Origin of the sequence: Caulobacter sp. BK020 (assembly GCF_004342605.1) — a bacterium.
Taxonomy (GTDB): Bacteria; Pseudomonadota; Alphaproteobacteria; order Caulobacterales; family Caulobacteraceae; genus Caulobacter.
In genome coordinates this window covers 1-56,049 of the sequence record NZ_SLZL01000003.1, presented here as the reverse complement: position 1 = coordinate 56,049, position 56,049 = coordinate 1, and the positions used below count along the sequence as shown (strand labels likewise).

Genomic DNA, 56,049 nt, shown 5'->3' with positions numbered 1-56,049 from the left:
CGTGCGCGCCGTGCGCGATCACGGCGTGGCCAGCATCCCGGTCTCCGCCTTCTACGCCGAGGACCCGGTGCGCCACATCCTGCGCCTGTGCTTCGCCAAGGCGGACGAGACGCTGGACGAGGCGGTGAGGCGACTGGCGGCGGCGCGAGGCTAGGCCGGCGTCGGCCAAGCCCTTGGATTGGGCGCCGATGCTCTGGTCGGCGTGGTTGAACAGCGCCTTGATGTGAGCGTCCTGGAACCGCTGGGCGTACATGGCCAGGGTGATCGCCTGGCCGTGCTCGGCCAGGGCCGGGACCATGGCCTTGACGCGCGCAATGGTTTCCGCGCCCAGCGCAGCCGTTCTCGCTGTCTGGGCTTGATCGGATCCGTCGCTAGGACGCCGCGGGTCGGGAAGGCTCGGCCTTGGGCAGGCGGAAGTGGATGGCCAGATCCAGGCTCTGGGCGATGCGAGCGGCCTTGGCCTGCATGGCCGTAGCGACCTGTGGCGACATCATCTCGGCGGTCGTCTGGTTCCACAGCGCCAGCCAGCGGCCGAACATCTCCGACGGCATACGGTGACCGTGCCGCACGTGGGCCTGCATCGGATTGCCCTTGTAGCGACCGGTGGTCAGCATCACCGACGACCAGAAGTCGACCAGGGTGGCCAGGTGCCGGTCCCAGTCCTCGACGGCGTCGTTGAACACTGGCCCCAGCTCGGCGTCGGCTCGCACACGGGTGTAGAACCGGTCCAGCAAGGCCGGCAGGGCGGCTTCGATCTCGGCGGCTTGGCTGGAGTCCATGGCGAAGGCCTAATTGATGCGTTGAAAACGTATCAATAAGCCCACCCTGGAACATGCAATGAGAATACCAGTCTTAAGTAGTCACCCTTAGTGGCGGCGGCCGGTGTTCCGATGCGCCTGGCGCGCCACACCGACTACGCGATGCGGGTGCTGCTGCACCTGGCCGCGCGGCGGCAACGGCCTGCGTTCGGCATCACCGACGCCGGCGAGTTGTCGGCCGCGACCTAGACCAAGGTCGCTTCCGCCTCGGCCTTGTCCACCGGCGCTCCACCGCGCTTGTCCAGCACCTGGACCAGCACCGACAGCAGGTCGCGCAGGTCGATCGGCTTGGCGATGTGGGCGTCCATGCCCGCCTCCAGGCAGGTGTCGATCTGGGTGCGCATGACGTCGGCGGTCAGGGCGATGACCGGCAGGTCGGCCCAGCGCGGATCGCGGCGCAGGCGGCGCGTGGCCTCCAGCCCGTCCATCACCGGCATGTTGACGTCCATCAGCACCAGGTCGAAGGCCTCGGCCTCCAGCGCGTCCAGCGCCTCGCGGCCGTTCTCGACCTCGACCAGGTCGCAGTCGAACGGGGCCAGGAACAGCTTGATGACCCGGCGGTTGACCGGGTGGTCGTCGACGACCAGCACGCGGCGGCCCTGCAGGGGCGAGCGCGCCGGTTCGTCCTCGTTGGCCGCGCCGAACGCCGAAGCCGCGCCATCCATCGCCGCCCCGGCGGCGACATCGACCTGGAAGTCCAGTCTGAACGTCGAGCCCACGCCTTCGCGGCTGTCGACCAGGATCTCGCCGTCCATCAGCTCGGCCAGGCGGCGGGTGATGTTCAGGCCCAGGCCCGTGCCGCCGAAGGTGCGGGTGGTCGAGGCGTCGGCCTGGGTGAAGGCCCCGAACAGCTTGGACAGGGTCGCAGGACTCATGCCGATGCCGGTGTCGCTCACCGTCAATCGCACCGTCGTGCGTCCGGTCAGCGGGTCCGGCGCCCAGGCCAGGGTCACGTCGACGCGGCCGACCACCGTGAACTTAAGGGCGTTGGACAGCAGGTTGGCCAGGCACTGGCGCACGCGCACGGCGTCGAACAGCAGCATCGGCGGCGGGTCGCCGGCCAGGGTGAAGGTCAACTCGACGCCCTTCTCGCGAGCCGTGGGCTGGTAGCCGCCGACCAGGCGGGCGCAGACCCCGACCAGATCGCCAGCCGTGGGGGCGATCTCCAGCTTGCCGGCCTCGATCTTCGACAGGTCCAGGATGTCGTTAAGCAGCACCAAGAGCGTGTCGCCGCTGTCGATCATCAGCTCGACCTGCTCGCGCTGGCGGGTGTTGAGGTCTTCGGTGCGCAAGGCCTGGGCCATGCCCAACATGCCGTTCAGCGGCGTGCGTAGCTCATGGCTCATCACCGCCAGGAAAGCGGATTTAGCTTCGTTGGCGGCCTCGGCACGACCGCGGGCCTCCTTCAGCCGCTCCGAGGCCCGGCGCAGATAGACGCCCCAGGCCACCCCGCCCAGCACCAGCACGCCCAGCAGCATGGCGATGACGATCGAGGCATGGGCCAGGCGGCGGTTCAGCTCGACCTCGGCGGTCAGGCGCTTGCTTTCGTCCCGCTTGGACTTCAGCTCGGTCTCCAGGGCCGACGCCATCTGGGCGCCGTTGCGCGACAGGGCGGCCTGGGTCCGTTCGTGATCCTGCCGCCGCCACTGATCGAGCAGGCGGAAGGCCTCCTCGCCGCGGTGCTCGGCCACGGCGATATAGGCGCTCAGCAGCAGTTCGGCCTGGGGGTCGCGTTCCAGCCTGTCGACGGGGACGGCGCGCAACGCCTCCAGGTCGGCCTTGGCCGCGGCCGCGTCGCCTAGTTCGGCCCGGGCCTGGGCGCGCAGGCGCAGGCTGAGGCCCGTCAGGCGGTTGGTCGGGTGGGCGATTTCGAAATCGCCGTCGGCCAGGCACTGCAGCACCCGTCGCGGGGCGTGCCGGGCGCTGGCGATGCGGGCGCACAGATAACGGTCCCAGGTCTTCAGGTCCGGGTCGCCGGCCGCCTCGGTCATGTTGTGGTGCACGCCGGCGAAGTGCTCGGCGGCGTCCAGTTCGCCCACCTCGGCGGCGGTGTAGGCGATGTCGTACATGCGCTCGACCTTGCGCATGTAGAAGGCGTTGCCCTCGTCCAGGCGAGCCGCCTGGCTCATGTGATCCAGCGCGCCTTCCTTATCGCCGATGTAGGACAGCGTGTAGGAGTGCACCTGGTGCGTCTCGGCCAGCAGCGGGCGAGCGATGTCGCCACGGCGCTCCAGCTGGCCCGTCGCCTCGGCGGCCAGGCGCGAGGCGTCGGCCCACTGGCCCGAACGGCCCAGGCTGCGGATACGCTCGACCGCGGCCATCAGCCGGATGTTCGGTCCCGAACGATCCAGGAACCGGGTCCAGTCGGCCTCGGTGAAGGTGCGAAAGCCACCCGACTCGTGACGGTAGGCCATCTGCAGCAGGTCCACCAACGTCGCTAGCTCGGTGTCGTGGTCTTCCTCGGCCAAGTGGCGCACGCGGCGGGACCACTCGTCGAACTGCGGCTGGACCTGATTGCTCTTGTAGGCGTAGAGCACCGACCAAAGGCCGTAGAGGCGCTTGTCTCCGTGCTGCTTCAGCGCCCGACGCCCGACGCGCTCGATGTCGTCGTTCTCGCGGGCCGGCGGCTGGATCTCGTCGCGCCGGATCTCGCGATAGAGCGCGTCCAGCTTGGCCGACTGGGGCGACCGCGCGAAGGCCGGGCCGCAGACGCTGGCCGACAAGGTCGCGATCGCCGCGAGGAACAGGACGTAGCGCCGCAAGCCGTGGTTTCCCGGTGAACATCGGTACGCTACGAGAAAGGGCCTGTATTCAAAGTTAAGATTGGTCCGACGCGACGTTGCGCCGCAAAAAAGCGGCGCTGGGGGAAGGATTTCCCGCTTTTATGTCGGGAAGCCGACTTTCTGTCGCCACCTAGATGGTGGCGCCGCCATCCACCACCAGGGCTTGTCCGGTCATGAAGCTGCCGGCCTTCGAAGCCAGGTAGACCGCCGCCCCGGCCAGTTCGTCGGGCTCGCCGATCCGGCGTAGCGGCACGCCCTTGGTCGAGCGTTCCAGAGTCTCGGGATCGTCCCACAACGCCTTGGCGAAGTCGGTCTTGATCAGGCCGGGCGCGATGCAGTTGACCCGCACGTTGTCGGGACCGAACTCGTGGGCCAGGTTGCGGGCCAGCTGGAAGTCGGCGGCCTTGGAGATGTTGTAGGCCCCGATCACGGCGTTGCCGCGCAGGCCGCCGATCGAGCTGACGATGATGATCGCGCCGTCCTTCCGCGCGCGCATCTCCGGCGCGACCATGCCGATCAGCCAGTGATTACTGATGATGTTGTTGTCCAGGATCTTGCGGAACTGGTCGTCGGCGATACCGGCCAGCGGGCCGTAATAGGGGTTGGACGCGGCGTTGCAGACGCAGATGTCGACCTGGCCGAACGCTCGCCGGGTCTCATCGACCAGGCGCTGCAGATCGTCCTTCGAGGCGATGTTGGCCGGGACCGCGATCGCCGTTCCCTCGCCGTGCCGGGCGTTGATCTCGGCCGCCACCTCGTCGCAGGGGCCAGCCTTGCGCGAGGAGATCACCACCTTGGCGCCGTGCTCGGCCAGGCGCTGGGCGATGGCCTTGCCGATCCCCCGCGAGCTGCCCGTGATGATCGCCACCTTGCCGGCGAGGTCGAAGAGGGTGGTCATGGCGCGCTACCTAAAACGTTTGTTTGAATTTGCGACACAGTGAGGTCGCCCAGCGCGTGCGTCAAGCCGGCGCCGGCCACCGACCGGTTCCGAGCCGCTCTGCGACCTATTGCTGCACCACACTAGTCGATAGCGAGACGTCATGTATTGTTGAATACAAGTGACACTCTATTAGTCATACAATCACATCATCGCGACAATGGTAAATGATCGTCGTGCCAAGAATCTTAGGAAAGGAAAGTTTATTTAATCGCCTTCAGGCGGCGATCGCCCTGATCTGCGCGAGCTTTCTTGCCCTCAAGGTCTTCGTCGAATTCGATGTGGTCGAGCGCGCCTCCAGCCATGGCCCCGCGGGCTGGCGGATCGACGCCACGGCTTCGCTGCTGGCGGTCGTCGCCCTTTCCGGCTTCGCGGCCCTCAAGGCGTTCGAACTGCGCGCCGAGTCGGATCGGCGGCGGGCGGCCGAGCAGCGCCTCGTCCAGCTGGAGACGCAGGATCCGCTGACCGGCCTGGCCAACCGCGACCGGATGCTCGAATTCCTGGGCCAGGCCCTGCAGACGCGCAAGACGGGCGACGAGGTCACCGGCCTGCTGCTGATCGACCTGAAGCGGTTCACGCCGATCAACGACGCCCATGGCCGCGCGGTCGGCGATCGGCTGCTGCGCATGGTCGGCGAGCGCCTGCAATCGGTCGCGCGCGAGGGCGAGATGGTGGCGCGCCTGGGCGGCGACGAGTTCGCCGTCGTGCTGCCTCGCCTCGATTGCGCCCGGGCCGCCAGGCATCCCGCCCAGCGGCTGGTCCGCGCCCTGGAAGCGCCGTTCGAGATCGACGACCTGGCGCTGAGGATCGGCGGGGCGGCGGTCGGCGTGGCGACCAGTGCGAACACCGAGCTGCGTCCCGGCGTTCTCGTCCATCACGTCGACGCCGCCCTCCAGCGCGCCAAGCGCCAGCAGTCGGCGGACTCCTGCTCCGACCGGCGAGGGACGGGCAAGGCCTGACCCTTCGCGGCGAGGCTTTCGCCGAGGCGAGGCCTTGCGCCACCAAATTTCTCCGGCGATGTCGGAAGGGCGCTCGCGGAGCCGTCCTCGGGGCACGAACCGAAACCGGAGACAACGCCATGACCACCCTCGCTTCCATTGCCGACCGCGAACTGGTCCTGACCCGCGTCATCGACGTGCCGGCCGACAAGCTGTTCAAGTGCTGGACCACGCCCGAGCGTCTGCACGAATGGTTCTGCCCCAAGCCCTGGACCGTCTCGCACGCCGAGATGGACATCCGGCCCGGCGGCTCCAGCCTGATCGTCATGCGCGGGCCCAACGGCGAGGAGATGCCCAATCCCGGCGTCTATCTCGAAGTCGTTCCGAACAAACGCCTGGTGTTCACCGACGCCTTCACCTCGGCCTGGGTCCCGTCGGAGAAGCCGTTCATGGTGGCGATCGTCGAGTTCGAGGACCTGGGCGACGGCACGACCCGCTACACCGCCACCGCCCGCCACTGGACGGTCGAGGACCGCCAGGCCCACGAGCAGATGGGCTTCCACGAGGGCTGGGGCGTCGTCGCCGACCAGCTGGCCGAGGTGGCCAAGACGTTCTGAGCGCCGATCGGGGACAGGCGCATGCGCCTGCCCCCGTCCTATGCGCACTTGTTCCAGCCGCCCTCCTCCAGGTGAAAATGGTCGCGGTGCGCGGCGTTGTAGTCCGGGCTCAGCACGATCCTGAAAACCCGGCAGGCGCCGTTTCGCGCCGCCCGCACGAACCGGCCCTTGTCGCTGTCGGCGCGGAAGTCGGCCGCCACCGTGGCCCGGCGGCCGTCGGCGAAGCGGAAGCCGGCCACGTCCAGGGCGGCGGCGCGGGCATGGGCGCTGGGCCGCTCGCCGGGCCGGCCATAGATCGTGCGGCAGGCGTAGGTTCCGTAATGGTCCACCCGCGTCAGCCGGCCGTGCAGGATCTCGCGCGCCGCCGGGACCAGCACGTGGCGCTCCCATAGAGCGTAGTCCAGGGCCAGCGGACAGGTCATGACCGGCGCGGCGGGGGCCAGGCGGCCGGCCGCCCGCACAGTGTCGCGGGTCGAACAGAAGCCCGTCTCGCGCGTCTCGCCCTCGAAGAACCGCACCCCGCCCTCGCGCAGGGCGGCGCGGCAGGCGGCCGGGTCGGCGCCGATCCGCGCCAGCTTGCCGGCCGTGGCCAGGCCGATCGGCTGGCTCAGCGAGAACGGCTTCCACGGCAGGTCCTGCGGCGGCGCCAGGCGGCCGACCAGGGCGAAGACCAGCAGGCCAGCCAGCAGCAGGTCCAGCAGGAAGCCGGCCGCGCCGGCCAGCGACCGGGCGGCTGGCGAGGGTTCGGGGATCGCCAGTTTCACCTCCCATCCAACGGCGGGGCGGCGACGAAGTTCAGCCGCAAAGCTTGGCTTGTCGGCCGCGAACGGTCATTACCGCCGCGCTGGAGACGCTCATGACCCCCTCGAACAGCTGGCGCGGCCTGCTGAACGCCGAACTGGCCCCGCGCTTCGCCCTGCTGTGCCTGGGCATCTGGCTGAACGCCGCCGACACTCTGGTGACGGTGACGATCATGCCCAGCGTCGCGCGCGAGATCGGCGGCTGGCAGTATTTCGGCTGGTCGATCGCCGCCTTCCTGCTGGGGTCGATCCTGGCGGGCGCCTGCGCGGGCAAGCTGTCGATCCGCTTCGGCCTGCGCCGCGCCACCGCCCTGGCCGGGGTGGTCTATGCGCTGGGCTGCGCCATGGGGGCTCTGGCGCCGGAGTTCCTGACCTTCGTGGCCGGACGACTGGTCCAGGGTTTGGGCGCGGGAGCGATCGTGTCGCTGTGCTACGTGGCGATCAGCGCGATGTTCCCCGAAAGCCTGTGGCCGCGGGTCTATGGGGCGATCGCCGGGGTCTGGGGCGCGGCCACCCTGCTGGGCCCGCTGTGCGGGGGACTGTTCGCCCAGGCCGGCTTCTGGCGTGGAGCCTTCTGGTTCTTCGTGGTCCAGGCGGCGGTCTTCGTCGCCGCGGTTCTCGTCATGGTTCCCTCCGCGCCCAAGGCGCCGGAAGGCGGACGCATCCCGGGCCGGCAGCTGGCCCTGCTGACCCTGGGCGTGACCCTGATCGCCGCCGCCGGCGTCGTGCCGGGCGGAGCGGCGGCGGCGCTGTGTGCGGTGTCCGGGACCCTGGCCATGGCGGCCATGCTGGCGGTCAATGCGCGCATCAGCGACCGCCTGCTGCCGCGCGCGGCCGGCGACCTGGCCACCGCCACCGGTCTTGGCCTGGCGGTGATCTTCTTCTGCGAGGCCGCGACGGTCGGCTTCTCGGTCTACGGGCCGACCTTCATCCAGGTGCTGCACGGCGCCGGTCCCTTGCTGAGCGGCTATGTGATCGGCGGCATCGCGGCCGGCTGGACGGCCCTGTCGTTCGTGGTCGCCGGACTGAAGCCGCGGCACGAGGGCCTGGCGATCCGGGTCGGCGCCGCGGTCATCGTCGCCGGCGTCGCCTGGGGCGCTTTCGAGATGGTGCGCGGCGGGCTGGTCGGGATCACCTTGTCGATGGTGCTGCTGGGAAGCGGCTTCGGGATCTGCTGGGCGTTCCTGGCCAAGCGGGTGATCGGCGGCGCGCCGGCCGAGGAGCAGCCCCTGGCCTCGGCCGCCGTGCCCACCACCCAGTTGATCGGCGGCGCCACCGGCGCGGCGGCGGCGGGGGCCCTGGCCAACGCCCTGGGCTTCGCGCACGGGGTGACGCCCGACGGCGGCACAGCGCACGGGCTGTGGCTATTCGGCGCGTTCGTGCCGCTGGCGATGGCGGGGCTGCTGGCGGCGTGGCGGTTGGGACGGGATTAGGCTTCCGAAGTAAGGATGCCGGAGCGCGCCGTGGCTTGCTTGGTACTGAAAAGGTGCATACGTTATTAGTATATAACGGAGCCGATCGTGGCCAAGGACGCCGTCTTCACCCTGAAGCTTGAGCCCGAGTTGCGCGACGCGTTCATCGCCGAGGCGGCGGCCGTGCATCGGCCAGCCTCGCAGATCGTACGCGACCTGATGCGCGACTTCGTCCAGAGCCGGCATGAGACGCGGGACTACGAAGACTTTGTTCGCCGCAAGGTGGACACCGCCCGGACCGAGCGCCGGGCCGGCCTCAGCGTCTCCAACGAAGACGTCGAGACCGAGTTCGCGTCCCACCGCGCTGACCTGCTGAGAAAGGCGGACGAGGCCGAGCGGTGAAGGTCCGCTGGACGGCCTCCGCCAGGCTTGATCGTCTCGCCATCGCCGACCACATCGCCGCCGACAGTCCCAGAGCCGCCGCTCGCGTGGACACCCTGTTCACCGAGGCCGCCGCGTCCCTGGCGCGTTTCCCTCAGATGGGCCGCATCGGAAAAGTCCCCGGAACGCGGGAGGTTTTCCCACACGAGAGCTACAGACTGGTCTACGAAATCGAGGACGACACGGTCTGGATCCTCGCCTTGATCCACACCTCGCGCCAATGGCCGCCAGACCGCGGCTGACGGTGCGCCGCGCGGATCACTCTTTGTTCAAGGCGCGGCTTGATCTCTCAAACCTTCCGCCAGGGCCGCCGCCTCCACCAGCGCCACCACGTCGACCATGATCTGGGTGATCTTGAAGTCCTTCGGGGTATAGACCCGCGCCACGCCCATCTGCTTCAGGATCAGGGCGTCCCCGTCGGGGATGATCCCGCCCACCACCACCGGGACGCGGTCCAGGCCCTCGGCGCGCATCAGGCGGACGACGTCCTGCGCCAGGTCCAGGTGCGAGCCGGACAGGATCGACAGCCCCACCACGTGGGCGCGGCCCTCCCTGGCGCGGCGGACGATCTCCTCAGGGGTCGAACGGATGCCGTCATAGATCACCGCCATGCCGCAGGCCCGGGCCCGGGTGGCGATCTGTTCGGCGCCGTTGGAATGGCCGTCCAGGCCCGGCTTGCCGACCAGATAGGTCAGGGTGCGGCCCAGCACCTGCGAGACCCGCTCGACCTCGGCCTTCACCGCCTCGACGTCCTCGGCTTCGCCGGTCGAGACGACCACCGCCACGCCGGTGGGGCCGCGATATTCGCCGAAAACTTCTCGCAGGGCCCCGGCCCACTCGCCGGTGGTGATCCCGGCCTTGGCGGCGGCGATCGAGGGTTCCATGGTATTCCGGCCATCGGCGGCGGCGGCCTTCAGGTCCGCGAGGGCGGCCTCGACGGCCGCCGGGTCGCGGGCGGCCCGCCACGCTTTCAGCCGCTCGACCACGCCGGCCTCCAGCAGCGGGTCGACCGTCTCGATCGCCTTGCCGCCGGCCGAAAGCGGCGAGGCCTCGCTGTCGGTCCAGCGATTGACCCCGACCACGGTCAGGTCGCCGGTCTCGACCGCGCGCACCCTCTGGGCGTTGGCGGCGACCAGCTGCGCCTTCATGTAGTCGATGGCGCTGGAGGCCCCGCCCATCCCGTCGATCAGGGCCAGCTGCTCCAGCGCGCCCTTCGACAGCTCGGCCACCTTGGCCTCGACCACGTGGCTGCCGTCGAACAGGTCCTCGTATTCCAGCAGGTCGGTCTCGTAGGCCAGCACCTGCTGCAGGCGCAGCGACCACTGCTGATCGAACGGGCGCGGCAGGCCCAGGGCCTCGTTCCAGGCCGGCAGTTGCAGGGCCCGGCAGCGGGCGTCCTTGCTGAGCGTGACGGCCAGGGCCTCGATCAGGATGCGGTAGACGTTGTTCTCGGGCTGCTGCTCGGTCAGGCCCAGGCTGTTGACCTGCACGCCATAGCGGAAGCGGCGGGCCTTCGGATCCTGGACGCCGTAGCGCTCCAGCAGGATCTGGTCCCACAGCCGCGTGAACGACCGCATCTTGCACAGCTCGGTGACGAACCGCACGCCGGCGTTGACGAAGAAGCTGATCCGCGAGGCGACGATCTCGAAGTCCTGCTCGGGCACCTGGCCGCCAGCCCTGACGGTGTCGAGCACGCTGATGGCGGTGGCCAGGGCGAAGGCCAGTTCCTGCTCCGGCGTCGCCCCAGCCTCCTGCAGGTGGTAGCTGCAGACGTTCATCGGGTTCCACTTGGGAACCTCGCGATAGCACCAGGCGATCATGTCGCCGATCAGCCTCAGGCTGGGCTCGGGCGGGAAGATGTAGGTGCCGCGGCTCAGATACTCCTTGATCAGGTCGTTCTGGGTGGTGCCCTGCAGTCGCTTGCGGTCGCCCCCCTGCTCGTCGGCCAGCGCCACGTACAGCGCCAGCAGCCAGGCGGCCGGGGCGTTGATGGTCATCGAGGTGTTGGACTGCTCCAGCGGGATCTGGTCGAACAGGGTGCGCATGTCGCCCAGGTGGGCGATCGGCACGCCGACCTTGCCGACCTCGCCGCGCGCCAGGACATGGTCGGCGTCGTAGCCGGTCTGGGTGGGCAGGTCGAAGGCGACGGACAGGCCGGTCTGGCCCTTGGCCAGGTTGGCCCGATACAGGGCGTTGGACTTCTCGGCCGTGGAGTGGCCCGCATAGGTGCGGAAGATCCAGGGCGCGTCGGGCGCATGCTGGAACGGCTTGGAGGTCATCCTGCGCTTCCGTCCTGTCGTTCTTGATTACCAACGATCATGAACCGAGCCTTGCTGCGGCGCAATATCGCAAAGGCGAAGGAAGTCGCGGAACCTCAGAACGGCCGCTTGCCCGTCACCACCTCGAACCACAGCCGAAAGTCGCCCGCCAGGCTGTAGAGCGGGTATTTGAACGTGGCCGGGCGGTTCTTCTCGAACACGAAATGACCGATCCAGGCGAGGCCGTAGCCGACCAGCGGGGCGGCGACGAAGAACCGCCAGTCGGCCAGGAACCCGCAGGCCACGGCGACGATCACCAGGGTCGTGCCGACCACGTGCAGCCGCCGGCTGGTGCGGTTGACGTGTTCGGTCAGATAGAATGGGTAGAACGCCGCGAAGGTGCGGTAGCGCCCGGCCTTACCTTCGGCGTTCAGGTCATGCGTGGCCATGAACCGATGTTCCGCCCGCCTGGCCATCATGGCAAGGCCATTGCGTGTGTTCACATGTCGGGACAACTCCCCTCTGGAGAGCGAACCATGTTAACTCCCTCAAATCGCGAGTAGACTGTGATTCTCTTCCGTTCCCGGAGCGACTCGATGAACGAACCTGAAGCGGCGCCGAAATAATTCCGCCCGGAAATCGCCGCGATCTGGGCGCCTACGTCCGATTTGTTAGCGCAAGCTGAGGTTAACAAGCTGAACCTCAGCGACCTAACGCCGCGCTTGGCCGCCGCAGCGTTTCACGAACGCCTCGGACGTGGCATGGTGACTGGACAACCTTTGGAGGCGAAACTTGAGCGAAGAAACTGAGGGCCGACGCCCCAATCCCGTCGATCTGCATGTGGGTGGCCGTGTCCGGATGCGTCGCAAGCTGTTGGGCGTGAGTCAGGAACAGCTGGCCGACTCGTTGGGCCTGACCTTTCAGCAGGTGCAGAAGTACGAGCGCGGCGCCAATCGCGTGAGCGCGTCCAAGCTCTACGAGATCGCCAAGACCCTGCAAGTCCCGGTGTCATTCTTCTTCGATGGCCTAGCCGACCCGATGGACGGTTCGGACGGCGACGAGATCGGTCAGCAGGCCGAGCGCATCGTGCAGGAGTTCCTGACCACGCCCGAGGGCCTGGAACTGGCCGAGGTGTTCCCGAAGATCGGTCGCGGCCGGGTCCGCCGCCAGGTTCTCGACCTGGTCCGCGCCATGGCCGAAGAAGCCAACCGCGTCGAGAACGCCGCCGCCTGATCCGGCGACGACGCCACCAGTAACCCGTTCGTTCGGGCCCCGGCGATCCCTCGCCGGGGCCCGATCGCTTTTGCGCCTCAGCCGCCGCCTTGCGCAAACGGGCTCGGGACCGCCGGCGGCTTGACGCTGGCTCCCGCCAACCGGGCCTTGGCCGTCACCTCGCTGGCATAGGCCTCGGCCTGGCCGACGGTCTTGATCGCGGCGACCCGGGCCTGGATCGCGGCGGTCTCGGCGGGGTCGCCGCGGGTCAGCTCCACATCGGTCTTGGCCAGGATCTGCAGGAAGCCCTGGACGTTGCCGTCCTCCGGCAGCGGGGTGTCGGGCGGGGTCGCCGCCACGGCGGCCCGCGGCGCGACCGCGCTGGCGGGATTGTTCAGGACCGTCGGGCAGTCGGTGCGCGGGGCGGCCAGCGACAGCAGCGGCAGGACATTGGCGGCGGTCTTGTCACGCTGGGTCATCCAACCTGTCCCGAACAGCGCCTGCAGGGTGGCCGAGACCGAGGCGTGGTCGTAGGTCGTGCTGTCGATCACGCCTTGCGGGATCAGCGGCGAGACGATCACCGCCGGCACCCGCACGCCGTACAGGTCGAACAGGAAGCCGCCGGAGTTGATCGACAGGTCCTGCGGCGCGCCGTCGCCCGGCGGAACGGCCGCAGTCGGCGCCACGGAGTCGTAGAAGCCGCCATGTTCGTCATAGGTGACGATCAGCAGGCTGCGGTCCCAGAGCGGCGAATTGCGGATCGCCTCGTAGGTCGCCTTGATCAGCGCCTCGCCGCCGGTGACCGTGTCCATCGGGTGCTGCGACGAGCCGCCTTCGTATGAACCGCCCGTCACGTCGCCATAGTTCGGCTCGATGAAGGTGTAGGCGTAGGGATAGGGATTCTGAACGTCCGCGGCGAAGGTCCCGAAGGCGTTGGTGTCGACCTGGTAGGTGACGCCCTTCAGCGCCGCCACCTGCGGCACGCCCCCGAAGGTGGGGCCGTTCTCGTCGACATAGATGCGCCATTGCTGGCCGTTGGCGGTCACCTGGTCGTAGATCGACTTGCCGCTGGGATAGGTAAAGCCGAACCCCGGGGTCATCCAGGCGCCGATCTGGGTGGAGCTGGGCGAATCCGCCCAGCCTCCCGACGAGGCGCCGTGGACGAAGAACCGGTTGGGCCAGGTCGGCCCCGGGATCGAGGCATGCCACTGGTCGCAGAGCGCGAAGGTGGTGGCCAGCTGGTAGATCACCGGCAGCTGGGTCGGGGTGTCGAAGCACAGCATGACATCGCCGTATTCCGAGGCGGTCGGCAGGCTGGGATTGTTCTTGGTGATCTCGCTGGTGGTTGTGGCGTAGTTGGCGACAAAGCCGCTGTTGTTGATCGGCGTGGTGTAGGGCTGCCAGGGCGTGTGGGTCACGCCCTGGCCGCACAGCTGCTCGACCACGTCGGCGAACTCGTGGCCGGGGTCGGTCGGCATGCCCGACGGCGCGCCGCCGCCGACCGCATAGGGCGTGCCGTTGTACGAATTGGTGTCGGCGCTGGTCGCGGCCTGGATCCCGGGAATGCCCGACAGCGCGAACATGTTGTCGAACGAGTGGTTCTCCAGCATCAGCACGAAGACGTTGTCCACGGCCGCATAGGGCCCCGTCCTGGTCATGCCGGTCGTGGTCCCGCCCGAGGGCAGGTTGATCGCGAAGGTGCTGGTGTCGACCGTGAAACCCAGGGTCTGGCCGGAATCGGCCGACTGCAGCTGGCACTCCTTCCACAGCGGATACAGCGTCGAGCCTTGGCTCTGGTAGACGCCGGGATTGGAGCCGTCCTGCACGACCAGCTTCAGGGCCCAGTAGTCGAGCACCATCGCCACGTTGAGCCCCAGCCGGAAATAGACGGTCAACGGTCCCACCGTCTGGCCCGGCGCGGCGGCCAGGGGCTGGCTGCACTGGGTCCCGTCGGTGCTGTTCTCGTGCCAGAGGGTGATGATCGCATTGCCGTCGGTGTTGTTGGTCACGTAGGCCTGGGCGCTGACCCGGTCGACCGGGTTCATCGGCGTGGAGGTTCCGCCGGAGTCGAGATTGATGACGAAGAGCTGGGAATTGACCGTGAAGGTCAGGTTCTGGCCGGCGTCGGGCCCCTGCAGCTGGCATTCCTTCCAGTCGCTGTACTGGAGCACGCCACTGCTTTCGTAGAGGCCGGGCGTCGAGCCGCCGGTCACATTGATCTCGCAGGCCCAGTAGTCGCGCACCGTCCACGAGCCTAGGCCGGTATTGAAGTGCACCGTCAGCGGCCCGACCGTCTGGCCCGGCGCTGCGGTCCAGGAGGCGCTCTCGGTCGGATAGTCGGAATTGGTGTGCCACAGGGTGATCGACGCGGTCCCGTCGGTCGTGTTGGTGATGTAGACCTGGGCGGTCTGCGGCGTAGACATGACTTGTCCTCCCGGCGCGCCTGGAAAGCCGGCCGCGACGAACGCGCGAGGTCGGCGCCGCCAGAAACGGCTCATTGGGAGGTTGCTCAGCCCGGGAGAGCGAGTCAACCAAAGAGAGATAGATTAATTATACAATTATAGGCTTAGCCTGAATCCGCTCGGTCGGCGCCCCGGACCGTCTAGCTGGCCGAAACCCGTCCCTGGCCGGCCTGCCAGATGCGCTTTGCCGTCTGCAGGGCGGCCGGCGCCAGGCCGCGCAGGTCGTGGCTCCTGACGATCTTCAGGCCCAGTTCGCGATCCTTCTGCCAGATCACCCGCACGTCATGGGCGTAGCCGGCAGCCAGATCGACCAGCTGAAAGGCGTTCGGCGGCGTGGCGCCGGACAGCATCTGGATGCGCAGACCAGTGTCGGACTGGTCGCGCACGACACAGTCCCACGCGAAGGCGCCGCACAGCACCTTCCCGGGATTTTGCATCGTGACGCGGGGACCGGCGCGCCGGTCGAGAGCTCCGCCAGAACCAAACTTGGACATGATCTTAACAACGCGCGGCGGCGTTAATCGGCGGTGCAATGGAAGAGTTTATTTGCGGGTGACCACGTCCGCGGGCCTGGTTTTTTCTCCGGAACGTCAGGAACCTTGGACAAGCACGGTTATTTAGCCGGTAACCTGCTCGCGGCTACTGATCGGCCCAGCCGGCGAAGACCGGCCATTGAGGAAACGAAGAGGATGAGCCGATGACCCATGGCGTGGCGCTGTTGGCCGATGTGACCGGTCGCGACCTGATCATCGCCCTGGCCCGCCCTGGCGACGCGCCCGGCGAGCACCGCGTCCTGCCCGGCTCCACCTCGCTGGAGCTGGAGGCCAGCCTCAAGTCCGTGCTGACCGAATTGGACGCCAACGTCCTGGTGGGCGCGGCGGTCGCCGCCGCCGGTCCGGAGATCGACGGCGCGGTGACCCTGACCAGCACCGGCCTGACCGTATCCTTGACCTGGCTGCGTCACGTGCTGCGCACGCCTCGGGTCTATCTGGTCAACGACTTCACCGCTTGCGCCATGGGCGCGCCCAAGGTCGCCGAGACGGCGCTGGACCTGATCCATCCCGGCAAGGTCGCTCGCAACGCCGCGATCGCGGTGCTCGGTCCCGACATCGGCCTGGGCGTGGCGGGCCTGGCGCCGCTGCGCGGCGAGGGCTGGCTGGCCGTGCCCAGCGAAGGCGGTCACATGGACTTCTGCCCGGTCGAGGCCCGCGAGGCCCCGATCTTCTCGGCCGTCCGCGCCCGCCACGGCGAGGTCTCGGCCGAGCGCCTGCTGTCCAAGGAAGGCCTTAGCGACATCCACTGCGCCCTGGTCAGCGACGGGGATCCTCTTGTCGCGCCCGAAAATGACAACGTTATCATCGAGCGAGCGCTGTCCGGCGACGCCCAGGCCCGAGAGGCGATCTCGATCTTCAGCGGCCTGCTGGGCGGTTTCGCCGGCGACATGGCCCTGGTCTTCGCCGCCCGCGGCGGGGTGTACCTCAACAGTCCGCTGCTGGAGGCCATCGGCGGCTTGCTGGACCGCGAGGCCTTCGTCCGCCGCTACAGCAGCAAGGGACGGATGAGCCACTACCTGGCCGAGACGCCGGTGTTCAGCATGCCCGGCCGCCCGGCCTTGCTGGGCCTGTCCAGCCTGTTCACCCCCAGCGACATGCGCTACGCCGCCTCGGACGTGAAGTTTCTCGACTGCTGAGGCCTCAGTCCGGCCGCCAGCCGTTGCGCAGCAGGTCCACGGCCAGCAGGTGGGCGGTCTCAAGCGCCATGTCCTCCAGCTGCTCCAGCAGGGCCAGACGCTGGGCCTGGGTGCGGGCATGGGCGTAGAGGGCGCAGATCGCGTGCAGCCGGGCGCGGATGTCCAGCGGCGGGGCCGGCGCGTGCAGCAGCGGATTCTCCGGCAGTTGGGCGGGCGCCTCGCCCTTGCGGCCGAAGGCCCGCTGGGGGGCGTCGAACTCCAGCGATTCCAGGCCGGGCCAGTCGAGGGCGCTCATTGTTTCACTCCGGTCATGCGTGTCGAAACCATCAGGCGACCAGGGCGGCGACGCCGCATCGGAGGCCGTTGACCCGGACGTCGGCCTCGCCGACGCCGAGCCCCAGAAGATCGGTCAGGGAGGTGATCACTCCGTCCAGAGGCGTCGCCGCCGCCGCCAGCAGCGGCTTCAGCGCCGCCAATATGGCCGCGTCGTCGAGGCCGACATGGATCAGGCTGGCGAAGTCGACGTCCAGGTCGAGATTGGTCAGCAGCGAGGCGGTCGCCGCGGCCAGGGTGTCGTTGGTCTTCACGGTCTTGACCGCGCCGGCCTTCACCTCCGCGGCGGTGAACGACACCGTCTGCCAGGACGCGCCGCCCAGCGCGACGTCGGACTTGCCGCTCACGTCGAACAGCGGCGCCTTGACCAGCTTGGCGGGCGTGACGGCCAGCGGCCGCTTGAAGTCGTTCAGCGCGGTCAGGTCGATGTCGCCGATCTTCAGCGACCCGATGCTGGGCTTGACCTCCAGCGTGGCGGCCTTGTGCCCGCAGTCGATCTCCTTCAGCCGCGCCTCGCCGGACGCCAGTTCGACCAGCACCGGCAGATGGACCTGGGCCAAGCCGCCCAGCAGGCCCGAGCCCGCCAGCTTGGCGTCGATATAGAGCCGCGCCTGGCTGGTGTGCACGACCACCGTCTTGTCCTGGGTGACCGTCATGTAGGGCGCGTTGTTCATCGGCTCGCCGATCGCCAGCCAGACGTCGGTATCGGCAAGACCCGGCACGGTGGCGCCCAGGTCCAGCTTGAGTTGCCGATCGCCATTGCCGGCCTGCAGCACCGCCTGGGCCAGGTCCATGGCGCTCAGGGCCACCGTGGCCGCCGAGCCGCCGGCCACGTGATCCTGGTCGCCATACGGTCCCAGCGACGCCAGGGCGTCCAGATGAGCCGGTGTCCGGTCGCCGGCCGACAGGGCTAGGGTCCGCGTCGCCGAAGCGGCCTGGCTCTCGCCGCTGGCCGACAGCACGTCGGCCAGGGCCTGCAGGGCCTGGCCAGTGGTCAGGTCGGCCTGCAGCACCTGGTCGTAGGTGGGGCCCTTCAGGTTCAGCCGGGTGGAGACCGCGTCGAGATAGCCGAACAGGCTGACATCGGCGTCGGCCAGGGCGTCATAGTCCATCACCGACAGATTGACCTGGCTGCCGGTCAGGTCGCCGAGTAGGACGTTGGCCAGCCCGCCCTTCAGGCTGGCCAGGCGCGAGCCGATCGAGAAGCTGGCCAGATCGGCGCGGGCCGCCGTGGCCTCGCGGCGCATCGGCACGGACGGTCGGCCCAGCAGCGCCGCCCCGAAGAACAGCTCGGCCTCGCTGGCGACCGAAACCTTGACCGCGTCGGGGTCCTGGGCGGTCGCCTGGAAGCGCGTCTTCACGGGGATCGCGGCGTCACCGATGTAGCGCCCCAGGGTCACCGTCGTCTGCGGCGGGGTGCGCCAACCGTCGCCGTTGGCCGTCACGGTCGCCTGGGCGGCGATCTGGGCCCGGCCGATGTCGTTGGCCGCCGTGATCGCCGCCAGGTCGGCGACGCCCTGCAGCCGGCGGCTCTGCAGATAGACCCAGCCCATGTCGACGGCGAGGCCGGCCAAGGCCAGAATCAGGGTCAGGGACATGGCGGTGATCACCGCCACCCCGCCCCGTCGGTCCCGACGAAAGTCCGCCCCTCGCAAACCGCGCATCGGACCTCAATAGCCTCCCAGTTGCACCGAGGCCTGGCGGCGGATCTGGTCCGACGGCATGGGGGTCAGCCCACGCACCGCGAAGGCGAAGGACTGGGCCGCGTCGTAGGACACGGCCACGGTCAGTCGTCCGTCGTGGTCGATCACCTCGGTCGACACCTTGGCCGGGATCAGTTCGGCGTCGCCGGCGCTGGCGGCGACGGCGGCCTTGGCCAGGCTGGCCCGCTCGGCGGCGGTGGTTCCCGGGATCGCCGCCCGGGCGGCGTCGTTGGCCAGCTGCTGGACCGAATGCGACATCCAGAAATAGCCGCCATAGCCGGTGATCCCCATCAGCATGAAGATCAGCACCGGAGCCAGGAAGGCGAACTCCACCGCCGTCGCGCCGGATTGATCGCCCCGAAGTCGCCGACGGGTCATTACCGGTCCACAGGCCTTTCTCATCGCCCTACCCCTTCTCGCGAAGATTGCGCAAGCAGGATCGTCCCGTCGTGGATGCAGCCAAGTTTATCTGGATAGTCTGTAAAATACGCATTTTACGGCGACAGCCTGTCTCGCCCAAAGGCTGTCGCCGTCAATTGTCGCTCAACCACCACGATGTTAACTTAACAAGGGACAGGAACATTTCGGCCGAGCAAAATCACGGCAAGACGGAGATGACTGATTCTCCGTATTTTCTGGGGCGCCATGACAAACGACTCTCCCGCCACCCACGCCACGGCCGGCGAAGTCAGCCGGAACTTCGGCCAGTGGCAGGACGTCGCCTTGACCGCCCCGGTGATCATCACCCATCACGGCCGCCCTCGCGTGGTGCTGCTGTCGGCCGACCGCTACGCCAGCTGGAACAACCTGCCGATGGCGGCCGGCAGCGCGGAAGCCCACGTCGCCGAGACCAGCCGCGAGGCCCTGCTCGAGCAGATGGCCGAGGGCTTCATCGCCCTGGATCCCACGCTGCGGGTCACCAAGGTCAATCCGGTGTTCGAGGCCCTGGCCGGCCGCAGCGCTGGCCAGCTGGTCGGGTCGGGCTGGAGCGACCTGTTCCCCCTGCCCACCCAGGCGGTGATCGCCGAGCAGATGCGGCGGGTGCTGCGCACGGGCGAGGCGGTCGAGTTCGAGGCCGACTCCACCGTCCAGCCGGGTCGTTGCTACGGGGTGCGGGTCTTCCCCTATCCCGGCGGCGTCGCGGCCCTGTTCGCCAACCGCACCGAAGAGCACAGCCTGCGCAGCCGCCTTCGCCACGCCCAGGCCATGCAGACGGCGACGGCCGCCCTGCCCCGCCTGGCCATCGCGCGGCTGAACATTCGCGGCGTGCTGGCCGAGATGGACGAGGACTTCCTGCGCCTGACCGGCTTCTCCAGCGCCGAACTGCTGGACTGCCGGCTGACCGACATCGTCCGCCCGTCCGACCGCCGCGCCCTGAGCCAGGCTCTAGAGAAGGTCCTGCAGGGCGGCCCGGCCGCCCGGGTCGAGACGACCCTGCTGGTTCGGGCCGGAGACGAGCGCCCGGTCGAGCTGTCCCTGGCCCCCGTCCTGCACGATGGGACGGCCGATGGGGTGATGGTGCTGATCCTGGCGGAGGCCTGAGCCCCCACCAGACTCGCCTGCTTTTCCGCTTCCCCACCTCGTCCTTCGACAGGCCCAGGATGAGTTTTCGATTGATCAGGCCTGTCCATGGTCCTCATCCCGAGCCTGTCGAAGGACGAGGACCATGCGCGGCGTTGAACGGCGATCCAGGTTCAGGCGGGCGTCGTGGCGAGCGACCACAGGAAGCCGTAGGGATCGCGAACCTGGCCGTAGCGGTCGCCCCAGAACATCAGCTGCACCGGCAGCACCACCGCGCAGCCGGCCGCGACGGCCCGCTCGAACCACTTGTCCACGTCATCGACCTGCAGGTGCAGGGTGAAGGCGCCGGGCTTTTCCGGCGGATAGCCGTGCTCGGGATAGAAGTCGCTGAGCATCAGCGAATTGCCGTTGATCCGCAGGTGGATGTGCATGGTCCGCCCCTGCTCGTCCGGCGGGATGCGGTACAGATCCTCGGCGGCGAAGGCCTTGATGTAGAAGTCGGCCGCTTCGTTGGCGTTGCTGGGCGACAGATAGGGCACGATGCCGCCGGAAACGGCGGGCAGGGCGGGCGTCTGGGTTTGGGCGTCGGTCATGGGTGCTCTCTCCTCTTCGGCCCAAAGGACGAGCGCCGCATAGCCCGCCCGACACGAGGCGAAAACTTTTTTGGCGGCCCTAGCCGCCGGCGCCTTCCTTGATCAGCCGGTCCAGGTGCAGGCGGATATGGGCGGCCTCGGCGGCGGTGTTGGCCAGGGCGATGGCTTGGTCGAAGGCGACGCGCGCCTCGTCCTTGCGCCCCAGCTGCAGCAGCAGCCCGCCGCGCAGGCCGAAGAAGTGGAAATAGCCCGACAGCTTGGGCGCCAGAGGCTCGATCATCGCCAGGGCCGCCTCCGGTCCCGCCACCTTCGACACCGCCACGGCGCGGTTCAGGGTGACCACCGGCGACGGAGCCAGCTGCTCCAGGTCGCCGTACAGCAGGTCGATCCGCGCCCAGTTGGTGTCCTCGGGACGCTCGGCGCGGTCGTGCTCGGCGGCGATGGCGGCCTGGACCAGGTAGGGACCGGGCCGGCGATGGCGCACGGCCTTGTCGATCAGGGCCAGGCCCTCGGCGATCATCCGGCCGTTCCAGAGCGCGCGATCCTGGTCCTCCAGCAGCACCACCGCCCCGTCGGCGTCGAACCGGGCCGGGGCGCGGGCATGCTGCAGCAGCAGAAGGGCGGTCAGACCCATGATCTCCGGCTCGCTGGGGAACAGCCGCAGCAGCAGGCGGGCCAGGCGAATGGCCTCGTCGCACAGGGCGCCGCGGGTCAGCAGTTCCTTGCCGCCGGCCGAATAGCCCTCGTTGAACACCAGATAGACCATGGCCGCCACGGCGTTCAGCCGCTGGGCCCGCTCCTCCAGATCGGGCGCGCCGAACGGCACGTCGGCCGCCCCGATCCGGGCCTTGGCGCGGGTGATCCGCTGTTCCATCGCCGACTCGCCGACCAGGAAGGCGCGGGCGATCTGGCGCACAGAAAGACCCGAGACGATGCGCAGGGCCACGGCCACCTGCTGGGTGGCCGGCAGGTCCGGATGGCAGCAGATGAACAGCAGCCGCAGCACGTCGTCGCGATAGTGCTCGCCGTCCAGCCGGTCGACCAGCGCAGCCTCGGCGTCCTCCAGGTCGGAGATCAGCTCCTCCGGCGGCAGGGGCGCCGACTTGCTCTGCTTGCGCACCCCGTCCAGGGCGGCGTTGCGGCCCACCAGGATCAGCCAGGCGGTCGGGTCGCGCGGCGGGCCGTTCTTGGGCCAGGCCTTCAGGGCCCGCAGGCAGGCGTCCTGGAACGCCTCCTCGGCGGTGTCCAGGTCGCGGAAATAGCGCAGCAGGGCCGCCACCGCCTGGGGCCGGGCGGCGGTCAGGGCGGCGTCGATCCAGGCCGCGTCGATATTGGCGATGGTCATGCCCCGATCCTCCTGGCCTGGGTCCGCGTCCCGTCGCCCCTCAGCGCGCCAGGACGATAGACGGCCAGGGGGCGGATTTCATAGGCGCCGCGCGCGGGATTGGCCGTCGCCAGGTCGCGGGCCACGGCGATGGCCGCCTCCAGGTCGGCGCACTCGACGACATAGAACCCCAGCAGCTGTTCCTTGGTCTCGGCGAACGGCCCGTCGATCACCAGGTGCTCGCGCCCCTTGCGGAGGGTGACGGCGGCCGTGGTCGGCAGCAGTCGGGCCGTCGCGCCCAGCCGGTCGGCCGCGGCCAGCTCCGCCTCGACCGCCCCCAGCCGCGCCATGACCCCGGCGTCCTCGGCCGGCGTCCAGGCTCCGACCACGTCCTCGAAAGTGTAGCAGAGAAGGGCATAGAGCATGGGATGGCCGCCTTGATCGTATCGAGGACGACCGACCGCCCCGCGATCCGACAGCGCCCGGCTCAAAAAAGGCCGCCCGCCCTGCGACAACTTGACCGGATGCAAGTACGCCGACACTCGCGACAAACGCGAACGGAATTGCTATGGCTAAGCTATACCCTGGGCCGCAAAGGCGCGGGAGACACGCGAACGCCGAGGCCGCGGGAACAAGCCACGGCCGGAATCTTCAGGCGATAGCGATTTAGACACAGTGACGCTTAGGGCGACCTTTCGCCCGGGACGAAAAGAACAAGACGGGTCGGGGGACTCCAGGAATGAAGAAGCGCTACCTCATCGCCCTGACGGGCGTATTGTCCTTTGGCCTGGCCATGGTCTTTCCGACCGTGCAGCGCCGCGCCGCCACCTCGCACATCTGGCGGCTGGCCGAAAGCGCCGCCGCCCTGCCCGCCAAGCCCGTCGTCCCGACCTTCGGCCAGGCCGACCGCGTGATCGGCCGCAACTTCGGCAAGCGCGTCTACCTCTTCCATGGCCTGCCCGGCCTGGACGGCTATTGGCAGAGCCCGGACCGACAGGCCCTGGTCGACGCCCTGCAGGAAGACGGCTCGCAGATCGTGGTCGTTCGCCTGCCCAGGGCCAGGCAGGCCTTCTACGCCGACGGCGGCGCGGCCTATTGCCAAGCGTTCAGGACCTGGTTCTCCGCCTTCGAACGAGGCGTTTCCCAGCGCTACGGCGCGGCCAGGGAATACACGGTCGGGATCAGCTACGGCGGCTACCACGCCATGCTCGCCGCCCAGGACCCGACCATCGACGGGTGGGCGGCGATCTCCCCGGTCACCGACCTGTCGCGGCTGGACGAGTTTCGCTGGCAGTCGAACAGCCGTTGCCAGCCCAGCACGCCGTCGATCGCCGCCAAGCCGGGCCTGATGGTCTACGGCCGGCACGACAGGCGCGTCGGCAGCGACCTGCTGTCGGCCGCCGCGGCCCGGATCGAAGGCGGCGGCAACGACCGGTTCGAAGCCGCCGACTTCGACGCCAAGGGCCATGGCTTGTCAGAGGAGATGGTGGCCAAGGTCGAGCAGTGGTACGGGCTGCAGCCGCCGGTGACTTAGCTTCGGAAGGAATTGCCGATTGAACGCTGATCAGCCAGAAAAAGCGTTCCGAGCGGCGGAGGGGGAACGTGGCAGAAAAGCGCAACGAAATGAGTAGCGAGTACTACTCCCATAAGCGCACCACCCTTTTATGCTCGACGGCGCTGTTTGTTTTGGCGTTGCCTGGCGTGAAATTTGGTGACATCAAATACGCCGACTTTGTATTGCGCGGCGTCATGCCCGGATTTGTACTTTTTTCGCTGTTTGTGGTCACTATTTACTACTTCATAAACTTCCTATTCCTCTGGCATCACGAAGCCTCCGCATATCTTCGAAACGAGCGGACAGGCCAGCGCGACCTTTTTGACAAGATCGAAGCGCAAATCTCAGCTCTTGAAAGGCACGGCGAGCAGATCGAGCGCCATTCCGCCCTCGCTGCAGACGCAATCACATGGGCTCGATCATCTTTAACATCGGTGATCGATCCGGCCCAGCAAGCCGACCACCTCAACACGCAGCATCATGCATTCGGCGCTCTTGATCCCGATTCTCCAGAAGTCATCAACGCGACGTCGGGGATCGGCGTGCAATTATCCGAACTTGGAAAACGCAATCGCGATCTTAATGATATGATTAAAGACTTTAAGGCTGGACTACTTGAGCAAACGCGCGTCGCTGCGGCGCTCTTATTTTCTCATCTCTACCACGAGCGGTTTCGGCCAGCCACAGACCGCCTGCTCGGAAACGCAGAGGTCGAGCGGCTTGCTCTAACCGCAGGACCGGAATTTGCAGCTGCTCGCAGTGAGCTTGAGGGAGCGATCTCCGAGGTCCGACGCTTCAGATCGGACCTAGTTTACGGGAACACGGTCACTCGCCTGCGTCTTTACGCAATCGATCTAGGAGCCCCTATCGGCGCTTTCGTCTTGGCGCTTGTCCACGTCATAGGATTGAAATGGCCAATATGCCTAGACTTGCCTCACCAATTGGCCGCCTGGGGACTGATCCACTAGCAGCCTTTGCCCGTCGTTATCCCCATGATGGCCGTTTCCAACAACCGAAGGCTTTGCGAACGCACCTCAGCCGCCCGGGTGCCGCCGTGTAGTCGTTGCGGTCCTCGGATTAGAGTTTGCCTAGGCCGATCTACCATTCGGCGCTTCGAGCAGATCGAGATCACTCCGACCTCACAGGCAAAAGTGCACCGGCCAGCGTAACGTTTGTCGGCCGCTTGGTTGAGTTCATAAAGGGCAATGAAACCGCCGGTTCCCCACATGGGGCCACGTGGTGGCTGGGGGCGGGATCGAACCGCCGACCTGTGGGTTATGAATCCACCGCTCTAACCATCTGAGCTACCCAGCCGCACGAAGCGGAGGCGGGCTTATAAGCGCAAAGCGGGGGCGGCTTCAAGCCCGTCCGAGCATCCGGTCCAGCACCGCGCCCAGACGCCGCTCCAGGCTGGCCGGACCGTAGTCGGCCAGCACCTTGGCGCGGGCGGCCAGGCCCAGGGTGGCGGCCGTTTCCGGCGTCGCGACCAGGCCGGCCAGGGCGCGGGCCAGGGCCGCGGGGTCGCCGGGCGGGACCAGGGCGCCGTCGACGCCGTCCGCGATCATCTCCACCGGCCCCGGGATCGCGCTCGACACGGCCGGCAGGCCGACGGCCATGGCTTCAAGCAGCACCAGCGGAAAGCCCTCCTGGTGCGAGGGGAAGGCGAAGACGTCGCCGGTCGCCAGGAAGGCCGGGACGTCGCCGCGCCAGCCGACCAGGCGCACGCGATCCTGCAGGCCATGCTGGGCGATCAGCCCCTCCAGCCGGGGGCGCTCGTCGCCCTCGCCGGCGATCTCGCAGTCGAAGGCCTGGCCCTGGTCACGCAGCAGGGCCAGGGCTGCGACCAGGACGTCGAAGCCCTTCTTGGGGTGCAGGCGACCGGCGGCGACGATGCGCGGCGGGCGGCTGCGGTCGCGGAACGGCGCCGCCTGGACGGACGGCGGCTTCACGGCGTTGGCCACGACATGCACGCGCTCGGCGGGGACGCCGCGCGCGACCGCCAGCTCGGCCAGGTGCCGGCCGACACAGACATAATGGGTGCGACCAAAATGGGGACTGGTCTTGTCCACGTCGAAGGCCGGCTTGTGCACGCAGACCGCCAGCACGGCCCCGGGCGGGGCGACCCTGGCCAGCAGGCGGGCCGGCCTCTGGCCGTGGCTGAGGATCAGGTCGGGCGCGGCGGCCCGGACGATCCGGCGGGCCGCGCCCAGGGTCAACGGATCCCAGTCGGTATAGGCCGGCATGGTGATCAGCGGCGGAACGCGGCCGGCCTGCTGGACGGCGACCTTGCCGCCGGCCCGCACCACCCCCGTGGCCGCGCCGCCCTGCGCGGCGGCGTAGGCCTCCAGGATCGGCTGGTAGTCGAGGAACACCTGCTCCAGGCCGCCCAGGCCCTTGCCCAGCATGGCGTGCAGGATGGCGGTCAAGGCGGGCTCCGTCCGTGGCGAGGCCGGACCTTGGTGGGGGGACGGGTTGGAGTCAACGGCATGCCAGGCGCTCGTCCAGGATGACAAGCCGGGCGTGGAATGACAACGTCGCCGCCGCCCCCTCCCCAACCGGACAGTTCCCATGCGTCTTCGCCATCTCGCCCTCGCCGCGCTGGTCCTGTCGGCGTGCGGCCCCGCCAACACCGTGCAGGCCCTGCCCCATCCGCCGGTCGAAACCGGTCCGCCCAACGCCCCCGACCAAAAGCCGGCCTTCCCGCAGCAGACCCGCGCGCCGGAGGAGAAGCTGGGCGTGGCCTACCAGGTCGAGACCCTGGCCACGGGCCTGGACCATCCCTGGAGCCTGGCCTTCCTGTCCGACGGGTCCAAGCTGGTGACCGAACGGGCCGGCCGCCTGCGGATCCTGGGGGCCGACGGCAAGCTGTCGCCGGCCGTCGCCGGCCTGCCGGCGGTGTTCGCCGAGGGCCAGGGCGGCCTGCTGGACGTGGCCCTGGACCCCGACTACGCCAGGAACGGCCTGGTCTACTGGACCTATGCCGAGCCCCGCGACGGCGGCAATGGCACGACGGCGGCGCGCGGCAAGCTGGTGCTGGGCGCCGCGCCCCGGCTGGAGAACGTCCAGGTGATCTGGCGGCAGATGCCGACTCTGGACTCGGCCCTGCACTTCGGCGGCCGCCTGGCCTTCGCCCGCGACGGGTCGCTGTTCGTCACCACCGGCGAGCGCTCGATCCTGCCCGGCCGGATGCAGGCCCAGAACCTGGACGCGGCCCTGGGCAAGGTCATTCGCATCCGCCCCGATGGCTCGATCCCCGCCGACAACCCCTATGTCGGCAATCCGCAGGCAAAGCCCGAGATCTGGTCCAAGGGCCACCGCAACGTCCAAGGCGCGACGATCAATCCCTGGACCGGCGAGCTGTGGACCGTCGAGCACGGCGCCAGGGGCGGCGACGAGATCAACACCCCCAAGGCCGGCAAGGACTACGGCTGGCCGACCATCACCTATGGCGAGGACTATTCGGGCAAGCCGATCGGCGAGGGGATCACCCAGCACGCGGGCATGGAGCAGCCGATCTACTACTGGGACCCGGTGATCGCCCCCTCGGGCCTGGCCTTCTACGACGGAAGCCTGTTCCCGGCCTGGAAGGGCAGCCTGTTCGTCGGAGGGCTCAAGGGCTACCTGGTGCGGCTGACGGTCAAGGACCACCAGGTGGTCGGCGAGGAGCGCCTGCTGTCGGAGCTGAACTTCCGCATCCGCGACGTGAAGGTCGGTCCCGACGGCGCGCTGTACCTGGTGACCGACGAGGATGACGGGCGGGTGCTGAAGGTCGTTCCCAAGCCCTGAGCGGCCATCACTTGCCCCCTACGGGCCTTCGGCCGTCTTCCCCCAAAGGGGGAAGAGCCTGAAGCGGAAGACTCCGCCCCCTATGGGGGCGGACAGACCGCGAAGCGGTCAGGTGGGGGCAAGTGCGTGAGCCGCTGGCTCACTTCGGCTTACCCTTCCTCGCCTCCCACAGGCTCGCGGCCAGCGACGGCTTGCCCTTCAGCAGGGTGGCGGCGGCCATGCCGGCCAGGAAAGAGGCGGTGGGGTGCTCCTGCATCATGGTCAGGACGCGCTTGTCGAGCGGCGGCTGGCGGGTCCTGGCCAGATGCCGCTTGTGCAGAGCCGACCAGACGGCGACGATCACCGCGGCCGCGATCGCCACGATGGCGTAGGCCCAGGCCGAGCCGACCCACTGGGCCAGGAAGGCGAACACCGCCATCGCCCCGGCCACCGCGGCGATCGCCGCGGCCATGATCAGGCCGGCGCCGGCCATCAGCCGCGAGATCAGCCTGTCGATGAAGTCATCCAGCATGTCGCCCTCCTGAAAAGCCGAAATTGCAACGCGCGAGACGCCCGTTGGTGGCAATCCCTTACGCCGTCAGCCGCCGCGCCACCTCGTCGCCGATCGCCAGCGAGCTGGTCAGGCCCGGGCTCTCGATGCCGAACAGGGCCATCAGGCCCGGCAGGCCGTGGCTGTCGGCGCCGCGCAGCTGGAAGTCGGGCTGCGGCGCGTCCGGTCCGTGGATCTTGGGCCGCACCCCGGCATAGTCGGGAACCAGCCGGTCGGCCGGCAGGTCCGGCCAGAACCTGCGGATATAGTCGGCGAAGGCCGCCGCCCGGGCGGGATCGACCGAATAGTCGGGGGCCGGGACGTATTCCAGGTCGGGCCCGAACACCGCCTGGCCGCCCAGGTCGTTGCGGTAGTGGGTGCCCAGGGCTCCGGGGATCGGCGGCGGATAGATCAGCCTCTGGAACGGCGCCTTGGCCGCCAGGCGGAAATAGACGCCCTTTCCGTAGTGGGCGGCGGGGATCTGGTCGGCGGGGAAGCCCTCGATCGTCGCGGCCACGGCCTGGGCCGACAGGCCAGGCGCGGTGACCAGCAGGCGGCAGGCGAGGCTGGCGGTCTCGGCCCCGCCGATCCGCACGGTGAAGCCGCCGCCCGCCAGGGGCGTCGCCCCCTCGAACGACGTCCTGACCACCACCGCTCCGCCGGCCGCCTCGATCTCCCCCCGCAGGGCCAGCATGTAGTCGTGGCTGGCGAACACCCCGCTTTCCGGCGACAGCAGCGCCGCGTGGGCGTTCAGGCCCGGCTCCAGGGCCCTGGCCTGGGCGCCGGTCAGGTGCTCCATGCCCTCGACCCCGTTGGCCAGGGCCTGGTCGTAGATCGCCTCCAGCCGCGGGATCTCGTCCTGGCGGGTGGCCACCACCAGCTTGCCGCACTTCTTGTAGTCGACGTGATGCTTGTCGAGGAACGCGTACAGCAACCGCCGGCCCTGGACGGAAAGCCGCGCCTTCAGCGAGCCGGTCGGATAGTAGAGCCCGCCGTGGATCACCTCGGAATTGCGCGACGACACGCCCTGGCCGATGTGGTCCTCGCGCTCCAGCACCGCCACGGTCAGGCCCCGCTGCGACAGGGCGTAGCCGCAGGCCAGGCCGACGGCGCCAGCGCCCACCACGACGGCGTCGAAATCGAACTCTTGAGTCATCTGAGGGTCGCCGAATGCACGATGGAGCGGACCAGAACCGCGTCGTCCGTCACTTCGTAGAAGACGACATAGGCTCCATGGGGAAGACGGCGAAAGCGAGGATGGTTGCCGACCGCCTGGGCCATGAAAGGAAAGGCAGCGAGCTTGTCCAGATCCGCTCGCAGCGCCGAAACGAACCGCGCGGCCGCGCGGGGACTGTCAGCCGCTATGTAGTCGCCGATCTGCTTCAGGTCGCGCAACGCGCGCGGCGTCACCACAAGCCTGCGGCTCACTCTCCCGCGGCCTCGGCGCGCGCTTCAAGATCCGCCAGCAGGTCCTCGAAGACCACGTTGGCGTCCAGATAATCCTTGGGATCGACCGTTTCCGCCTTGAGCTCGTTGAGAAAGCGTTCCAGCTTGTGGTCGCCGCCCATGAGCTCGGCGGCTCGGCGATAGTTGAGCTCGGCCAGTTCGGCGGCCAGAGCTTCGTCGATCGATGCGAACTCGCCCCGCGCCACGCGCTCGCCAAGGTCGAAGGCGTCCTCGGGCCTGAGCGTCACCGTCACGGGTCTGGGCTGAACCGGCTTGTTCATGCGCCCAGCCTACCACGCCGGCCGACGACGCCGCCACCAAGCTTCGTTGCCCTTTTTCGCGAGCTGTGAAACCTTGCTCGACAAGGTTGAGGGCGCAGGCCGCCAGGACGAGGTCCCGGGGCCGGCGCCCCAGGGAAGGGCATCATGAACTTCGGCGCCGCGCTCGATGTCGCGATCGGGCTGATCTTCGTCTACCTGCTGGTCAGCCTGTTCGTCACCGCGATGAACGAATACATCTCCAGCTTCCTCAACAAGCGCAGCGAATTCCTGCTCCAGCGGGTGCAGAGCCTGCTAGGCGGCGACGGCTCGGAAGCCAAGTCCGGCGAATGGTCGCCGCAAATGTGCGCGGTCTGGAACCACCCGCTGATCAACGCCCTGAAGTCGCACAGCCTGACCGAGGACCACGGCACCAAGCGCGGGGCGCTGCTGAAGAACGCCCCCTCCTACATCCCGGGCAAGACCTTCGCAGCGGCCCTGACCGAGACGCTGAAGCCGTCGGAAACGACCCATCTCAGCTTCGCCCAGCTGAAGACCGCCGTCGCCGGCATCGAGAACAACGAGCCCCTCAAGGCCGCCCTGCTGCCGATGCTCGACGACGCCGAGGGCAAGCTCGACGTGTTCCAGCAGAACGTCGCCACCTGGTTCGACCGGGCGATGGACCGCACCAGCGGCAGCTACAAGCGCTGGGTCCATCGATTGACCTTCTGGGCCGGCTTCGCCGTGGCGGTGGCTTTCAACGTCAATTCGCTGCAGCTGATCGACAACCTGTGGCGCGATCCGGTGGCGCGGGCCGGCCTGGTCGCCCAGGCCTCGCAATCGGCCCAGGGCGCCAGCGAGGCGCGCGACGTCGAGGCCAACCTGACCATGCCGGCGCCAGGACCGGCTCCGGCCGCGACCGAGGGCGACGAAGCCGCCGCGCCCGAATGCGCCTGCGACGGCGGCCAGAGCGCCGCCGACCTGGCTCAGGACCTGCCCCTGCCGATCGGCTGGAGCCAGGAGGGCCTATGCGCCCTGGTCCACGAGCCGCTGCTGTCCCTGCCGCCCAGCAAGCGGCCGCCTTCCGTCTGCAAGACGCCCTATCGCAGCGGCTGGAGCGCGACGGTGAAGATCTTCCTGACCCTGCTAGGGCTGGCGATCACCGGCCTGGCCGTCTCGCTGGGCTCGCCGTTCTGGTTCGGCATCCTGCAGTCGGTGACCAACATCCGCGCCACCGGCATCAAGCCGGACCGCGCGGACGGGACGGCGCAGAAGTAGGCGACGACTTAGTCGTTCGCCGAGTTGACGATCGAAGCCAGCAGCTCTTCGTGGAGGGCATCGTCGACCCGTCGTACATCCGCCCAGGCGGGAGACAGGTGCACCAACGACTTGCCCTCGACCAATGATAGGTTGAACCGATCGTGCAGCACCTTGATGCTCTCGATCTTCGAGAGGCCAGCCTGCCGCAGGAAGACGATCGCCGCTTCCGGCTGGTCGGGACAGGCCGACAGGATTTGGGGATCGATCTCCACCCACCAACCCTATCGACTTCGTCGCCAAACGAAAGCCCTACCCCTCCCACTGGCTCCACAGCGTCGCCGCCTCGGCCTTGGCCTTGGCCACCGAGGCGTCCTTGACGTGGCCGTAGCCGCGGATGTCCTGCGGGATCGAGGCGATGCGGGCCGCCAGCGGCAGGCGCTCGGGCGTCAGGCCGCCGGCCAGGCGGTCCAGGGTGAGCTCGTAGTCGGCGATCAGGCCGCGTTCCATGCGCCGCTCCTCGGTCTTGCCGAACACGTCCAGCGGTCCGCCGCGCAGGCCCTTCAGCTTGGCCAGCACCGGGAAGGCGACGTCCAGCATCCAGCCGCCGAACGCCATCTTGCGCGGACGGCCGTCCTTGTCCTTGGGGGCGAGGATCGGCGGGGCCAGCCAGACCTTGGCCTTGCCGCCCTTGAAGGTCCCGGCCAGCTCGGCCGCGAACCGGCCGTCGGTATAGAGGCGGGCGACCTCGTACTCGTCCTTGTAGGCCATCAGCTTGTAGAGGTTGACCGCCGCCGCGCGGGTCAGGGGCAGGCTCTTCTCCTCGCCGCCGGCCGCGACCTCCGCCGCGCGAACCTTGGCCACCTTGGCCAGATAGCGGTCGGCATAGGCCTGGTTCTGGTAGCCGACCAGGTCGGCGGAGCGCTGGGCGATCAACGCGTCCAGCGACATGGTCTCCGGCGTCGGCACGTCGGCGTCGCCCCCCTGCTTGCTTGAGGGCCCCATCGAGGCCGGATCGTGCGCCACGCGGCGGCCCAGCTCGAAGGCGGCCAGGTTGGACTCGTAGTCGACGCCGTTCAGCTTGATGGCCCGGTAGACCGCGCGGCTGGACAGCGGGATCACCCCGCGCTGCCAGGCGAAGCCGACCATGATCATGTTGGCGAAGATGGCGTCGCCGAACTGGGTCTCGGCCAAGTGCTGGGCCGGGCAGGCGTCGAAGCTCTTGACCGCGCCCTTGATCCGCCGGGCCATGGCCCCGCTGTCGAAGCGGATGTCGCGGCTGGTCACGAAATCGGCCGTGGGGGCGAAGTCGCTGTTGCCGAAGGCGGCGGTGCGGTCCTTGGCGTACAGCGACAGGCCCTCGGGCGAGGCGGCCACCAGCATGTCGCAGGCGATCAGCACGTCGGCGCTGGCGGCGGGCACGCGGCCGCCGACCACGGTCTCCTCGGTCTCGCCGATCTTGACGTGGCTGAACACCGAGCCGCCCTTCTGGGCCAGGCCCGTCATGTCGACCACGCTGCCGGAGCGGCCGTCGACGTGGGCGGCCATGGCCAGGATCGAGGCCACGGTTGTCACCCCGGTGCCGCCCACCCCGGTGAAGATGATCCGGCGCACCCCGTGGAGGTCGTCAAACACCGGCAGCGGCGTGGAGTCGGCCGTCAGGGCCGGAGCCTTCTTGGCCTTCGTGCTCTCGGCCCCCTCCAGGGTGATGAACGACGGGCAGAAGCCGTCGACGCAGCTGTAGTCCTGGTTGCAGGACGACTGGTTGATCTTGCGCTTGCGGCCGAACTCGGTGTTCAGCGGCTCCACCGACACGCAGTTGGACTTGATCGAGCAGTCGCCGCAGCCCTCGCAGACCAGCGGGTTGATGAACACGCGCTTGGTCGCCTTGGCCAGGGTCCCGCGCTTGCGGCGGCGGCGCTTTTCGGTGGCGCAGGTCTGGTCGTACAGCAGCACCGTCGTGCCGGGCGTGTCGCGCAGCATCTTCTGCACGCTCATCAGTTCCGAGCGTGGAAAGACGTCGACGCCCGGGGCCAGGTCGGTGACGCCCTGGTAGCGCTCCAGGTCGTCGACCACGATCACCGTGCGGGCCACGCCTTCGCTGGCCAGCTGGCGGGTGATCTGGGCCGGGGTGAAGCCGCTCTCGGCGCGCTGGCCGCCGGTCATGGCCACCGCGTCGTTGAACAAGAGCTTGTAGGTGATGTTGGCGCCGGCCGCGATGGCCGCCCGGATGGCCAGGGAGCCCGAGTGGTTGTAGGTGCCGTCGCCCAGGTTCTGGAAGACGTGTTTCTCGGTCGTGAACGGCGCGGCGCCCACCCAGGTCAGGCCTTCGCCGCCCATGTGGGTGTTCAGGTCGGTCATCGGGTCGTTGAAGCCGGCCATGTAGTGGCAGCCGATGCCGGCCAGGGCGCGGCTGCCCTCGGGCAGCTTGGTCGAGGTGTTGTGCGGGCAGCCCGAGCAGAAGAACGGCTTGCGGGCCTGGTCGGCGGCCAGGCTGACGGCGGCGACGCCAGCGGCCGAGACGCGGTTCAGATAGGCCTGGGCCCGTTCCATGTGCGGGCCGGGCGGCAGGCGGTCGTAGACGGCCAGGGCGATCTCGGCCACCGACAGCGAGCCCAGCTCCGACAGCAGCGGATGGCCGTGCTCGTCCAGCTTGCCGATGATCCGCGGGCGGGCGTGAGCCGGCAGGTCGTAGAGGGCGGCCCGGGCCTGGGGCTCGATCAGGCCGCGCTTGTGCTCGATGACCATCAGGGTTTCGAGGCCGGCGGCGAAGGCGCGAAGGCCCAGGGGCTCCAGCGGCCAGGGCATGCCGACCTTGTAGATCGACACGCCCAGGTCGGCGGCCTCCTGCAGGGTCATGCCCATGGCGGTGAACGCCTCCAGTACGTCCTTGTAGGCCTGGCCCTGGCAGACGATGCCCAGCCGCGCCTTGCCGACCCGCACGTGCGAGGCGCCCAGCACCACGCGGTCGATCCCATTGGCCCGGGCGAAGGCCAGGGCGGCGGGGATCTTGTGCAGGCGCAGGCGCCGCTCCTTCTCCATCGGCTGGTCCTTCAGCCGGATGCCCAGCCCGCCGGGCGGCATGGGGAAGTCGGGAATCGCCAGCCTGTGGCGGTTCAGCGAGACGTCGATGGTCACGCCCGAATCCATGGTGTCGGCCAGGGCGATCATGCCGGTCCAAAGGCCGCTGAAGCGCGACATCGAGATGCCCAGCAGGCCGTAGTCGAGCACCTCCTGCACGTCGGCCGGCGACAGCACGGGCATCTCGAAGTCCTGGAAGGCGAACTCCGACTGCGACGGCAGGGTCGAGCTCTTGCAGGCGTGGTCGTCGCCGGCCACGGCCAGAACGCCGCCGGTCGGAAAGCTGCCGGCGAAATTGGCGTGCTTGAAGACATCGCCGGTGCGATCCACGCCCGGCGCCTTGCCGTACCACATGCCGAAGACGCCGTCGTGAGTCGCGCCCGGGAACAGGTTGGCCTGCTGGCTGCCCCAGACGGCGGTGGCGGCCAGGTCCTCGTTCAGGCCTTCCTTGAAGACCACGTCATGGGCGGTGAGCAGCTTGGAAAGCCGCGCGGCCTGCTGGTCCAAGCCCCCCAGGGGCGAGCCGCGATAGCCGGACAGGAAGCCCGCCGTATTGAGCCCGGCCCGGGTGTCCAGGCGCTTTCGGTCGAGGAGAACGCGGATCAGCGCCTGCACGCCGGTGATGAACGCACGACCATCTTCGAGCAGATATTTGTCGTCGAGCGTGACTTCCGAGTGCCGCATAGCAAAAAAATTCCTCCCGGGTCTTCTCGCCCGCTCAGCAATATCTTATAGAAACGGGGAAATTGTTTGCCCAAGGTGTGCCCGTCCCAAGGCCGCTTTGCGCACGATCAACGCGCCAATCACCCTCTGGGGGGAGGAATTCTTGTCCGAACAACTCGACGCCGTGGATGCCAAGATCCTGGATCTCATCCAACACGACGCCGGACTGTCCGTCGCCGAGATCGCCGAGCGAGTCGGCCTGTCGTCCAGCCCGTGCTGGCGGCGGATCAAGCGGCTGGAGGACGCAGGCGTCATCCAACGCCGCGTGACCATTCTGGACCGCGAGAAACTGGGCCTGGGCTTCGAGGTCTATTGCACCGCCAAGCTGTCGCTGCCGACCAAGGAGAACCTTGAGGTCTTCGAACAGGCGGTCGCCAAGTGGGCCGAAGTGGTGCAGTGCGCCACCGTGACCGGCGCGGCCGACTACGAGCTGCGAATCGTCACCCGCGACATGCGCGCCTTCGACGAGTTCCTGCGCGACAAGCTGCTGTCGCTGGGCCTGGTCAGCAATATCGAGAGCCGGATCGTCATCCGCGGCGTCAAGAATTCGACGGCCGTGCCGCTGGGCCTGGTCAGCCCGTATGTGAGCCCGCTGGGCTGAGGCGGACTCGGACAGCATAGCAAAAACTGCTATATCTTGGCGCCGAAGCTGTCGGAGCAACGCCATGAACGTGTCCCTGACTCCCGAACTTGAGCGCCGGATCGCCGAAAAAGTCGAATCCGGCCTCTACACCACAGCCAGCGAAGTGGTCCGCGAAGGCCTGCGCCTGCTGTTCGCCGCCGATACGCTTCGGGACGGGCGACTTCAGCGATTGAACGCGGACTTGCAGATCGGTCTCGACCAGCTGGATCAAGGCGACAGCGTGACTGGGGAAGACCTGGCTCGCGAACTGGACCTCCTGCTGAAATCCGCATGACCGGCTACAAGGTCTCGTCGGCGGCGCGGCGGGACATTCTGGATATCGTCAGCTATATCGCCGCTCGCGACGTCGATGCGGCGACGAAGGTCCGCGACACGCTGCTGGCCGCTTTCGCTCGCTTGGCGCGGCGTCCGGCTCTGGGCCACGTTCGGCCCGATCTGACCAGACTTCCCGTGAGATTCTTGAACGTCATCCGTCGCTACAACGTGGCCTATCGAGACCATGGCGGGTCGGTGGAGATCGTCCGCGTCTTCGGTCCGGGTCGGGACATCCCGGCGCTTCTGCGCTGAACCTCGCCGCGCGAGATTTCTTCTAGAATCCCCAATCCGCAACCGCCACATTGCCCGCTCCACCACACCGGAGCCCTCCCCATGATCGACCTCGTCATCGACCAGCGCCGCAAGGATCTCGGCGGCTTCGAGGTCGGCCGCGTGCTGCCGTTCCACAGCCGGCGGATGGTGGGGCCCTTCACCTTCTTCGACCACATGGGTCCCGTCACGTTCGAGCCCGGCTTTCCGCGCACCGTCGACGTGCGCCCCCACCCGCACATCGGCCTGTCGACCCTGACCTACCTGTTCGAGGGCGAGATCACCCACCGCGACAGCGTCGGCTCGCAGATCGACATCCGGCCGGGCGAGGTCAACTGGATGACCGCCGGCAGCGGCATCACCCACTCCGAGCGCTTCGAGCACCTGCGCGAAGTCGGCGGCGCCATGCACGGCATCCAGGCCTGGGTGGCCCTGCCCGACGGCCAGGAGGAGATCGCTCCGCGCTTCTCGCACCACCCTCGGGACGAGATGCCGGTCTACGAAGCCAACGGCCTGAAGGCCGCCCTGGTCGCCGGCAAGGCGTTCGGCGCCGAAGCCAAGGTGCCGGTGTTCTCGCCGCTGTTCTACGTGCACTGGGAGCTGGCGGCGGGGGCCAAGGCCGGCCTGCCGGCCGAATATCCCGAACGCGCCGCCTATGTCGCCGTCGGCAAGGTCGAGGCCGCCGGCCAGGTGCTGCACGCTGGCCAGATGGCGGTGTTCAAGCCGGGCGAGACGATCACCTTCGAGGCGCTGGAGCCTTCGACCGTCATGCTGCTGGGGGGCGAACCGGTGGGGCCGCGCTTCATCGAGTGGAACTTCGTCCACTCGTCCAAGGAACGCATCGAGCAGGCCAAGGCCGACTGGCGGGCCCAGCGCATGAAGCTGCCCGACCTGGACGACCAGGAATTCACCCCCCTGCCCGAGCCCCCGCCGCCGGCCCAGCCGATGTCATGAGACCGGCTGGGGACAGGCGCATGCGCCTGTCCCCGATCAGAAAAAAGGCCCCGGCAGTCGCAACGGCCCCGGCCCGACCTCGTCGTCGGCCTCGCCCACCGCCTGGTAGTGCGTCACCAGCTTGGCGCAGGCGCCCAGGACCAGGGCTTCGACGAAGGCGGCCTCCCGCCCCGTGAGCCGGACGATCTCGGCCAGGGCGTGGCCACGGCCGGCGGCCATGTCCATCACCGCCGCCTCCTGGGCGGACAACGCCGCGCGAGCCCCCGCCAACCGTTCCACCGCGTCCAGCCGCTGGAAACCGTCGTCGCTGGCCAGCGCCTTGCGGTAGTCGCGGCCGTACAGGGCGGCGGCCTGGGCCTCGGCGAAGCCGATGTCAGGGCCGAGGTCTTCGATGGCGATGGGAAGCTGGTCGGTGGTCACGGAGCGGCTTCTAGCATGTTCGGGCCGCACCGACTTGCCCCCACCTGACCGCTTCGCGGTCTGTCCGCCCCCAGAGGGGGCGGAGCCTCACGCGCTGGCGCTCTTCCCCCTTATGGGGGAAAGACGACCGCGAAGCGGTCCGTAGGGGGCAAGTGATCACCGCACGATCCCTGTTGAACACCCCCGCCCCCGGCGCTCATAATCCCACCATGACCGACACCGCCCTCGAAACCTTCGTCCGCGGCCTGCCCAAGGCCGAACTGCACATGCATATCGAGGGCAGCCTCGAGCCCGAGCTGATGTTCGAGCTGGCCGCGCGCAACGGCGTGACCCTGCCGTTCAAGACTGTGGACGAGATCCGCGCCGCCTACGCCTTCTCCAACCTGCAGGACTTCCTGGACATCTATTACCAGGGCGCGGGCGTGTTGCTGACCGCCGCCGACTTCAGGGACCTGGCCCTGGCCTATTTCCGCCGCCTGAAGGCCGACGGCGGAACCCACGCCGAGATCTTCTTCGACCCCCAGACCCACACCGACCGCGGCGTGGCCTTCGAGACGGTGATCGACGGCCTGGTCGAGGGCATGGAAGAGGCCGAGCGCGAGCTGGGCGTGACGTCCAAGCTGATCCTCTGCTTCCTGCGCCACCTGGACGAGGCCTCGGCCTTCGCCACCCTGGAGCAGGCTAGGCCGCACCTGTCCAAGATCGCCGGCGTGGGCCTGGACTCCTCGGAGGTCGGCCATCCGCCCGCCAAGTTCGCCCGCGTCATGCAGGCGGCCCGGGACCTTGGCCTGAAGGTCGTGGCCCACGCCGGCGAGGAAGGCCCGCCGGCCTATGTCTGGGAGGCGGTCGACATCCTCGACGTCGACCGCATCGACCACGGCAACCGCGCCCTGGAGGACGACTGCCTGACCGCCCGCCTGGTCCAGGACGGCACGACCCTGACCGTCTGCCCGCTGTCGAACCTGAAGCTGTGCGGGGTGTCGGACCTGAAGGACCATCCGCTGAAGCGCATGCTGAAGCTGGGCCTAAAGGCGACGGTCAATTCCGACGACCCGGCCTATTTCGGCGGCTATCTGCTGGAGAACTACGTCCAGACGGCCCAGGCCCTGGACCTGACGCGCGACGAGCTGGCGACCCTGGCCAGGAACAGCTTTACCGGCTCGTTCCTGGACGAGGCGGAAAAGGCGCGGCGGGTGGCGGAGGTCGAGGCGTACGTGGCGGGACGTTGACCGGACTTGAACCCTCTCCCAGAGGGAGAGGGAGGGGCCCATCGCATCGCGATGGGAGGGAGAGGGGTTTGGACGTCAGACGGCGTGCCGGCAGGGCGCTGAGTGAAATCGGATAAGGTGTAACCCCTCATCCTCCCACGCTTCGCGCGGGCCCCTCCTTCTCCCTTTGGGAGAAGGCGAGTTAAAGCGCCTTCCTGACCGCCTCCGCCAGCTCGTCCAGTTCGGCGATGCCGAGATCGGCGTGGAACGGCAGGCTCAGCACCGACTGGGCCAGGCGGTCGGCCACGGGGGTCTGGTCGCGGATCACGACGCCCGGGCCGACCGGGTTGGTGGCGTAGCCCATCTCGGCCAGCCGGGCCGCGACGATCGGAGCGGTTCCTTCCGGCAGGCTGACGACCCAGGCGTCCGACACCCAGCTCATCCCCCAGCCCGGCTGGAAGCCGACCCGAGCGCCCAGCAGCAGCATCCGCAGGCGCTGGGCGGCGGTGGCCAGGCGCAGGCGCTGGCCCGACCAGCCTTCCAGGCCCGCGTCGCCGACGAAGGCCGGCGCGTCGAGCCGGGCGACGAAGTCGGCGTCCTGGCTGGCCACGAATACGCCACGCCCGCTGGGCAGGCCGACGATCACCGGAACCGGCGCTTCCATGACCACGTCGAAGCCGTCGGTGGCGTCGACCACGATCGGCAGGCCGGTCTCGCGCTGGAAGGCCGCCCAGGCGGTCATGTCGGGCGCGCGGCCGAAGGCGCAGGTGGGGACGATGGCCTCGATCGGCGGCGGGGCCTGGCCCAGGCGCCCGCGCAGGTGGACCGGATCGAACATCCAGCTGCAGGGATCCACGTCGACCAGCCAGGGCCGCAGGCCGGCGGCGGCGATGGCCTCCAGGGTGGCGGCCGAGGCCAGGGCCGGGACGATGCAGACGCCGCCGCGGCGAACGCCGGAAGCGACCAGGGCGGCGGTCAGGGCGGCGACGCGGTCAGCGACGGCGCGGACGGCGGTGGGACGGTCGAAGCGCTCGGCCAGCCGGGCGTCGAGCCCCGGGGTCAGGCCTTGTCGCAGCACCCTCTCCACGGCCGCGAAATCCTGGGGGACGCCGGCGGCGGCCAGGGCCGCCTCGGCCTGGGCCTGCCTGCGGACTTCCGGCGACACTTGGGGGTGGGCTTGCATCACACGTCGTTTCCGAACAATCCGGCCCTGTCACGCAACGAGGCCGTTATGGTTAAGAGACCGTATCGAGTGACTCGGGAGGGCCGGATGCGGCGCGCCGTCGCGGCAAAAATGTGTCCGGAATCTTCGACCTAGGCAGAAGCCGTCCAGGCGTCGCGCAGCTCGCGCTTCAGCACCTTGCCGATATGGCTGCGGGGCAGGGATTCGACGAGTTTCAGGTCGACCAGCCGCTGGGTCTTGCCAAGGCGAGCATTGACCCACGCCCTCAACCCGTCCGCGTCAATTCGCCCTGCCGCCGGGGACTTGAGCGCCACGAAGGCCACCGGCGATTCGCCCCAGGCGTCGGACAGCACGCCGACCACCGCCGCCTCGACCACGTCGGGATGCTGGACGATCTGGGCCTCGATGTCGCTGGGATAGATGTTGAAGCCGCCGCTGATGATCATGTCCTTCTTGCGGTCCATCAGAGTCAGGAAGCCGTCCTCGTCGAACCGGCCGACGTCGCCGGTGCGGATGAAGCCGAGGCCCTCGGGCGAGATCCAGGTCGCCTCGGCGGTCTTGCCGGGCTGGCCGTGATAGCCGGTCATCATGCCGGCCGAGCGGCCGACGATCTCGCCGATCACGCCTGGCCCCACCTCGACGCCGTCCTCGTCGATCAGCCGGATGTCGTGGCCGGGGGCAGGACGGCCCACCGTGTGCAGCTTGTCCGGATGCTCGTGGGCCATCAGGATGCAGGTCCCGCCGCCCTCGGTCATGCCGAAATACTCGACCAGCCCGCCCGGCCAACGGGCCAGCACCTGAGCCTTCAGTTCGGCCGGGAACGGGGCGCTGGTGCAGAACTTGAGCTGGGTCGGCGACAGGTCGAAGTCGCCGAAATCGGGCCGGTCCATCAGGCGGCGGTACTGCACCGGCACCAGCATGGTGTGGGTCATGCGATGACGCTGGGCGAGTTCGAGGTACCTGCCGGCGTCGAACTTCGTCATCAGCACCACGGTCCCGCCGCCGGCCAGGGTGGGGAAGAAGCAGACCAGGGTGGTGTTGGAATAGAGCGGGGTCGACAGCAGGGTGACGACGTCGGAGCCATAGCCCACCGCGTCGCCGCGGAACACATGCTTCCAGCGCATGCCGTGCGACTGGACGATGCCCTTGGGCGCGCCCGTGGTGCCGCTGGAATAGATGATGTTGAACGGAGCCTCGGGCCCGATCGTCACCGCGGCCGGAACCGCGCCCTCGGGGGCCAGCCAGGCCTCGAAGGCCTCGGCGAAGCCCGAGCCGTCCAGGGCGATCTGGCGCACGGCGAGGGGCGCGGCCGCCTGGGCCTCGGCCGCGCCGGCGTCGAGGAACGCCAGCCGCGCCCCGCAGTCGGCGACCATGCCGGCGATGGCCTGCGGCGTCGACGACGGAGCCAGGGGCGCGACGGCGACGCCGGCCCGCAAGGCCCCCAGGAACAGGGCCGCATAGGGGATCGACGACAGGGCGCAGACGGCGACCGCCTCGCCCTGCCCGACCCCGTCGCGCTGCAGGGCGGCGGCGACCCGGTCGGCCAGGGCGTCGAACTGGGCGTAGGTGACGGCCTCGCCGGTCTCCATGACCACGGCCGGACGGTCGGGAGCCTCGGCCGCCCGCTGTCGCAGGATGTCGCCCATCACGCCGTGGTCGGCGGTCATCATGGATTGGATCGAGGTCATTGCGGCTTCCTACTCGACGCAAGAGACGGGACACGGGTCGGGGACAGGCACATGTGCCTGTCCCCAGCGGTTGTCCGCGATCCTCAAGCGTCCTTGAACCCCTTGCCCTCGGCGACGAGGCGCTCCAGAAGGGCCGAGGGCTTGAAGTCGTCGCCGTGCTTGGCCTGGAACGCCTTCATCCCGGCCAGCACCTTGTCCAGCCCCACCAGCTCGCCCCAGAACATCGGGCCGCCGGTATAGACCGGCCAGCCGTAGCCGTTGATCCACACCGTATCGATGTCGGAGGCCCGGATCGCCTTGCCCTCCTCCAGGATCTTGGCCCCTTCGTTGACCATCGGGTACAGGCAGCGCTCCAGGATCTCCTGGTCGCTGATCTGGCGACGCTGGACCTGGCGCTTCTCGGCGAAGTCGAGGATCACCTGCTCGACCTCCTTCGAAGGCCGGGCCACCCGGTTCTCGTCGTAGTCGTAGAAGCCCTTGCCGTTCTTCTGGCCGCGACGGTCCATCTCGCACAGCACCTCGCGGATTGTGGACGACGAGGTCTTGGCCGGGTCCCAGCCGATATCGAGTCCGGCCAGGTCGCTCATCGCGAACGGTCCCATCGGCAGGCCGAAGTCGTACAGCACCCGGTCGACGTCCCACGGCATCGCGCCTTCCAGAATCAGGCTCATGGCCTCGCGCTGGCGCTGGGCCAGCATGCGGTTGCCGACGAAGCCGTGGCAGTTGCCGACCAGCACCGCGACCTTGCCGATCGTCTTGCCGATCTGCATCGAGGTGGCGATGACCGACTTGCCGGTCTTTTCGCCGCGCACGATCTCCAGCAGGCGCATGACATTGGCCGGCGAGAAGAAGTGCAGGCCGATCACGCTTTCCGGCCGGCTGGTCGAGGCGGCGATCACGTCGATGTCGAGATACGAGGTGTTGCTGGCCAGGATCGCGCCAGGCTTGGCGATCTTGTCCAGCTTGCCGAACACCTCCTGCTTGATCTCCATCAGCTCGAACACGGCTTCGATGATCAGGTCGCAGTCGGCCAGATCCTCCAGGTTCATCGACGGGGTCAGCAGACCCATGCGCTTTTCGACGTCGGCTTCCGTCAGCCGGCCCTTCTTGGCGGTGTTCTCGTAGTTCTTGCGGATGACGCCGACGCCGCGTTCCAGGTTCTCCGCCTTGGCCTCGATGATCGTCACCGGAATGCCGGCGTTGAGGAAGTTCATCGAGATGCCGCCGCCCATGGTGCCGGCCCCGATCACGCCCACCTTCCTGACCGGGAGGATCGGGGTGTCGTCCGGCACGTCGGGGATCTTGGCGGCCTGGCGCTCGGCGAAGAACGCATGGCGCTGGGCGGCCGACTGGCTGCCGGTCATCAGTTCCATGAACAGCTTGCGCTCGAGCTTCAGCCCCTCGTCGAACGGCAAGTTCACCGCCGCCTCGATGCACTGGATGTTGCTCTCGGGAGCCAGGAAGCCGCGGAACTTGCGAGCGTTGGCCTTGCGGAACTCGCTGAAGATCTCGGGCTTGCCGCGCGCGGCCTCGACCCTGGCGTTCTGGTCGCGGATGCGGGTCAGGGGCTTGTCCTCGGCCAGCACCACGCGGGCGAAGGCGATCGCCCCGTCGCGCAGGGCGCCCTCCTCGACGATCGAGTCGAACAGGCCCATGGCCAGGGCGGCCTTGGCCGGCACGTGCTGGCCGGTGGTGACCATCTCCAGCGCCTTCTCGACCCCGACGACGCGCGGCAGGCGCTGGGTGCCGCCCGCGCCCGGCAGCAGGCCGATGTTCACCTCCGGCAGGCCCGCCTTGGCCGAGGGGACGGCGACGCGGTAGTGGGCCACCAGCGCCACCTCCAGCCCGCCGCCCAGCACCGTGCCGTGGATCGCGGCGACCACCGGCTTGGGTGAATTCTCGATGACGTCCTGCACGTCCTGCAGCGACGGGCCGGTCATGGCCTTGCCGAACTCGGTGATGTCGGCGCCGGCGATGAAGGTCTTGCCCTCGCAGATCAGCACGATGGCCTTGACCGCCGGCTCGGCGATCGCCTGCTCGAACGCGCCTTTCAGCCCTTCGCGCACGGCCGCCGACAGGGCGTTGACCGGCGGCGAGTTGAGCGTGACGACACCGATGTCGCCTTCGACGGTCAGGTCCGTGACAGTGTTGATCGCGGTCATGGCGTGCTTCACCCCTGCGCTTGGCGTTCTTGAGTTTGAACGATTGTTTGAAGCAACCCTGCACGACCGGCCGCCGAAGTCCAGAGGTCCGTCGCGTCAGGGGGCGTTTGGGCGGCGGCGCGCGACCTCTATGCCGCGCTCCCTGTCAGCGCCGCATAGACCAGCGTCCGCAGCTCGCGCCGGATCGGATAGGTCGAGGACGGGATCAGCTGGGTCATGAACACCACCGCCAGATCCTCGACCGGATCGATCCAGAAGGCGGTCGAGGCCATGCCGCCCCAGAAATACTCGCCCAGCGAGCCCAGGTTCCGGGTCCGCGCCTGGTCGACGGTCATGGCGAATCCCAGGCCGAAGCCCAGCCCCTCGAACACCGTCTCGCTGAACAGCGACCGCGACATCTCCGTCAGCTCCCGCCCGCCCGGCAGGTGGTTCAGGGTCATCAGCTTCAGGGTCTTGGGACTGACGATCCGCGCCCCGTCCAGCTCGCCGCCGTTCAGCAGCATGCGGCAGAACCGCATGTAGTCGTCGGCGGTCGAGACCAGGCCGCCGCCGCCGGACTTCAGGGGCGGGTCGGACAGGTAGCGGCTGGTGGTCGGATCGTCCTGCAGCACCGTCTCGCCCCGGGGGTTCAGGGTGTAGCAGGCGGTGAAGCGGTGGCGCTGACTTTCGGGCACGAAGAAGCCGGTATCGACCATCTTCAGCGGGTCGAAGATCCGTTCCTTCAGAAACTGGTCGAACGGCTGGCCGGAGATCACCTGCACCAGGTAGCCGAGCACGTCGGTGGCCACGGAATAGTTCCAGGCCTCGCCCGGCGAGAATTCCAGCGGCACGCTGGCCAGGGTTTCGACGAAGGCCTCCAGTCCCCCTTCGCTGTCGACCCCGTCCAGCTTCAGCTTGCGATAGGCCGCGTCGACATTGGTGCGCTGCTGAAAGCCGTAGGTCAGGCCGGCGGTGTGGCGCAGCAGGTCGAGGACCCGCATCGGCTGGTCGACGGGCCGGGTCACGAAGGCGCCCGCCACCCCGGCCTGGAACACGCCGAGCTTCTTCCACGACGGGATGAACCGGTGCACCGGATCGTCCAGTGCGACCTTGCCCTCCTCGACCAGCATCATGAAGGCGATCGAGGTGATCGGCTTGGTCATCGAATAGATGCGAAACAGGCTGTCGGCCTGCAGCGGCAACCCGCGCTCCTTGTCCGCCGCGCCCAGGATCGTCGTGTGCGCCAACTGGCCGCGACGCCACACCTGGACCAGGGCGCAGGGCAGCTTTCCGGGCGCGACGTAGCGTTCCTGGATGAAGGCGTCGATCCGCTTCAGTCGGTCGGACGACAGGCCCACGGCTTCAGGCGTGCTCAAATATCCCTCCTGCAGTGCTGTTCTTGGCGCTGACCGAAGAGACGGTATGTCGCAACGCGTCCTTCACGCGATCATGCGCATATCGATTGAAAACCAGGGAACGGGGATGGGCAAGCACTTGCGCGACGAGCCGGCGGGGGGACTTGCGGCGTCCGGCCTCGAACAGGCCGCCGCCGATTGGTTCTTCGAAAGCAGCCTCGACATGTTCGTGGTGCTGGAGAACGACGCCATTCTCCGGGTCAATCCGACCTGGACACGGCTGACCGGCTGGACGCCCGAGGAGACCCTGGGCCGGCCGATGCGCGACTTCTTTCACCTGCACGACACCGACGTCCTGCGCGGCGCTGGCGACACCCTGCGCGCCCAGGGCGAAGCCCGCGCCGAGCACCGTCTGGCCCGAAAGGGCGGCGGCTGGCTGTGGGTGTGCTCGCAATCCAAACTGCTGCCCGAGGCGTTCGGGCGCGACGCCCTGCTGATCGTGTTCCAGGATTTCACCGAGGACCGCGCCCGGCGGATCCAGCGCCAGCAGTCCGAGCGCGCCAACGAGCTGCTGCGCAACGCCGCTGGCGTCTATGTCTGGCGGTTCGACCCGCGCAAGGGGATCTACGTCTTCGAGCAGGATGTCCCCACCCCGTCCTCGCCGGAGGGCGGCGTGCGGACCATGACCATCGGCGAGATGAGCGGCTCGGTCCATCCGGACGACCAGCAGAGGGTCTGGGAAGCGTTCAGCCAGACCCTGGCGACCGGCGACCACCACGTGCTGACCTACCGCTATTTCGACCCGGCCCACCAGACATGGATATGGATGCGGTCCGCCTGGCGCGGGGCGCGCGGCGCCAGCGCCAAGAGCTGGGACGTGATCGGCATCAGCCAGGATGTCACCGAACTGGTCGCCGTCCGCGACGCCGCCCTGAGCGCGGCCGAGGCCAAGTCCCAGTTCCTGGCCAATATGAGCCACGAAATCCGCACCCCGATGAACGGCGTGCTGGGGGTCATGCACCTGCTCAAGCGCGAGCCCCTTTCCGCCGACGGCCGCCAGCTGCTGACCGAGGCGCTCGATTGCGGGGCCATGCTGTCGGAACTGCTCAACGACATCATCGACTTTTCCAAGGTCGAGGCCGGCAAGCTGGAGCTGCACGCCGAGCCGATCGATCCGGCCGCGGTGCTGCGCAGCGTCACCGACCTGCTGCGTCCCCTGGCCACGCAGAAAGGCCTGAGCCTGACCGTCACGGTCGCCCCCGGGGTCGGCTGGATCGGCGCGGATCCCCTGCGCCTGCGCCAGGCGCTGTTCAACCTGGTAGGCAACGCCGTGAAGTTCACCCTGGAGGGCGGCGTCCAGGTTCGCCTGGCCCCGGCCGGACGGCCCGGCGAACGGCGCCTGCGCTTCGAGATCCAGGACACGGGCGTCGGCATCGACGCGGCCACTGCCGACAGTCTGTTCCAGCGCTTCAGCCAGGCCGACGGCTCGACCACCCGCCGGTTCGGGGGCGCCGGCCTGGGCCTGGCCATCACCCGGCGCCTGGCGATCCTGATGGGCGGCGACATCGGCTTCTCCAGTCCGCCGGAAGGCGGCTCGCTGTTCTGGCTGGAGATCGCGGCCCCGCCGGCCTCCGAGGCCGTCGCGCCCGCCGAGCCGGCGGACATCGCCCTGCTGGCCGGGGCGCGCGTGCTGATCGTCGAGGACAACGCCACCAACCGCCTGATCGCCAGCCGGCTGCTGCAGGCCATGGGCGCCGAGGTCGAGACCGCCGAGGACGGGGTCCAGGGAGTCGAGGCTGTCGAGCGCGACGTCCGGGGCTTCGACCTGGTGTTCATGGACATCCAGATGCCCGGCCTGGACGGCGTCGAGGCCACTCGGCGCATTCGCGGCCTGGGCGGCGAGGCCGGCGCGACCCCGATCGTCGCGATGACCGCCAACGCCCTGGCCCACCAGCGGGCGTCCTACATCGCCGCCGGCATGAACGGCGCGGTGGCCAAGCCGCTGTCGCCCGCCGCCCTGGTCCAGGCCATCGCCGCCGTGCTGGGCCCGCCGGCCGATACGGCCTCCACCCCCATCTCCCGGGCGTCCTAGCCTTTCGAATCCCGTCGTCGCCCAAATACCGCAACACGGCTGCAAGATTCCGGGTCCACGAAGGCGCACCGAAGCGAGTCGCGCCTTGTGGCGAAGACCAGGCTTCCTAAATCTGGACCCACGGGTCCAACAAGACCGTGAGCCGGCAACGAGGGGGCGACAGATGGACGACGGCCGGATCGCCAGCCCCGCCACCGAGCGGTACGCCAGGAAGAAGGAAGCCATCCTCGCGGCGGCCACCGCGATCCTGAACCGCCAGGGCGTCAAGGGCATGACCCTGTCGGACGTGGCCGCCAAGGTCGGGCTGATCACCACCAGCGTCACCTACTACTACCGCAAGAAGGACGACCTGGCCGCCGCCTGCTTCATGCGCGGCCTGGAGCGCTTCGACGCCCTGGTCGGCGAGGCGGCCAAGGCGCCGGACGCGCCTGGCCGCCTGCTGGCTCTCCTGGACCTCTATCTCGATCTGAACCGCCGGGTGCGCCTGGGCGAGGCCGCGCCCCTGACCAGCTTCACCGAGATGCGGGCCCTGAAGGAGCCCCTGCGCGGCTCGGTGCAGGGCGCGTTCAACGACCTGTTCCGGCGGGTGCGCGGCTTCTTTGAGGGCCCGCAGTTCGATCCCCTGGACAAGCGCGACCGCAACGCCCGCACCCACCTGCTGCTGGAGCAGTTGTTCTGGTCGGGCTCATGGCTGCGCCGCTACGACGTCGAGGACTATGGCCGCGTGCGCGACAAGATGTACGACATCCTGGTCCACGGCCTGGCGCCGCAGGGCGCTGGCGGCCATGCCGCCTGGGCGCCCCTGCCCCTGCCCGACCCGACCCCGCAGTCTCCCGAGGGCCAGGAGTGGCGCGAGACCTTCCTGGTCGCCGCCACCCGGCTGATCAACCAGCGTGGCTATCGCGGGGCCTCGGTCGAGGAAATCTCGGCCCAGCTGAACGTCACCAAGGGCTCGTTCTACCACCACCATGAGGACAAGGACGCCCTGGTGGTCGAATGCTTCGAGCGCACCTTCGCCGTCACCCGCAAGGCCCAGGCCGACGCCCGCGCCCTGGGGGCCGACGGCTGGACCCAGCTGTCCTCGGCCACCGCCGCCCTGGTCGCCTATCAGCTGTCCGAGCACGGCCCGCTGCTGCGCGCCTCGTCGATGGGGGCCCTGCCGATCGAGATCCGCCACGAGATGGTGCAGGGCTACAACCGCGGCTCCGAGCGTTTCGCGGCGATCATCTCCGACGGCGTGGCCGAGGGCTCGGTGCGGGCGGTGGACCCGATGATCGCGGCCCACATGATCAACTCGATGCTCAACGCCGCCGCCTCGCTGGGGATCTGGGCGCCCGGCCTCGAGCGCGACGAAGCGGCCCGGCTGTTCGCCCGGCCGCTGCTGACGGGACTGTTTTCGCTGTAGCGGCTTCACCGCGCGCCGGCCGGTTCCCGCCTCCGCGAGAACACGTTATCCTGCCCGTGCAACCGGGGGTGATCCGTTGATCCGCGCCAAGCTTATCGTCCTGCCCCTGGCCGTCGCAGGCCTGGTCGCGTGCCAGCGGACGCCCGACCCGCCGGCGTCCATCACCCCGCCGCCCGGCCTGGGCGACCGCGTGCGGGTGCTGAGCGCCGACGCCATGGTGATCGACGGCAAGCACGTGCGGCTGGTCAACGCCTATGCGCCGCAGGGCATACCCGACGCCCGCTGCTGGGCCGAGGCCACGGCGGCCCAGGCCACGCTGGTCTGGGTGCGGGCCAAGATCAAGGACGCCCGCGACATCGCCGTCGAGCCGGCGACAGGCTTCGACGAGTTCCATCGCCAGCTGGCGGTCGTCAAGCTGGACGGGGTCGACCTGGGCCAGGAGATGTACGAGGCCGGCCTGGCGGCGCGGCGCACCGACGGCCCCAACGGCCGTTTCGCCTGGTGCGAGCCGATCAGCGCCAAGACGGCCGGCGCGCCGACGGTCAATTCGCTGCTGGATTAGGGGCCCGGCCGAATCTTCAAGCGCGGCGCGTGGTCCTCGCCCTTCGACAGGCTCAGGATGAGGACCAGTCTTCGGCGGTGGTGGAAAACCTCATCCTGAGCCTGTCGAAGGACGAGGTTTTCGCTTCCGAAGCCGATTATGATCGCCTTACAGCCGGTCCACCGGCGACAGCGCCGCCCCGGTCGCCTCGCGCGGGGTGGTCATGCGCGACAGCTTGGGGGTCAGCCAGCGCTCGATGTCGTCGACGATCTCATAGACCACCGGCACCAGCACCAGGGACAGCACGGTCGAGGTGATCAGGCCGCCGATCACCGCCACGGCCATCGGCTGGCGGAATTCCGAGCCGGTGCCGATGCCCAGGGCCGTGGGCAGCATGCCGGCCATCATCGCCAGGGTGGTCATGATGATCGGCCGGGCCCGTTCGTGGCAGGCGTCGAGGATGGCGTCGCGCTGGCTCATGCCGGCCCGCTCCTGCTCAATGGCGTACTCGACCAGCAGGATCGAGTTCTTGGCCGCCAGGCCCATCAGCATCAGGAAGCCGATCAGCGACGGCATCGACAGCGACTGGCCGGTGACCAGCAGCGCGAAGAACGCGCCGCCGATCGCCAGAGGCAGGGCCGACAGGATGGTGATCGGCTTGAAGAAGCTGCGGAACAGCAGCACCAGCACCCCGAACACCAGGCCGACCGCCGAGAGCAGGGCGACGGCGAAGCCGGTGAACAGCTCGACGAACGCCTCCTGGTCGCCGGCCGTGGCCGGCCCGACGCTGGGCGGCAGGTTTTTCATGGTCGGCAGCTTGCCGACGTCGCTCATCGCCTGGCCCAGCTGGGCGCCGTTGGCCAGGTCGGCCTCGATGGTCACCTGCCGCTTGCGGGCGAAGCGGTCGATCTTGGCCGGACCGGCCTGGAACGACAGGTCGGCGACCGTGTCGAGCCGGGTCGTGCCGCCGCTGGCCGTGGGGATGCGCAGGGCGCCCAGGGCGTCGAGGTCGGCGCGGGTCTCGGCCGGCAGGCGCACCCGGATCGGGATCCGTCGCTCGCCCTGGGTCATCTTGGCGACGTTGGCGTCGATATCGCCGACCGTGGCCACGCGGGCGATGGCGGCGATGTCGGCGGCGCTGACGCCCAGGCGGGCGGCCTCGTCGGGCTTTGGCCGGATGACGATCTCCGGACCGCTGGGCGGCGAGGACGGCCGCGGATCGGCCACGGTGGAGAGCTTCTGCATCTCGCGTTCGATCCGGGCGGCGGTGCGCTCCAGCAGCGGGCCGTCGTCGGAGATCAGGATTGTCTGGACCTCGGACGTGCCCCAGTCGCCCAGCAGGTTGACGCGGGCGTCGGGGATGTCGTGCAGCTCGTTGCGCACCGCCTGCTTGATCTGCGTCACGGTCAGGTCGCGCTTGCCGTTGAGCACGATGGTGATGGTGGCGTCGCGCAGGTCGGCGCCGCTCTGGCCGCCCCAGCCGCTGCCGATGTTCGACCCGACCTGGGCGAAGACGTGGGCGGTCTCGGGACGCTTGCGGAACATGGCCGTCACCGACTGAACGGTGCGCTCCATGTCCGCCGTGGTCGCCCCGGGCGGACCCTGGACCTTCAGATAGTAATAGTTGGCGTTGCCGGCCGGCTGGAAGGCCGTGGGCAGCAGGCCGGCCAGGGCGAACGAGCCGAGCAGGATCACCGTGCCGATCACCAGGCTGAGGATGCGGTGATCCAGCGACCAGTCCAGTACGCCGCGATAGAAGCCCTGGAACTCGCGCCGCGGGTGCGGGTCCTTGGAGGGCTTGAGGAAATAGGCGGCCAGCAGCGGCGTCAGCAGGCGGGCGACCACCAGCGAGAACAGCACGGCCACCGCGACGGTCAGGCCGAATTCCTTGAAGAACTGGCCGGGCGTGCCGGGCATGTAGGACACCGGCACGAACACCGCCACGATGGTGAAGGTGGTCGCCACCACGGCCAGGCCGATGGCGTCGGCCCCTTCCATCGCCGCCTGGAACGGTCTCTGGCCCCGGGCCACGCGCTTTTCGATGTTCTCGATCTCGACCACGGCGTCGTCGACCAGGATGCCGATGACCAGGGTCAGGGCCAGCAGGGTCACGACGTTCAGCGAGAAGCCCATGATCGCCATGAAGGCGAAGGTGGGGATCAGCGACACCGGCATGGCGATGGCCGTGATCAGGGTGGCGCGCCATTCGCGCAGGAACAGGAACACCACCAGCGAGGCCAGCAGCATGCCTTCCAGCAGGGTGTGCTCGGTGGCGGCGAAGCTGGCGCGGGTCTCGTCGACGGTCGAGAAGATCTTCACGAAGGTGACGCCCGGCTGCTTGGCCTGCAGACCCTCCACCGCCTTCTTGACGTTGTCCTCGACGGCGACGTCGCTGGAGTCGCGGGTCTTCATCACCTGGAAGGCGACCACGGGCTTGCCGTCGAGGCGGGCGAAGCCGCGCTCCTCCTCAGCCCCCTGGCCGACCTGGGCCACGTCGGTCAGCTTGACGTAGCGGCCGCCGGACACCGGGATGGTGATGGCGCGCAGCTGCTCGACGGTGGTCGCCGCGCCCAGCACCCGCAGGGTCTGCTCGCGGCCCCCGATCTTGGCCCGTCCGCCGGGGGCGTCGACGCTGAAGCTGGCCAGGGCCTGGTTCAGCTGCGGCGCTGTGACCCCGAAGCTGGCCATGCGGTCTGGGTCGATGACGACGTTGATCTCGCGATCGACCCCGCCGACCCGGGCCACCTGGGCCACGCCCTTCTCGCCCTGCAGGGCGCGGGTGACGGTGTCGTCGATGAACCACGACAGCTCGGTGGCGCTCATGGTCGGGGCCGAGACCGCGTAGGTGATGATCGGGGCGCTGGTGATCTCCAGGCGCTGGACGATCGGCTCGTCCACCTCGCGGGGCAGGATGGCGCGGGTCTGGTCGACCTTGGAGCGCACCTCGTCGGTGACCTTCTGCAGGTCCTCGCCGAGGTTGAATTCGATCGTGGTGGTCGAGGCGCCCTGGACCACCGACGAGCGGATGGTCTTGACGTTGGAGATGCTGGCCACCGCGTCCTCGATCGGGCGGGTGACCTGGGTCTCCATCTCGCCGGGCGCGGCGCCGCTCTGGGTGACCGTCACCGTCACGGCGGGGAACTCGACATTCGGGAACTGCTTGATGGGCAGGCCCAGATAGCAGCCGACGCCCGCGATGATCAGGGCGATGAACAGCACCGCCACGGGGATCGGGTTCTTGATCGCCCAGGCGGAGACCTTGAGTTCGCCGTTCTTGTGCTCAGTAGCCATCAGCGGGCCGCCTGCTGGGTGGTGGCGGCCGGACGGATCACGTCGCCGTCGGTGACGAACGAGGCGCCGCCCAGCACGATGCGGGTCCCGGCCGGCGGCCCTTGGACCAGCTGGGCCCAGCCGCCGCCCTTCTGGCCGATCTTGACCGGCGTCTGGTGGGCGCGGTTGGCGCCATCGACGGTCATGACATAGAGACCGTCGGCCTCGTAGCGGATGGCGGTTTCAGGAATGGCGGTGACGGGCGCGCCCGAGGCGCCGAAGGTGGCGCGGCCAAAGCCGCCGGGCCGGAGGTCGGGACGGACGGGCAGGCGCACCCGCACCTTGCCCAGGCGGCTGGCGCTGTCGACCCGCGGGCTGACCAGGCGCACCACGCCCGGCACCGATTGGCCGCCGGGCAGGCTGACCTGGACCGGCTGGCCGGCGCGGACCCCGGCCAGATCGGCCTCGTTGACCTCGGCGTCCAGCTCGACCAGGCCGTCGCGGGCGATAGTGAACCAGGGCGTCGTCCCGCCGCCGGCGATCTGGCCTGGCTGGACGCCGCGCTGCAGGACCCGGCCGCTGACCGGGGCGGTGATGGTCATCCGCGAGACCCGGGTGCGCAACTCGTTCAGCGCCGCCTCCTGGGCCTTGGCGTTGTAGCGACGGGTTTCGATCTGCTCCTGGCTGAGCACGCCTTGGCCGTCCAGGCCGGCCACGCGCTTGGCCTCGGCCTGGGCCTGGGCGGTCAGGGCCGCCTGCTGGTCGACCTGGGCCCGCAGCAGGGTGGCGTCCAGCTGGGCCAGCGGCTGTCCGGCCCGCACCCAGTCGCCCTCGTCGGCATAGAGCCGGGCCACGCGGTAGCCGCTGAGCTCGGAGCCGACGGCGGCCTCCTCGCGCGAGACCAGCTGACCCGAGGCCTCGACCCCGCCGCCCAACGGCCGGGTCTCGACGGCGCCGACGCTGACCGCGCGCGGCTGGGCGGCGGCCGAGGCCTTCTCGGCGGGCTTGTCCTTCTTGTCGCCGCAGGCGGTCAGGCCGGTCGAGGCGATCAGGATCATGGCGGCGAGCGCGGTGCGGGTCGTCATGGGGAAGGGTCTCATTTCGAGGAAACTTGGGTCGGGTTCGCGGTCTGTTTCGCGGTCTGGGCCACGGACGTCGGCGACCAGCCGCCGCCCAGCGCCTTGTAGGTCTGGACGGCGTGCAGCAGGGCGTCGGTGCGGGCGCCGGTCAGGGCCGAGCGCGAGGCGCGCCAGGACTGTTCGGCCTGCAGGGTGGTGGTCAGGTCGATCAGGCCCAGGCCATAGCCCTTGCGGTTGGCCTCGTAGGCGCGCTGGGCCCGGGCCTCGCCAGCGGTCAGCAGGTCGACGCGGCGCTGGTCGGCGGCCAGTTGCAGCATGGCGTTCTCGGCCTCGCCATAGGCGGTCTGCACGGCCTTTTCGAAGGCGATGGCGGCCTGGCGGGTGCGGGCGTCCTGGGCGTCGATGTCGGCCAGCAGGGCGGGGATGTTCAGCACCGGGATCGAGACGTTGGCCCCGAGGGTCCAGGTGGACGTGCTGGTCGAACTCTTGCCGCTGCCGCCGCCGAAACTGGGCGACACGCTCTTGGATAGGCCCACGCCGGGCGTGATGTTGAAGGTCGGCAGCAGGGCCAGTTCGTTGACCTTCAGCGTCTTCGACGCCGAGGCCAGGCGGGCCTGGGCCTCGCGCACGTCCGGACGGCGGCCCAGCAGGTCGCCGGGGATGGTGGCGGGCACGGGCGGGGCCAGATCCAGCCTGACGTCGACCGGCAGGCTGGCCAGAGGATCCACGCCGCGCCCGACCAGGATCAGCAGGCTGCGACGCGCCGCGCCCAGCTGGGCCTCCAGGTTGGCGGCGCGGGCCTGGGTGTCGGCCAGGTCGGCCTCGGCGCGGTCGGCCTCCGAGGTGGCGATAAGGCCGGCGTTGGCCTTCTTGACCGCGAAGTCGCGCAACGAGCTGTTGATGCGCTCGGTCTGGCGGGCGTCGTCCAGCTGCACGGCCAGGCCGCGGGCCTCGAAGTAGGACTGGGCGACATTGGCGGCCAGCGAGGCGCGGGCGCCTTCATAGGCGAAGCGGGCGGCGGCGAAGTCGTTGTTGACCACGCCCAGGCCGGCGCGCTTGCGGCCGAACAGGTCCAGCTCCCACGACACGTCGAAATTGGCGTTGTAGCTGTCGCTGTCGCCGCCCCGCGTGAAGGGAATGCCGCCGGCGGGGACGGTCTGGCTGAGGATTTCGGTATGCGTGCGGCCCGCGTTTCCGGTCAGGGGCGTACTGGGAATCCAGATCTGGCGGACCTGGCCCTTGCGGACGGCCCGAGCTTCGTCCAGCACCGCGGCGGCGCTGCGGGCGTCGGGGGCCTTCTCCAGCGCCGTCTCGATCAGGCTGGTCAGCTGCGGATCGTTGAAACTGATCCACCAGCGGTCCAGGTCCGCCTGGGCCGCGCCGGCGGGGGCCTCGTAGGCGGCCGGCAAGCGGGTGTCCGGCGTCGGGCGCGGGGTGTTCACGCAGCCGGCCGCGGCCAGGCCCGCCAGGCCCAGGGCAAGGGTCAGGAGGGAGGTTCCGGATCGGAATGGCCGTGGGCGCTGGCGCTCTCCGGTCATGATCTTACTCATCAACATTCACCTGCGGGCGTGGCCGAGGGGGCGGCCGGATCTATCTCAACGAGAAGGCGGGGCGGCGGACGGCGGCGGCGGCTGGCCGGCGACGGCCCCATAGACATCGACCACCTGGTCCAGGAAGTGCTCGATGACCTGGCGTTCGGCGGGCGAGAGGCCCGCGATGACCCCGTCCAGTCCCTCGATCATCGGCGCCAGCCGCGCGAAGGCCCGATCCAGCGAGGCGGGCACGGGCATGACGCAGATCTTGCGCCGGTCGTTGGCTCGTCGCTCGCGCGCGACGTGACCAGCCCGCTCCAGGCGATCGACGATCTGGGTGGCGGCGGCGGTCGTCACCTTCAGGTGCGCGGCCAGCTGGCTGGGGGTCATCGCCCCGTTGTTCAGCAGATGCTCCAGGGCGGCCATGTCGGTGATGTTGACGCCCAGGCTCTCGCCGATCTTGCGGCCGATCTGGCGCGTCAGCATCGAAATGGTCTTCAGGCGCTGGGCGATCGGGTCGCTGGGCGTGGGCGGTCCGCGCCAGGCTCCGGGTCCGCAAATGGGATCGCTGGTCGTCATGGCGGCGATCCATATTATTAAGTGATTTAATAGTCAAATCGCTTAACGATATGGCCGGCCTCGGAGCGCTGGCCGGACGGCTGATCGCCGAAAGACCCATCGCCGATTCCCCAGGGCCAACGGTCGCCCGACCACGGCGACCGATCAACGTTCGTTCAATTGGGTATGGAGTCGGCGAGATGGAAGGGCAGGACGTCATCGCAATTTTTCCCACCGGCGGTTGATGGCGGACGTCTCCTGCGAACGTCCGCGCTTGGCCTTCCTGGGAATGACGAGCCAGGGCCGCGTCTTGCGACATTGGGGAGCGATTATTTTCGGGGACGGGCGACCGCTTGCCCCCTACGGGTCGCTTCGCGACCGTCTTCCCCCAGAGGGGGAAGAGCCTTGTCGTCGACGCCGTGAGGCTCCACCCCCTGCGGGGGCGGACAGGCGGCGCAGCCGCCAGGTGGGGGCAAGTGTGTGAGCCCCCAAAGCAAAAAGGCCCCGGAGATCGCTCTCCGGGGCTCTTCGCTTGTCTCAGCCGAAGCTAGACCGTCGAGATCTACTCGACGATTTTCGCGACGACGCCGGCGCCGACGGTGCGGCCGCCTTCACGGATGGCGAAGCGCAGCTTCTCTTCCATGGCGATCGGGGTGATCAGCTCGACGTCCAGCTCGGCGTTGTCGCCCGGCATGATCATTTCCACGCCTTCGCGCAGCTTGATGATCCCCGTGACATCCGTCGTACGGAAGTAGAACTGCGGGCGGTAGTTGGTGAAGAACGGGGTGTGGCGGCCGCCTTCTTCCTTGGTCAGGATGTAGGCTTCGGCCACGAACTTGGTGTGCGGGGTGATCGAACCCGGCTTGCACAGCACCTGGCCGCGCTCGACGTCTTCGCGCTTGGTGCCGCGCAGCAGCAC

The 56,049-nt window shown here is 68.9% G+C and carries 51 protein-coding genes, 1 tRNA gene and 1 pseudogene (1 of these 53 only partly in view); 21 read left to right on the top strand and 32 right to left on the bottom strand.

Going from position 1 to position 56,049, the window contains the following annotated elements; genetic code table 11:
* Positions 1-154, top strand: the 3' portion of a protein-coding gene (locus EV278_RS04315; RefSeq protein ID WP_132087058.1) for an aminotransferase. It extends 998 nt beyond the left edge of the window; only the last 154 of its 1,152 coding nucleotides appear in the window; its start codon lies off the left edge, out of view; the stop codon is at positions 152-154.
* Positions 155-371: 217 nt separating this feature from the next.
* On the opposite strand, the gene EV278_RS04305 is transcribed toward EV278_RS04315, so the two are convergent.
* From EV278_RS04305 to EV278_RS04295, 3 genes are all read right to left on the bottom strand, one after another.
* On the bottom strand, positions 372-779 hold the full coding sequence (locus tag EV278_RS04305) for a group III truncated hemoglobin (RefSeq protein WP_132087055.1): 408 nt from the start codon (positions 777-779) through the stop codon (positions 372-374).
* 224 nt (positions 780-1,003) lie between these two features.
* The gene (locus EV278_RS04300; protein WP_132087052.1) at positions 1,004-3,580 is read right to left on the bottom strand and encodes a response regulator; all 2,577 of its coding nucleotides are present in this window, start codon (positions 3,578-3,580) and stop codon (positions 1,004-1,006) included.
* Between the two features lie 151 nt (positions 3,581-3,731).
* Positions 3,732-4,499 carry an SDR family oxidoreductase gene (locus tag EV278_RS04295; RefSeq protein ID WP_132087049.1) on the bottom strand — a complete coding sequence of 256 codons (768 nt, stop codon included), beginning with the start codon at positions 4,497-4,499 and terminating at the stop codon, positions 3,732-3,734.
* Between the two features lie 320 nt (positions 4,500-4,819).
* Between EV278_RS04295 and EV278_RS04290 the strand changes: the two genes are divergently transcribed.
* Both EV278_RS04290 and EV278_RS04285 read left to right on the top strand, forming a co-directional pair.
* A complete protein-coding gene (locus EV278_RS04290) occupies positions 4,820-5,497 on the top strand; it encodes a GGDEF domain-containing protein (RefSeq protein ID WP_165916521.1) in 678 nt (225 codons plus the stop codon).
* Positions 5,498-5,616: 119 nt separating this feature from the next.
* Complete coding sequence (locus EV278_RS04285; RefSeq protein WP_132087044.1) at positions 5,617-6,093, top strand: SRPBCC family protein; 477 nt, start codon at positions 5,617-5,619, stop codon at positions 6,091-6,093.
* Positions 6,094-6,131: 38 nt separating this feature from the next.
* Here the strand turns inward: EV278_RS04285 and EV278_RS04280 are convergent, their stop codons facing one another.
* Positions 6,132-6,857, bottom strand: coding sequence for an extensin family protein (locus tag EV278_RS04280; protein WP_243692078.1), 726 nt, complete (start codon positions 6,855-6,857; stop codon positions 6,132-6,134).
* Positions 6,858-6,949: 92 nt separating this feature from the next.
* Here EV278_RS04280 and EV278_RS04275 point away from each other — a divergent pair, with 92 nt between their 5' ends.
* From EV278_RS04275 to EV278_RS04265, 3 genes are all read left to right on the top strand, one after another.
* On the top strand, positions 6,950-8,326 hold the full coding sequence (locus EV278_RS04275; protein WP_132087041.1) for an MFS transporter: 1,377 nt from the start codon (positions 6,950-6,952) through the stop codon (positions 8,324-8,326).
* Between the two features lie 87 nt (positions 8,327-8,413).
* The gene (locus EV278_RS04270; RefSeq protein WP_165916520.1) at positions 8,414-8,707 is read left to right on the top strand and encodes an antitoxin of toxin-antitoxin stability system; all 294 of its coding nucleotides are present in this window, start codon (positions 8,414-8,416) and stop codon (positions 8,705-8,707) included.
* Positions 8,704-8,988, top strand: a complete 285-nt coding sequence (locus EV278_RS04265; RefSeq protein WP_132087038.1) for a type II toxin-antitoxin system RelE/ParE family toxin — start codon at positions 8,704-8,706, stop codon at positions 8,986-8,988. The genes EV278_RS04270 and EV278_RS04265 overlap by 4 nt, the downstream gene beginning before the upstream one ends.
* Before the next feature lie 27 nt (positions 8,989-9,015).
* Here EV278_RS04265 and EV278_RS04260 read toward each other — a convergent pair whose 3' ends face one another.
* Together EV278_RS04260 and EV278_RS04255 are read right to left on the bottom strand one after the other, a co-directional pair.
* Positions 9,016-11,025, bottom strand: coding sequence for a protein meaA (locus EV278_RS04260; RefSeq protein WP_132087035.1), 2,010 nt, complete (start codon positions 11,023-11,025; stop codon positions 9,016-9,018).
* 95 nt (positions 11,026-11,120) lie between these two features.
* Positions 11,121-11,453, bottom strand: coding sequence for an Mpo1-like protein (locus tag EV278_RS04255; protein ID WP_132087032.1), 333 nt, complete (start codon positions 11,451-11,453; stop codon positions 11,121-11,123).
* 343 nt (positions 11,454-11,796) lie between these two features.
* Between EV278_RS04255 and EV278_RS04250 the strand changes: the two genes are divergently transcribed.
* Positions 11,797-12,237, top strand: coding sequence for a helix-turn-helix domain-containing protein (locus EV278_RS04250; RefSeq protein WP_019848655.1), 441 nt, complete (start codon positions 11,797-11,799; stop codon positions 12,235-12,237).
* Between the two features lie 77 nt (positions 12,238-12,314).
* Here the strand turns inward: EV278_RS04250 and EV278_RS04245 are convergent, their stop codons facing one another.
* Both EV278_RS04245 and EV278_RS04240 read right to left on the bottom strand, forming a co-directional pair.
* Positions 12,315-14,639, bottom strand: a complete 2,325-nt coding sequence (locus EV278_RS04245) for an alkaline phosphatase family protein (protein ID WP_207905434.1) — start codon at positions 14,637-14,639, stop codon at positions 12,315-12,317.
* A gap of 179 nt (positions 14,640-14,818) precedes the next feature.
* On the bottom strand, positions 14,819-15,172 hold the full coding sequence (locus EV278_RS04240; RefSeq protein ID WP_347812815.1) for a PilZ domain-containing protein: 354 nt from the start codon (positions 15,170-15,172) through the stop codon (positions 14,819-14,821).
* A 203-nt stretch (positions 15,173-15,375) separates the two neighbouring features.
* Between EV278_RS04240 and EV278_RS04235 the strand changes: the two genes are divergently transcribed.
* Entirely contained in the window at positions 15,376-16,368 is a 993-nt protein-coding gene (locus EV278_RS04235) for a glucokinase (protein ID WP_132087026.1), read from the top strand.
* 4 nt (positions 16,369-16,372) lie between these two features.
* Here EV278_RS04235 and EV278_RS04230 read toward each other — a convergent pair whose 3' ends face one another.
* From EV278_RS04230 to EV278_RS04220, 3 genes are read right to left on the bottom strand one after another with little or no spacing between them, the layout of a single operon-like run.
* The gene (locus EV278_RS04230) at positions 16,373-16,663 is read right to left on the bottom strand and encodes a hypothetical protein (RefSeq protein ID WP_132087024.1); all 291 of its coding nucleotides are present in this window, start codon (positions 16,661-16,663) and stop codon (positions 16,373-16,375) included.
* 31 nt (positions 16,664-16,694) lie between these two features.
* Positions 16,695-18,365, bottom strand: a complete 1,671-nt coding sequence (locus tag EV278_RS04225; protein WP_279389365.1) for a pilus assembly protein TadG-related protein — start codon at positions 18,363-18,365, stop codon at positions 16,695-16,697.
* Between the two features lie 6 nt (positions 18,366-18,371).
* Entirely contained in the window at positions 18,372-18,782 is a 411-nt protein-coding gene (locus tag EV278_RS04220) for a TadE/TadG family type IV pilus assembly protein (protein ID WP_243692076.1), read from the bottom strand.
* 267 nt (positions 18,783-19,049) lie between these two features.
* Here EV278_RS04220 and EV278_RS04215 point away from each other — a divergent pair, with 267 nt between their 5' ends.
* Complete coding sequence (locus EV278_RS04215) at positions 19,050-19,946, top strand: type II toxin-antitoxin system prevent-host-death family antitoxin (RefSeq protein ID WP_132087018.1); 897 nt, start codon at positions 19,050-19,052, stop codon at positions 19,944-19,946.
* Positions 19,947-20,098: 152 nt separating this feature from the next.
* On the opposite strand, the gene EV278_RS04210 is transcribed toward EV278_RS04215, so the two are convergent.
* The 3 genes from EV278_RS04210 to EV278_RS04200 form a co-directional block, all read right to left on the bottom strand.
* Entirely contained in the window at positions 20,099-20,518 is a 420-nt protein-coding gene (locus EV278_RS04210) for a VOC family protein (protein WP_132087015.1), read from the bottom strand.
* Positions 20,519-20,597: 79 nt separating this feature from the next.
* On the bottom strand, positions 20,598-21,863 hold the full coding sequence (locus EV278_RS04205) for an RNA polymerase sigma factor (RefSeq protein WP_132087012.1): 1,266 nt from the start codon (positions 21,861-21,863) through the stop codon (positions 20,598-20,600).
* The gene (locus tag EV278_RS04200) at positions 21,860-22,267 is read right to left on the bottom strand and encodes a YciI family protein (protein ID WP_132087009.1); all 408 of its coding nucleotides are present in this window, start codon (positions 22,265-22,267) and stop codon (positions 21,860-21,862) included. The genes EV278_RS04205 and EV278_RS04200 overlap by 4 nt, the downstream gene beginning before the upstream one ends.
* Before the next feature lie 314 nt (positions 22,268-22,581).
* Between EV278_RS04200 and EV278_RS04195 the strand changes: the two genes are divergently transcribed.
* Positions 22,582-23,376 (top strand): hypothetical protein, encoded by a 795-nt coding sequence (locus tag EV278_RS04195; RefSeq protein ID WP_132087006.1) that lies wholly within the window; start codon positions 22,582-22,584, stop codon positions 23,374-23,376.
* A 68-nt stretch (positions 23,377-23,444) separates the two neighbouring features.
* Entirely contained in the window at positions 23,445-24,365 is a 921-nt protein-coding gene (locus EV278_RS04190) for a hypothetical protein (protein WP_132087003.1), read from the top strand.
* A 269-nt stretch (positions 24,366-24,634) separates the two neighbouring features.
* On the opposite strand, the gene EV278_RS04185 is transcribed toward EV278_RS04190, so the two are convergent.
* Positions 24,635-24,711, bottom strand: a tRNA-Met gene (locus EV278_RS04185).
* A 44-nt stretch (positions 24,712-24,755) separates the two neighbouring features.
* Positions 24,756-25,823 carry a glycosyltransferase gene (locus EV278_RS04180; protein WP_132087000.1) on the bottom strand — a complete coding sequence of 356 codons (1,068 nt, stop codon included), beginning with the start codon at positions 25,821-25,823 and terminating at the stop codon, positions 24,756-24,758.
* A gap of 142 nt (positions 25,824-25,965) precedes the next feature.
* Here EV278_RS04180 and EV278_RS04175 point away from each other — a divergent pair, with 142 nt between their 5' ends.
* Entirely contained in the window at positions 25,966-27,183 is a 1,218-nt protein-coding gene (locus EV278_RS04175; protein ID WP_132086997.1) for a PQQ-dependent sugar dehydrogenase, read from the top strand.
* A 139-nt stretch (positions 27,184-27,322) separates the two neighbouring features.
* Here the strand turns inward: EV278_RS04175 and EV278_RS04170 are convergent, their stop codons facing one another.
* Genes EV278_RS04170 through EV278_RS04155 form a run of 4 tightly spaced genes read right to left on the bottom strand, consistent with a single transcriptional unit; the run spans position 27,323 to position 29,439 of the window.
* Entirely contained in the window at positions 27,323-27,694 is a 372-nt protein-coding gene (locus EV278_RS04170) for a hypothetical protein (protein ID WP_132086994.1), read from the bottom strand.
* A gap of 58 nt (positions 27,695-27,752) precedes the next feature.
* Positions 27,753-28,868, bottom strand: a complete 1,116-nt coding sequence (locus EV278_RS04165; RefSeq protein ID WP_132086992.1) for an NAD(P)/FAD-dependent oxidoreductase — start codon at positions 28,866-28,868, stop codon at positions 27,753-27,755.
* Complete coding sequence (locus EV278_RS04160) at positions 28,865-29,140, bottom strand: type II toxin-antitoxin system RelE/ParE family toxin (RefSeq protein WP_243692075.1); 276 nt, start codon at positions 29,138-29,140, stop codon at positions 28,865-28,867. Before EV278_RS04160 ends, EV278_RS04165 begins: the two co-directional genes overlap by 4 nt.
* Positions 29,137-29,439: a hypothetical protein gene (locus EV278_RS04155; protein ID WP_132086989.1), complete on the bottom strand. Its 303-nt coding sequence runs from the start codon at positions 29,437-29,439 to the stop codon at positions 29,137-29,139. The genes EV278_RS04160 and EV278_RS04155 overlap by 4 nt, the downstream gene beginning before the upstream one ends.
* A 144-nt stretch (positions 29,440-29,583) precedes the next feature.
* Here EV278_RS04155 and EV278_RS04150 point away from each other — a divergent pair, with 144 nt between their 5' ends.
* The gene (locus EV278_RS04150; protein WP_132086986.1) at positions 29,584-30,693 is read left to right on the top strand and encodes a hypothetical protein; all 1,110 of its coding nucleotides are present in this window, start codon (positions 29,584-29,586) and stop codon (positions 30,691-30,693) included.
* An 8-nt stretch (positions 30,694-30,701) separates the two neighbouring features.
* On the opposite strand, the gene EV278_RS04145 is transcribed toward EV278_RS04150, so the two are convergent.
* Positions 30,702-30,947 carry a hypothetical protein gene (locus EV278_RS04145; protein ID WP_132086983.1) on the bottom strand — a complete coding sequence of 82 codons (246 nt, stop codon included), beginning with the start codon at positions 30,945-30,947 and terminating at the stop codon, positions 30,702-30,704.
* 37 nt (positions 30,948-30,984) lie between these two features.
* Entirely contained in the window at positions 30,985-34,437 is a 3,453-nt protein-coding gene (locus EV278_RS04140) for an indolepyruvate ferredoxin oxidoreductase family protein (RefSeq protein ID WP_132086980.1), read from the bottom strand.
* 142 nt (positions 34,438-34,579) lie between these two features.
* Here EV278_RS04140 and EV278_RS04135 point away from each other — a divergent pair, with 142 nt between their 5' ends.
* The 4 genes from EV278_RS04135 to EV278_RS04120 all read left to right on the top strand — a co-directional run bounded on the left by EV278_RS04135 (position 34,580) and on the right by EV278_RS04120 (position 36,658).
* A complete protein-coding gene (locus tag EV278_RS04135) occupies positions 34,580-35,077 on the top strand; it encodes an Lrp/AsnC family transcriptional regulator (RefSeq protein ID WP_029589380.1) in 498 nt (165 codons plus the stop codon).
* A gap of 64 nt (positions 35,078-35,141) precedes the next feature.
* The gene (locus EV278_RS04130; protein ID WP_132086977.1) at positions 35,142-35,393 is read left to right on the top strand and encodes a type II toxin-antitoxin system ParD family antitoxin; all 252 of its coding nucleotides are present in this window, start codon (positions 35,142-35,144) and stop codon (positions 35,391-35,393) included.
* Positions 35,390-35,686 carry a type II toxin-antitoxin system RelE/ParE family toxin gene (locus EV278_RS04125; RefSeq protein ID WP_132086974.1) on the top strand — a complete coding sequence of 99 codons (297 nt, stop codon included), beginning with the start codon at positions 35,390-35,392 and terminating at the stop codon, positions 35,684-35,686. Before EV278_RS04130 ends, EV278_RS04125 begins: the two co-directional genes overlap by 4 nt.
* An 81-nt stretch (positions 35,687-35,767) precedes the next feature.
* Positions 35,768-36,658, top strand: coding sequence for a pirin family protein (locus tag EV278_RS04120; protein WP_132086972.1), 891 nt, complete (start codon positions 35,768-35,770; stop codon positions 36,656-36,658).
* A 36-nt stretch (positions 36,659-36,694) separates the two neighbouring features.
* Here EV278_RS04120 and EV278_RS04115 read toward each other — a convergent pair whose 3' ends face one another.
* Positions 36,695-37,078: a hypothetical protein gene (locus tag EV278_RS04115; RefSeq protein ID WP_132086970.1), complete on the bottom strand. Its 384-nt coding sequence runs from the start codon at positions 37,076-37,078 to the stop codon at positions 36,695-36,697.
* A 209-nt stretch (positions 37,079-37,287) separates the two neighbouring features.
* On the opposite strand from EV278_RS04115, the gene EV278_RS04110 reads away from it, so the two are divergent.
* Positions 37,288-38,307, top strand: coding sequence for an adenosine deaminase (locus EV278_RS04110; protein WP_132086968.1), 1,020 nt, complete (start codon positions 37,288-37,290; stop codon positions 38,305-38,307).
* A gap of 181 nt (positions 38,308-38,488) precedes the next feature.
* Here the strand turns inward: EV278_RS04110 and EV278_RS04105 are convergent, their stop codons facing one another.
* From EV278_RS04105 to EV278_RS04090, 4 genes are all read right to left on the bottom strand, one after another.
* Positions 38,489-39,469, bottom strand: coding sequence for a DegT/DnrJ/EryC1/StrS family aminotransferase (locus tag EV278_RS04105; RefSeq protein ID WP_132086966.1), 981 nt, complete (start codon positions 39,467-39,469; stop codon positions 38,489-38,491).
* Positions 39,470-39,600: 131 nt separating this feature from the next.
* Positions 39,601-41,157: a class I adenylate-forming enzyme family protein gene (locus tag EV278_RS04100; RefSeq protein WP_132086964.1), complete on the bottom strand. Its 1,557-nt coding sequence runs from the start codon at positions 41,155-41,157 to the stop codon at positions 39,601-39,603.
* 83 nt (positions 41,158-41,240) lie between these two features.
* A complete protein-coding gene (locus EV278_RS04095) occupies positions 41,241-43,331 on the bottom strand; it encodes a 3-hydroxyacyl-CoA dehydrogenase NAD-binding domain-containing protein (protein ID WP_207905433.1) in 2,091 nt (696 codons plus the stop codon).
* A 116-nt stretch (positions 43,332-43,447) separates the two neighbouring features.
* Positions 43,448-44,674 carry a serine hydrolase domain-containing protein gene (locus EV278_RS04090; protein ID WP_132086960.1) on the bottom strand — a complete coding sequence of 409 codons (1,227 nt, stop codon included), beginning with the start codon at positions 44,672-44,674 and terminating at the stop codon, positions 43,448-43,450.
* A gap of 106 nt (positions 44,675-44,780) precedes the next feature.
* On the opposite strand from EV278_RS04090, the gene EV278_RS04085 reads away from it, so the two are divergent.
* The 3 genes from EV278_RS04085 (at position 44,781) to EV278_RS04075 (ending at position 48,712) form a co-directional block, all read left to right on the top strand.
* Positions 44,781-46,745 carry an ATP-binding protein gene (locus EV278_RS04085; RefSeq protein ID WP_132086958.1) on the top strand — a complete coding sequence of 655 codons (1,965 nt, stop codon included), beginning with the start codon at positions 44,781-44,783 and terminating at the stop codon, positions 46,743-46,745.
* A 163-nt stretch (positions 46,746-46,908) separates the two neighbouring features.
* Positions 46,909-48,150 carry a TetR/AcrR family transcriptional regulator gene (locus tag EV278_RS04080; RefSeq protein WP_132086956.1) on the top strand — a complete coding sequence of 414 codons (1,242 nt, stop codon included), beginning with the start codon at positions 46,909-46,911 and terminating at the stop codon, positions 48,148-48,150.
* A 76-nt stretch (positions 48,151-48,226) separates the two neighbouring features.
* Positions 48,227-48,712: a nuclease gene (locus EV278_RS04075; protein ID WP_132086954.1), complete on the top strand. Its 486-nt coding sequence runs from the start codon at positions 48,227-48,229 to the stop codon at positions 48,710-48,712.
* A gap of 147 nt (positions 48,713-48,859) precedes the next feature.
* Here the strand turns inward: EV278_RS04075 and EV278_RS04070 are convergent, their stop codons facing one another.
* The 5 genes and pseudogenes from EV278_RS04070 to tuf all read right to left on the bottom strand — a co-directional run.
* Positions 48,860-51,982, bottom strand: a complete 3,123-nt coding sequence (locus EV278_RS04070; RefSeq protein ID WP_132086952.1) for an efflux RND transporter permease subunit — start codon at positions 51,980-51,982, stop codon at positions 48,860-48,862.
* A complete protein-coding gene (locus EV278_RS04065; RefSeq protein ID WP_132086950.1) occupies positions 51,982-53,061 on the bottom strand; it encodes an efflux RND transporter periplasmic adaptor subunit in 1,080 nt (359 codons plus the stop codon). Before EV278_RS04065 ends, EV278_RS04070 begins: the two co-directional genes overlap by 1 nt.
* Complete coding sequence (locus EV278_RS04060; protein WP_243692074.1) at positions 53,058-54,590, bottom strand: TolC family protein; 1,533 nt, start codon at positions 54,588-54,590, stop codon at positions 53,058-53,060. Before EV278_RS04060 ends, EV278_RS04065 begins: the two co-directional genes overlap by 4 nt.
* Before the next feature lie 45 nt (positions 54,591-54,635).
* Entirely contained in the window at positions 54,636-55,151 is a 516-nt protein-coding gene (locus tag EV278_RS04055) for a MarR family winged helix-turn-helix transcriptional regulator (RefSeq protein ID WP_132086948.1), read from the bottom strand.
* A 541-nt stretch (positions 55,152-55,692) separates the two neighbouring features.
* Positions 55,693-56,049: pseudogene (tuf, locus tag EV278_RS04050) on the bottom strand (elongation factor Tu); the annotation flags it as partial.

What these genes read in the sequence shown, in the direction of transcription:
- EV278_RS04205 (WP_132087012.1), bottom strand. Translation starts at nt 21,863, where the DNA reads ATGACCATCGCCAATATCGACGCGGCCTGGATCGACGCCGCCCTGACC.
- EV278_RS04150 (WP_132086986.1), top strand. Translation starts at nt 29,584, where the DNA reads ATGAACTTCGGCGCCGCGCTCGATGTCGCGATCGGGCTGATCTTCGTC.
- EV278_RS04285 (WP_132087044.1), top strand. Translation starts at nt 5,617, where the DNA reads ATGACCACCCTCGCTTCCATTGCCGACCGCGAACTGGTCCTGACCCGC.
- EV278_RS04110 (WP_132086968.1), top strand. Translation starts at nt 37,288, where the DNA reads ATGACCGACACCGCCCTCGAAACCTTCGTCCGCGGCCTGCCCAAGGCC.
- EV278_RS04105 (WP_132086966.1), bottom strand. Translation starts at nt 39,469, where the DNA reads ATGCAAGCCCACCCCCAAGTGTCGCCGGAAGTCCGCAGGCAGGCCCAG.
- EV278_RS04295 (WP_132087049.1), bottom strand. Translation starts at nt 4,499, where the DNA reads ATGACCACCCTCTTCGACCTCGCCGGCAAGGTGGCGATCATCACGGGC.
- EV278_RS04060 (WP_243692074.1), bottom strand. Translation starts at nt 54,590, where the DNA reads ATGAGTAAGATCATGACCGGAGAGCGCCAGCGCCCACGGCCATTCCGA.
- EV278_RS04230 (WP_132087024.1), bottom strand. Translation starts at nt 16,663, where the DNA reads ATGAGCGCCCTCGACTGGCCCGGCCTGGAATCGCTGGAGTTCGACGCC.
- EV278_RS04120 (WP_132086972.1), top strand. Translation starts at nt 35,768, where the DNA reads ATGATCGACCTCGTCATCGACCAGCGCCGCAAGGATCTCGGCGGCTTC.
- EV278_RS04240 (WP_347812815.1), bottom strand. Translation starts at nt 15,172, where the DNA reads ATGTCCAAGTTTGGTTCTGGCGGAGCTCTCGACCGGCGCGCCGGTCCC.
- EV278_RS04070 (WP_132086952.1), bottom strand. Translation starts at nt 51,982, where the DNA reads ATGGCTACTGAGCACAAGAACGGCGAACTCAAGGTCTCCGCCTGGGCG.
- EV278_RS04170 (WP_132086994.1), bottom strand. Translation starts at nt 27,694, where the DNA reads ATGCTGGATGACTTCATCGACAGGCTGATCTCGCGGCTGATGGCCGGC.
- EV278_RS04100 (WP_132086964.1), bottom strand. Translation starts at nt 41,157, where the DNA reads ATGACCTCGATCCAATCCATGATGACCGCCGACCACGGCGTGATGGGC.
- EV278_RS04165 (WP_132086992.1), bottom strand. Translation starts at nt 28,868, where the DNA reads ATGACTCAAGAGTTCGATTTCGACGCCGTCGTGGTGGGCGCTGGCGCC.
- EV278_RS04225 (WP_279389365.1), bottom strand. Translation starts at nt 18,365, where the DNA reads ATGCGCGGTTTGCGAGGGGCGGACTTTCGTCGGGACCGACGGGGCGGG.
- EV278_RS04175 (WP_132086997.1), top strand. Translation starts at nt 25,966, where the DNA reads ATGCGTCTTCGCCATCTCGCCCTCGCCGCGCTGGTCCTGTCGGCGTGC.
- EV278_RS04155 (WP_132086989.1), bottom strand. Translation starts at nt 29,439, where the DNA reads ATGAACAAGCCGGTTCAGCCCAGACCCGTGACGGTGACGCTCAGGCCC.
- EV278_RS04275 (WP_132087041.1), top strand. Translation starts at nt 6,950, where the DNA reads ATGACCCCCTCGAACAGCTGGCGCGGCCTGCTGAACGCCGAACTGGCC.
- EV278_RS04125 (WP_132086974.1), top strand. Translation starts at nt 35,390, where the DNA reads ATGACCGGCTACAAGGTCTCGTCGGCGGCGCGGCGGGACATTCTGGAT.
- EV278_RS04220 (WP_243692076.1), bottom strand. Translation starts at nt 18,782, where the DNA reads ATGACCCGTCGGCGACTTCGGGGCGATCAATCCGGCGCGACGGCGGTG.
- EV278_RS04085 (WP_132086958.1), top strand. Translation starts at nt 44,781, where the DNA reads ATGGGCAAGCACTTGCGCGACGAGCCGGCGGGGGGACTTGCGGCGTCC.
- EV278_RS04130 (WP_132086977.1), top strand. Translation starts at nt 35,142, where the DNA reads ATGAACGTGTCCCTGACTCCCGAACTTGAGCGCCGGATCGCCGAAAAA.
- EV278_RS04305 (WP_132087055.1), bottom strand. Translation starts at nt 779, where the DNA reads ATGGACTCCAGCCAAGCCGCCGAGATCGAAGCCGCCCTGCCGGCCTTG.
- EV278_RS04140 (WP_132086980.1), bottom strand. Translation starts at nt 34,437, where the DNA reads ATGCGGCACTCGGAAGTCACGCTCGACGACAAATATCTGCTCGAAGAT.
- EV278_RS04235 (WP_132087026.1), top strand. Translation starts at nt 15,376, where the DNA reads ATGACCCATGGCGTGGCGCTGTTGGCCGATGTGACCGGTCGCGACCTG.
- EV278_RS04245 (WP_207905434.1), bottom strand. Translation starts at nt 14,639, where the DNA reads ATGTCTACGCCGCAGACCGCCCAGGTCTACATCACCAACACGACCGAC.
- EV278_RS04200 (WP_132087009.1), bottom strand. Translation starts at nt 22,267, where the DNA reads ATGCTCTATGCCCTTCTCTGCTACACTTTCGAGGACGTGGTCGGAGCC.
- EV278_RS04065 (WP_132086950.1), bottom strand. Translation starts at nt 53,061, where the DNA reads ATGAGACCCTTCCCCATGACGACCCGCACCGCGCTCGCCGCCATGATC.
- EV278_RS04055 (WP_132086948.1), bottom strand. Translation starts at nt 55,151, where the DNA reads ATGACGACCAGCGATCCCATTTGCGGACCCGGAGCCTGGCGCGGACCG.
- EV278_RS04210 (WP_132087015.1), bottom strand. Translation starts at nt 20,518, where the DNA reads ATGACCGACGCCCAAACCCAGACGCCCGCCCTGCCCGCCGTTTCCGGC.
- EV278_RS04215 (WP_132087018.1), top strand. Translation starts at nt 19,050, where the DNA reads ATGACAAACGACTCTCCCGCCACCCACGCCACGGCCGGCGAAGTCAGC.
- EV278_RS04080 (WP_132086956.1), top strand. Translation starts at nt 46,909, where the DNA reads ATGGACGACGGCCGGATCGCCAGCCCCGCCACCGAGCGGTACGCCAGG.
- EV278_RS04255 (WP_132087032.1), bottom strand. Translation starts at nt 11,453, where the DNA reads ATGGCCACGCATGACCTGAACGCCGAAGGTAAGGCCGGGCGCTACCGC.
- EV278_RS04260 (WP_132087035.1), bottom strand. Translation starts at nt 11,025, where the DNA reads ATGACCTCCAAGCCGTTCCAGCATGCGCCCGACGCGCCCTGGATCTTC.
- EV278_RS04195 (WP_132087006.1), top strand. Translation starts at nt 22,582, where the DNA reads ATGAAGAAGCGCTACCTCATCGCCCTGACGGGCGTATTGTCCTTTGGC.